56 protein-coding genes and 1 tRNA gene (1 of these 57 cut by a window edge) are annotated in these 54,742 nt (G+C 71.6%); 35 read left to right on the top strand and 22 right to left on the bottom strand.

Features of this window, described 5'->3' with window-relative positions:
• Positions 1 to 202, bottom strand: partial view of a phosphatase gene (locus ACIQ5Y_RS33995; protein ID WP_403889451.1) — the beginning only. 605 nt of this gene lie to the left of the window's left edge; only the first 202 of its 807 coding nucleotides appear in the window; its start codon is at positions 200 to 202; its stop codon lies beyond the left edge, outside the window.
• A gap of 65 nt (positions 203 to 267) precedes the next feature.
• Complete coding sequence (locus ACIQ5Y_RS33990) at positions 268 to 846, bottom strand: TetR/AcrR family transcriptional regulator (protein ID WP_403889448.1); 579 nt, start codon at positions 844 to 846, stop codon at positions 268 to 270.
• A gap of 108 nt (positions 847 to 954) precedes the next feature.
• Between ACIQ5Y_RS33990 and ACIQ5Y_RS33985 the strand changes: the two genes are divergently transcribed.
• The 12 genes from ACIQ5Y_RS33985 (at position 955) to ACIQ5Y_RS33930 (ending at position 17,059) form a co-directional block, all read left to right on the top strand.
• Complete coding sequence (locus tag ACIQ5Y_RS33985; protein ID WP_403889446.1) at positions 955 to 2,571, top strand: carboxyl transferase domain-containing protein; 1,617 nt, start codon at positions 955 to 957, stop codon at positions 2,569 to 2,571.
• Between the two features lie 23 nt (positions 2,572 to 2,594).
• Positions 2,595 to 4,823 carry an acetyl/propionyl/methylcrotonyl-CoA carboxylase subunit alpha gene (locus ACIQ5Y_RS33980; protein WP_403889444.1) on the top strand — a complete coding sequence of 743 codons (2,229 nt, stop codon included), beginning with the start codon at positions 2,595 to 2,597 and terminating at the stop codon, positions 4,821 to 4,823.
• Positions 4,824 to 4,834: 11 nt separating this feature from the next.
• Positions 4,835 to 5,752: a hydroxymethylglutaryl-CoA lyase gene (locus ACIQ5Y_RS33975; RefSeq protein ID WP_403889506.1), complete on the top strand. Its 918-nt coding sequence runs from the start codon at positions 4,835 to 4,837 to the stop codon at positions 5,750 to 5,752.
• A gap of 7 nt (positions 5,753 to 5,759) precedes the next feature.
• A complete protein-coding gene (locus ACIQ5Y_RS33970) occupies positions 5,760 to 6,920 on the top strand; it encodes an acyl-CoA dehydrogenase family protein (RefSeq protein ID WP_403889441.1) in 1,161 nt (386 codons plus the stop codon).
• 221 nt (positions 6,921 to 7,141) lie between these two features.
• Entirely contained in the window at positions 7,142 to 9,073 is a 1,932-nt protein-coding gene (locus tag ACIQ5Y_RS33965) for a hypothetical protein (RefSeq protein WP_403889438.1), read from the top strand.
• A 206-nt stretch (positions 9,074 to 9,279) separates the two neighbouring features.
• The gene (locus ACIQ5Y_RS33960; RefSeq protein ID WP_403889435.1) at positions 9,280 to 10,314 is read left to right on the top strand and encodes an ABC transporter substrate-binding protein; all 1,035 of its coding nucleotides are present in this window, start codon (positions 9,280 to 9,282) and stop codon (positions 10,312 to 10,314) included.
• Between the two features lie 67 nt (positions 10,315 to 10,381).
• A complete protein-coding gene (locus tag ACIQ5Y_RS33955) occupies positions 10,382 to 11,269 on the top strand; it encodes a siderophore-interacting protein (protein ID WP_403889432.1) in 888 nt (295 codons plus the stop codon).
• Positions 11,270 to 11,414: 145 nt separating this feature from the next.
• Positions 11,415 to 12,914, top strand: coding sequence for a pyridoxal phosphate-dependent decarboxylase family protein (locus tag ACIQ5Y_RS33950; RefSeq protein ID WP_403889429.1), 1,500 nt, complete (start codon positions 11,415 to 11,417; stop codon positions 12,912 to 12,914).
• A complete protein-coding gene (locus tag ACIQ5Y_RS33945; protein WP_403889426.1) occupies positions 12,898 to 14,199 on the top strand; it encodes a lysine N(6)-hydroxylase/L-ornithine N(5)-oxygenase family protein in 1,302 nt (433 codons plus the stop codon). The genes ACIQ5Y_RS33950 and ACIQ5Y_RS33945 overlap by 17 nt, the downstream gene beginning before the upstream one ends.
• The gene (locus ACIQ5Y_RS33940; RefSeq protein WP_403889423.1) at positions 14,196 to 14,765 is read left to right on the top strand and encodes a GNAT family N-acetyltransferase; all 570 of its coding nucleotides are present in this window, start codon (positions 14,196 to 14,198) and stop codon (positions 14,763 to 14,765) included. Before ACIQ5Y_RS33945 ends, ACIQ5Y_RS33940 begins: the two co-directional genes overlap by 4 nt.
• Positions 14,762 to 16,543 carry an IucA/IucC family protein gene (locus tag ACIQ5Y_RS33935; RefSeq protein WP_403889420.1) on the top strand — a complete coding sequence of 594 codons (1,782 nt, stop codon included), beginning with the start codon at positions 14,762 to 14,764 and terminating at the stop codon, positions 16,541 to 16,543. The genes ACIQ5Y_RS33940 and ACIQ5Y_RS33935 overlap by 4 nt, the downstream gene beginning before the upstream one ends.
• 102 nt (positions 16,544 to 16,645) lie before the next feature.
• On the top strand, positions 16,646 to 17,059 hold the full coding sequence (locus ACIQ5Y_RS33930) for a hypothetical protein (RefSeq protein ID WP_403889417.1): 414 nt from the start codon (positions 16,646 to 16,648) through the stop codon (positions 17,057 to 17,059).
• Between the two features lie 20 nt (positions 17,060 to 17,079).
• On the opposite strand, the gene ACIQ5Y_RS33925 is transcribed toward ACIQ5Y_RS33930, so the two are convergent.
• Genes ACIQ5Y_RS33925 through ACIQ5Y_RS33915 form a run of 3 tightly spaced genes read right to left on the bottom strand, consistent with a single transcriptional unit; the run spans position 17,080 to position 17,806 of the window.
• Positions 17,080 to 17,283, bottom strand: a complete 204-nt coding sequence (locus ACIQ5Y_RS33925; RefSeq protein ID WP_403889414.1) for a hypothetical protein — start codon at positions 17,281 to 17,283, stop codon at positions 17,080 to 17,082.
• A complete protein-coding gene (locus ACIQ5Y_RS33920) occupies positions 17,280 to 17,684 on the bottom strand; it encodes an ATP-binding protein (protein WP_403889411.1) in 405 nt (134 codons plus the stop codon). Before ACIQ5Y_RS33920 ends, ACIQ5Y_RS33925 begins: the two co-directional genes overlap by 4 nt.
• Complete coding sequence (locus ACIQ5Y_RS33915) at positions 17,681 to 17,806, bottom strand: hypothetical protein (protein ID WP_327283536.1); 126 nt, start codon at positions 17,804 to 17,806, stop codon at positions 17,681 to 17,683. Before ACIQ5Y_RS33915 ends, ACIQ5Y_RS33920 begins: the two co-directional genes overlap by 4 nt.
• A gap of 232 nt (positions 17,807 to 18,038) precedes the next feature.
• Here ACIQ5Y_RS33915 and ACIQ5Y_RS33910 point away from each other — a divergent pair, with 232 nt between their 5' ends.
• Genes ACIQ5Y_RS33910 through ACIQ5Y_RS33900 form a run of 3 tightly spaced genes read left to right on the top strand, consistent with a single transcriptional unit; the run spans position 18,039 to position 19,352 of the window.
• A complete protein-coding gene (locus ACIQ5Y_RS33910; RefSeq protein ID WP_403889408.1) occupies positions 18,039 to 18,935 on the top strand; it encodes a helix-turn-helix domain-containing protein in 897 nt (298 codons plus the stop codon).
• Positions 18,932 to 19,129 carry a DUF397 domain-containing protein gene (locus ACIQ5Y_RS33905; RefSeq protein WP_403889405.1) on the top strand — a complete coding sequence of 66 codons (198 nt, stop codon included), beginning with the start codon at positions 18,932 to 18,934 and terminating at the stop codon, positions 19,127 to 19,129. Before ACIQ5Y_RS33910 ends, ACIQ5Y_RS33905 begins: the two co-directional genes overlap by 4 nt.
• Positions 19,130 to 19,154: 25 nt before the next feature.
• Entirely contained in the window at positions 19,155 to 19,352 is a 198-nt protein-coding gene (locus ACIQ5Y_RS33900) for a DUF397 domain-containing protein (protein ID WP_403889402.1), read from the top strand.
• A gap of 4 nt (positions 19,353 to 19,356) precedes the next feature.
• Here ACIQ5Y_RS33900 and ACIQ5Y_RS33895 read toward each other — a convergent pair whose 3' ends face one another.
• Both ACIQ5Y_RS33895 and ACIQ5Y_RS33890 read right to left on the bottom strand, forming a co-directional pair.
• On the bottom strand, positions 19,357 to 20,346 hold the full coding sequence (locus tag ACIQ5Y_RS33895) for a VOC family protein (RefSeq protein WP_403889399.1): 990 nt from the start codon (positions 20,344 to 20,346) through the stop codon (positions 19,357 to 19,359).
• 103 nt (positions 20,347 to 20,449) lie between these two features.
• Positions 20,450 to 22,441 (bottom strand): calcium-binding protein, encoded by a 1,992-nt coding sequence (locus ACIQ5Y_RS33890; RefSeq protein WP_403889396.1) that lies wholly within the window; start codon positions 22,439 to 22,441, stop codon positions 20,450 to 20,452.
• A gap of 423 nt (positions 22,442 to 22,864) precedes the next feature.
• Between ACIQ5Y_RS33890 and ACIQ5Y_RS33885 the strand changes: the two genes are divergently transcribed.
• A complete protein-coding gene (locus ACIQ5Y_RS33885) occupies positions 22,865 to 23,503 on the top strand; it encodes a PLAT/LH2 domain-containing protein (RefSeq protein ID WP_403889393.1) in 639 nt (212 codons plus the stop codon).
• A gap of 144 nt (positions 23,504 to 23,647) precedes the next feature.
• On the opposite strand, the gene ACIQ5Y_RS33880 is transcribed toward ACIQ5Y_RS33885, so the two are convergent.
• The gene (locus ACIQ5Y_RS33880; protein WP_403889390.1) at positions 23,648 to 24,655 is read right to left on the bottom strand and encodes a hypothetical protein; all 1,008 of its coding nucleotides are present in this window, start codon (positions 24,653 to 24,655) and stop codon (positions 23,648 to 23,650) included.
• A gap of 13 nt (positions 24,656 to 24,668) precedes the next feature.
• Complete coding sequence (locus ACIQ5Y_RS33875; protein WP_403889387.1) at positions 24,669 to 24,992, bottom strand: hypothetical protein; 324 nt, start codon at positions 24,990 to 24,992, stop codon at positions 24,669 to 24,671.
• Positions 24,993 to 25,336: 344 nt separating this feature from the next.
• On the opposite strand from ACIQ5Y_RS33875, the gene ACIQ5Y_RS33870 reads away from it, so the two are divergent.
• On the top strand, positions 25,337 to 25,882 hold the full coding sequence (locus ACIQ5Y_RS33870) for a hypothetical protein (RefSeq protein WP_403889384.1): 546 nt from the start codon (positions 25,337 to 25,339) through the stop codon (positions 25,880 to 25,882).
• Between the two features lie 17 nt (positions 25,883 to 25,899).
• On the opposite strand, the gene ACIQ5Y_RS33865 is transcribed toward ACIQ5Y_RS33870, so the two are convergent.
• Positions 25,900 to 27,495 carry a beta-N-acetylhexosaminidase gene (locus ACIQ5Y_RS33865; RefSeq protein WP_403889381.1) on the bottom strand — a complete coding sequence of 532 codons (1,596 nt, stop codon included), beginning with the start codon at positions 27,493 to 27,495 and terminating at the stop codon, positions 25,900 to 25,902.
• Between the two features lie 52 nt (positions 27,496 to 27,547).
• Here ACIQ5Y_RS33865 and ACIQ5Y_RS33860 point away from each other — a divergent pair, with 52 nt between their 5' ends.
• From ACIQ5Y_RS33860 to glmS, 3 genes are all read left to right on the top strand, one after another.
• Positions 27,548 to 28,459, top strand: a complete 912-nt coding sequence (locus ACIQ5Y_RS33860) for a DUF4429 domain-containing protein (protein ID WP_403889378.1) — start codon at positions 27,548 to 27,550, stop codon at positions 28,457 to 28,459.
• A gap of 107 nt (positions 28,460 to 28,566) precedes the next feature.
• Positions 28,567 to 28,842: a hypothetical protein gene (locus ACIQ5Y_RS33855; protein ID WP_329385221.1), complete on the top strand. Its 276-nt coding sequence runs from the start codon at positions 28,567 to 28,569 to the stop codon at positions 28,840 to 28,842.
• 65 nt (positions 28,843 to 28,907) lie between these two features.
• The gene (glmS, locus tag ACIQ5Y_RS33850; RefSeq protein ID WP_403889375.1) at positions 28,908 to 30,725 is read left to right on the top strand and encodes a glutamine--fructose-6-phosphate transaminase (isomerizing); all 1,818 of its coding nucleotides are present in this window, start codon (positions 28,908 to 28,910) and stop codon (positions 30,723 to 30,725) included.
• 73 nt (positions 30,726 to 30,798) lie between these two features.
• Here the strand turns inward: glmS and ACIQ5Y_RS33845 are convergent, their stop codons facing one another.
• Both ACIQ5Y_RS33845 and ACIQ5Y_RS33840 read right to left on the bottom strand, forming a co-directional pair.
• Positions 30,799 to 31,365, bottom strand: coding sequence for a GPR1/FUN34/YaaH family transporter (locus ACIQ5Y_RS33845; protein ID WP_403889372.1), 567 nt, complete (start codon positions 31,363 to 31,365; stop codon positions 30,799 to 30,801).
• Between the two features lie 145 nt (positions 31,366 to 31,510).
• The gene (locus tag ACIQ5Y_RS33840) at positions 31,511 to 32,044 is read right to left on the bottom strand and encodes a universal stress protein (protein WP_384749913.1); all 534 of its coding nucleotides are present in this window, start codon (positions 32,042 to 32,044) and stop codon (positions 31,511 to 31,513) included.
• A 414-nt stretch (positions 32,045 to 32,458) separates the two neighbouring features.
• Here ACIQ5Y_RS33840 and ACIQ5Y_RS33835 point away from each other — a divergent pair, with 414 nt between their 5' ends.
• The 4 genes from ACIQ5Y_RS33835 to ACIQ5Y_RS33820 all read left to right on the top strand — a co-directional run bounded on the left by ACIQ5Y_RS33835 (position 32,459) and on the right by ACIQ5Y_RS33820 (position 35,217).
• Positions 32,459 to 32,779 carry a hypothetical protein gene (locus ACIQ5Y_RS33835; RefSeq protein ID WP_403889368.1) on the top strand — a complete coding sequence of 107 codons (321 nt, stop codon included), beginning with the start codon at positions 32,459 to 32,461 and terminating at the stop codon, positions 32,777 to 32,779.
• A 376-nt stretch (positions 32,780 to 33,155) separates the two neighbouring features.
• Positions 33,156 to 34,328: a helix-turn-helix domain-containing protein gene (locus ACIQ5Y_RS33830; RefSeq protein ID WP_384589866.1), complete on the top strand. Its 1,173-nt coding sequence runs from the start codon at positions 33,156 to 33,158 to the stop codon at positions 34,326 to 34,328.
• A 117-nt stretch (positions 34,329 to 34,445) separates the two neighbouring features.
• Complete coding sequence (orn, locus tag ACIQ5Y_RS33825; protein ID WP_403889365.1) at positions 34,446 to 35,048, top strand: oligoribonuclease; 603 nt, start codon at positions 34,446 to 34,448, stop codon at positions 35,046 to 35,048.
• 96 nt (positions 35,049 to 35,144) lie between these two features.
• Positions 35,145 to 35,217: transfer RNA gene (locus ACIQ5Y_RS33820), tRNA-His, on the top strand.
• Positions 35,218 to 35,284: 67 nt separating this feature from the next.
• Here ACIQ5Y_RS33820 and ACIQ5Y_RS33815 read toward each other — a convergent pair.
• Positions 35,285 to 36,313: a LacI family DNA-binding transcriptional regulator gene (locus ACIQ5Y_RS33815; RefSeq protein ID WP_403889362.1), complete on the bottom strand. Its 1,029-nt coding sequence runs from the start codon at positions 36,311 to 36,313 to the stop codon at positions 35,285 to 35,287.
• Between the two features lie 119 nt (positions 36,314 to 36,432).
• On the opposite strand from ACIQ5Y_RS33815, the gene ACIQ5Y_RS33810 reads away from it, so the two are divergent.
• From ACIQ5Y_RS33810 to ACIQ5Y_RS33790, 5 genes are all read left to right on the top strand, one after another.
• On the top strand, positions 36,433 to 37,761 hold the full coding sequence (locus tag ACIQ5Y_RS33810) for an ABC transporter substrate-binding protein (protein WP_403889359.1): 1,329 nt from the start codon (positions 36,433 to 36,435) through the stop codon (positions 37,759 to 37,761).
• A 361-nt stretch (positions 37,762 to 38,122) separates the two neighbouring features.
• A complete protein-coding gene (locus ACIQ5Y_RS33805) occupies positions 38,123 to 39,076 on the top strand; it encodes a carbohydrate ABC transporter permease (protein ID WP_403889356.1) in 954 nt (317 codons plus the stop codon).
• Positions 39,001 to 39,897, top strand: coding sequence for a carbohydrate ABC transporter permease (locus ACIQ5Y_RS33800; RefSeq protein WP_403889353.1), 897 nt, complete (start codon positions 39,001 to 39,003; stop codon positions 39,895 to 39,897). The genes ACIQ5Y_RS33805 and ACIQ5Y_RS33800 overlap by 76 nt, the downstream gene beginning before the upstream one ends.
• Positions 39,894 to 41,264: a GH1 family beta-glucosidase gene (locus ACIQ5Y_RS33795; protein ID WP_403889350.1), complete on the top strand. Its 1,371-nt coding sequence runs from the start codon at positions 39,894 to 39,896 to the stop codon at positions 41,262 to 41,264. Before ACIQ5Y_RS33800 ends, ACIQ5Y_RS33795 begins: the two co-directional genes overlap by 4 nt.
• A gap of 83 nt (positions 41,265 to 41,347) precedes the next feature.
• Positions 41,348 to 42,067, top strand: coding sequence for a hypothetical protein (locus tag ACIQ5Y_RS33790; RefSeq protein ID WP_403889347.1), 720 nt, complete (start codon positions 41,348 to 41,350; stop codon positions 42,065 to 42,067).
• 9 nt (positions 42,068 to 42,076) lie between these two features.
• On the opposite strand, the gene ACIQ5Y_RS33785 is transcribed toward ACIQ5Y_RS33790, so the two are convergent.
• The 6 genes from ACIQ5Y_RS33785 to ACIQ5Y_RS33760 all read right to left on the bottom strand — a co-directional run bounded on the left by ACIQ5Y_RS33785 (position 42,077) and on the right by ACIQ5Y_RS33760 (position 46,262).
• Positions 42,077 to 42,376 (bottom strand): hypothetical protein, encoded by a 300-nt coding sequence (locus ACIQ5Y_RS33785; RefSeq protein WP_403889344.1) that lies wholly within the window; start codon positions 42,374 to 42,376, stop codon positions 42,077 to 42,079.
• A 98-nt stretch (positions 42,377 to 42,474) separates the two neighbouring features.
• Positions 42,475 to 43,149, bottom strand: a complete 675-nt coding sequence (locus ACIQ5Y_RS33780) for an NADPH-dependent F420 reductase (protein ID WP_403889341.1) — start codon at positions 43,147 to 43,149, stop codon at positions 42,475 to 42,477.
• Between the two features lie 103 nt (positions 43,150 to 43,252).
• Entirely contained in the window at positions 43,253 to 43,903 is a 651-nt protein-coding gene (locus tag ACIQ5Y_RS33775) for a disulfide bond formation protein B (protein WP_403889338.1), read from the bottom strand.
• A gap of 2 nt (positions 43,904 to 43,905) precedes the next feature.
• Positions 43,906 to 44,070, bottom strand: coding sequence for a DUF5993 family protein (locus tag ACIQ5Y_RS33770; RefSeq protein WP_376660919.1), 165 nt, complete (start codon positions 44,068 to 44,070; stop codon positions 43,906 to 43,908).
• Positions 44,071 to 44,122: 52 nt separating this feature from the next.
• Positions 44,123 to 45,562, bottom strand: a complete 1,440-nt coding sequence (locus ACIQ5Y_RS33765) for a sensor histidine kinase (protein ID WP_403889335.1) — start codon at positions 45,560 to 45,562, stop codon at positions 44,123 to 44,125.
• A 10-nt stretch (positions 45,563 to 45,572) separates the two neighbouring features.
• Positions 45,573 to 46,262 (bottom strand): response regulator transcription factor, encoded by a 690-nt coding sequence (locus tag ACIQ5Y_RS33760; protein WP_403889332.1) that lies wholly within the window; start codon positions 46,260 to 46,262, stop codon positions 45,573 to 45,575.
• Between the two features lie 79 nt (positions 46,263 to 46,341).
• Here ACIQ5Y_RS33760 and ACIQ5Y_RS33755 point away from each other — a divergent pair, with 79 nt between their 5' ends.
• Positions 46,342 to 46,881, top strand: coding sequence for a hypothetical protein (locus ACIQ5Y_RS33755; protein WP_403889329.1), 540 nt, complete (start codon positions 46,342 to 46,344; stop codon positions 46,879 to 46,881).
• Between the two features lie 54 nt (positions 46,882 to 46,935).
• Here the strand turns inward: ACIQ5Y_RS33755 and ACIQ5Y_RS33750 are convergent, their stop codons facing one another.
• Together ACIQ5Y_RS33750 and ACIQ5Y_RS33745 are read right to left on the bottom strand one after the other, a co-directional pair.
• Positions 46,936 to 47,817 (bottom strand): spermidine synthase, encoded by an 882-nt coding sequence (locus tag ACIQ5Y_RS33750; protein ID WP_403889326.1) that lies wholly within the window; start codon positions 47,815 to 47,817, stop codon positions 46,936 to 46,938.
• A 34-nt stretch (positions 47,818 to 47,851) separates the two neighbouring features.
• Positions 47,852 to 48,277 (bottom strand): hypothetical protein, encoded by a 426-nt coding sequence (locus ACIQ5Y_RS33745; protein WP_403889324.1) that lies wholly within the window; start codon positions 48,275 to 48,277, stop codon positions 47,852 to 47,854.
• A gap of 250 nt (positions 48,278 to 48,527) precedes the next feature.
• On the opposite strand from ACIQ5Y_RS33745, the gene ACIQ5Y_RS33740 reads away from it, so the two are divergent.
• From ACIQ5Y_RS33740 to ACIQ5Y_RS33725, 4 genes are all read left to right on the top strand, one after another.
• Entirely contained in the window at positions 48,528 to 49,844 is a 1,317-nt protein-coding gene (locus ACIQ5Y_RS33740) for a tetratricopeptide repeat protein (RefSeq protein WP_403889321.1), read from the top strand.
• A 584-nt stretch (positions 49,845 to 50,428) separates the two neighbouring features.
• Positions 50,429 to 51,646, top strand: coding sequence for an exodeoxyribonuclease VII large subunit (gene xseA / locus ACIQ5Y_RS33735; RefSeq protein ID WP_403889319.1), 1,218 nt, complete (start codon positions 50,429 to 50,431; stop codon positions 51,644 to 51,646).
• A gap of 72 nt (positions 51,647 to 51,718) precedes the next feature.
• Positions 51,719 to 51,955, top strand: a complete 237-nt coding sequence (locus ACIQ5Y_RS33730; RefSeq protein WP_403889316.1) for an exodeoxyribonuclease VII small subunit — start codon at positions 51,719 to 51,721, stop codon at positions 51,953 to 51,955.
• A 137-nt stretch (positions 51,956 to 52,092) separates the two neighbouring features.
• Positions 52,093 to 52,683: a malonic semialdehyde reductase gene (locus tag ACIQ5Y_RS33725; protein WP_403889313.1), complete on the top strand. Its 591-nt coding sequence runs from the start codon at positions 52,093 to 52,095 to the stop codon at positions 52,681 to 52,683.
• Positions 52,684 to 52,762: 79 nt separating this feature from the next.
• Here the strand turns inward: ACIQ5Y_RS33725 and ACIQ5Y_RS33720 are convergent, their stop codons facing one another.
• Positions 52,763 to 53,281, bottom strand: coding sequence for a DUF4245 domain-containing protein (locus ACIQ5Y_RS33720; RefSeq protein ID WP_403889504.1), 519 nt, complete (start codon positions 53,279 to 53,281; stop codon positions 52,763 to 52,765).
• Positions 53,282 to 53,485: 204 nt separating this feature from the next.
• Here ACIQ5Y_RS33720 and glpX point away from each other — a divergent pair, with 204 nt between their 5' ends.
• The gene (glpX, locus tag ACIQ5Y_RS33715; RefSeq protein ID WP_384737260.1) at positions 53,486 to 54,517 is read left to right on the top strand and encodes a class II fructose-bisphosphatase; all 1,032 of its coding nucleotides are present in this window, start codon (positions 53,486 to 53,488) and stop codon (positions 54,515 to 54,517) included.
• Positions 54,518 to 54,742: the final 225 nt, after the last annotated feature.

The following is a 54,742-nucleotide window of genomic DNA, read 5'->3' as shown; positions in this document are numbered from 1 at the left end:
CGAGCACGTCCTGCTCGTCCGTCCAGCGGTCGCCCAGCTCCAGGCCGAGCCAGTAGTGCCGGTCGCCATTGGCGAGCTTGCGGTAGTGGCTCAGGTTGTTGTCGCGCGGGGTCGCGACCTGTCCCGCGATCCGCGTGCGGACCAGATGGTCGATGAGTTCGGCACGGCTGGGCGTCTCTATCGGCTTCGGCATACGGGCCATTCTGCCGCCGCCCGGGCGCAGGCGCCGGGTCCATTCCGATCTTCGGAACAGCCGCCCGCGCCCGCTCACGCCGACAGCGCCCCGAACGCCCCGTGCGCGAGCCTGCGCAGCAGGGCCTCCGTCGCCTCCCGCCCGAGGGCCGCCAGGTGCGGGGTCGAGTTCAGCAGGCCGAAGACCGCGTGCACGGAGACCCGTACCTCCGCCTCTCCCACCTCGGGGTGGAGGCGGCGTACGACGTCCACCCACAGCTCGACGTACTGGCGCTGCAGCTGCCGTACGAGCTTGCGGTCGGCCTCCCGGAGCTTTTCGAGCTCGCGGTCGTGGAGGGTGATCAGCGCCCGGTCGTCGAGGGCGAAGTCGATGTGCCCGTCGATGAGGGAGGCCAGCAGGGCCTCCGGATCCCCGGCGGTCTCCTCGGCGCGGCGCCGCCCGCCCGTCAGCAGCCGCTCGCTGATCCCGACGAGCAGCTCGGCGAGCATGGCGTCCTTGCCCGCGAAGTGCCGGTACAGGCCGGGGCCGCTGATGCCCACCGCGGCCCCTATCTCGTCCACGCCGACGCCGTGGAACCCGCGCGCGGCGAAGAGGCGGGCGGCCTCACTGAGGATCTGCTCGCGTCGGGTCGGTGCGGCCGCTCTGGTGCTCATGGGAATCCATTCTAGACAGGGCGGTTAGCGGTCGTTAACCTAAGGCGCATACACGTTAACGACCATTAACAGTGTGCACAGTGTGGACCGAGCAAGGGAGCTCGACCGATGCAGCAGGCACCAGTGCTGACGACCGCCGCGGACCCGGCGTCCGAGGCCTGGCGGACCAACGAGGCCGCCCACCGCGAGCTCGCCGAGGGCCTGCGCGCCCGACTCGAAGCGGCCCGCCTCGGTGGCGGCGAGAAGGCCCGCGCCCGCCACACCGCCCGCGGGAAGCTCCTCCCGCGCGACCGGGTGGACGCCCTCCTCGACCCGGGGTCCCCGTTCCTGGAGCTGGCCCCGCTGGCCGCCGAGGGCATGTACGGGGGCGCGGCCCCCGCGGCCGGGGTCATCGCGGGCATCGGCCGGGTCAGCGGCCGCGAGTGCGTGATCGTCGCGAACGACGCCACCGTCAAGGGCGGCACGTACTACCCGATGACCGTCAAGAAGCACCTCCGAGCCCAGGAGGTGGCCCTGGAGAACCGTCTCCCCTGCCTCTACCTGGTCGACTCGGGCGGCGCCTTCCTGCCCATGCAGGACGAGGTCTTCCCCGACCGGGAGCACTTCGGCCGGATCTTCTACAACCAGGCCCGCATGTCGGGCGCCGGCATCCCGCAGATCGCGGCCGTCCTCGGCTCGTGCACGGCGGGCGGGGCGTACGTACCGGCGATGAGCGACGAGGCCGTCATCGTCCGCGGCCAGGGCACGATCTTCCTCGGCGGCCCGCCGCTGGTGAAGGCCGCCACCGGTGAGGTGGTCACGGCCGAGGAGCTGGGCGGCGGCGAGGTCCACTCCCGGATCTCGGGCGTGACGGACCACCTCGCGGAGGACGACGCGCACGCGCTGCGGATCGTACGGAACATCGTGGCGACCCTGCCCGACCGCGGGGCCCTGCCCTGGTCGGTGGAGGCGCCGGAAGAGCCGAAGGTGGACCCGTACGGGCTGTACGGCGCGGTCCCCGTCGACTCGCGCACCCCCTACGACGCCCGCGAGATCATCGCGCGGGTCGTGGACGGGTCCCGCTTCCAGGAGTTCAAGGCGGAGTACGGGCAGACGCTGGTCACCGGCTTCGCCCGGATCCACGGCCACCCCGTCGGGATCATCGCGAACAACGGCATCCTCTTCTCCGAGTCCGCGCAGAAGGGCGCCCACTTCATCGAGCTGTGCGACCAGCGCGGCATCCCGCTCCTCTTCCTCCAGAACATCTCGGGCTTCATGGTCGGCCGCGACTACGAGGCGGGCGGCATCGCCAAGCACGGCGCCAAGATGGTCACGGCCGTGGCCTGCGCCCGGGTGCCGAAGCTGACGGTCGTCGTCGGCGGTTCGTACGGCGCGGGCAACTACTCGATGTGCGGCCGGGCCTACTCGCCGCGCTTCCTGTGGATGTGGCCCAACGCCAAGATCTCCGTCATGGGCGGGGAGCAGGCGGCCTCCGTCCTGGCCACGGTCAAGCGCGACCAGATCGAGGGCGCGGGCCAGGAGTGGCCCGCCGAGGACGAGGAGGCCTTCAAGGCCCCGGTCCGCGCGCAGTACGAGGAGCAGGGCAACGCCTACTACGCCACGGCGCGGCTGTGGGACGACGGGGTCATCGACCCGATGGAGACCCGGCAGGTGCTGGGACTGGCCCTGACCGCGTGCGCGAACGCCCCGCTGGGCGACTCGGGCTTCGGCATCTTCCGTATGTGACGTGTGACGTGAGGACCTCACTGATGTTCAGCACTGTTCTGGTCGCCAACCGCGGCGAGATCGCGGTCCGGGTCATCCGCACCCTGCGGGAGCTCGGCATCCGCTCCGTGGCCGTCTTCAGCGACGCGGACGCGGACGCACGGCACGTACGGGAGGCCGACACGGCCGTCCGCATCGGCCCGGCCGCCGCCGCCGAGAGCTACCTGTCGGTGGAGAAGCTCCTGGACGCGGCGAAGCGGACGGGCGCCGAGGCCGTGCACCCGGGCTACGGCTTCCTCGCCGAGAACGCGGCCTTCGCGGCCGCCTGCGCCGAGGCCGGGCTCGCCTTCATCGGGCCGCCCGCCTCCGCCATCTCCCTGATGGGCGACAAGATCCGCGCCAAGGAGACGGTGAAGGCGGCAGGGGTTCCCGTGGTCCCCGGCTCCTCTGGCAGCGGCCTGACCGACGCCGAACTGGTCGCGGCGGCCTCGGAGATCGGCATGCCGGTGCTCCTGAAGCCCTCGGCGGGCGGCGGCGGCAAGGGCATGCGGCTCGTCCGCGACGAGGCGGTGCTGGCGGAGGAGATCGCGGCGGCCCGCCGCGAGGCCCGCTCCTCCTTCGGCGACGACACGCTGCTCGTGGAGCGGTGGATCGACCGGCCCCGGCACATCGAGATCCAGGTACTGGCGGACGCCCACGGCAACGTGGTGCACCTCGGCGAGCGCGAGTGCTCGCTCCAGCGCCGGCACCAGAAGGTCATCGAGGAGGCCCCCTCGGTGCTGCTCGACGAGAAGACCCGCGCGGCGATGGGCGCGGCGGCGGTCGACGCGGCCCGCTCGTGCGGGTACGTCGGCGCGGGCACGGTGGAGTTCATCGTCCCGGGTGGGGACCCGTCCTCGTACTTCTTCATGGAGATGAACACCCGCCTCCAGGTCGAGCACCCGGTGACGGAGCTGATCACCGGCCTGGACCTGGTGGAACAGCAGCTGCGGGTCGCCTCCGGCGAGGCCCTGCCCGTCACCCAGGACGAGATCCGGCTGACCGGCCACGCGATCGAGGCCCGCGTCTGCGCGGAGGACCCGGCGCGGGGGTTCCTGCCGTCCGGCGGTACGGTGCTGGCCCTGTCGGAGCCGTCGGGTGGTGCGGTCCGTACGGACTCGGGCCTGACGGCGGGCGTGCCGGTGGGGTCGACGTACGACCCGATGCTGTCGAAGGTCATCGCGTACGGGCCCGACCGCGCCAGTGCCCTGCGGGTGCTGCGGGGTGCGCTGGCGGACACCGTGATCCTGGGTGTCCAGACCAACGCGGGTTTCCTGCGGCGGCTGCTGGCCCACCCGGACGTGGTGTCGGGCGACCTGGACACCGGGCTGGTCGAGCGCGACCTGCCTTCGCTCCTCCCGGAGGGTGTCCCGACCGAGGTGTACGCGGCGGCGGCACTGCTGAAGGCGTCATTCCCCCACCCCGCCCCTTCCCGAAACCGGGCTCTGCCCGGACCCTCCCCCAGCTACCGCTGGGGGTACCCCCTGCCTCAAACGCCGGCGGGGCCGGGTGGTTACGCCCAGGCGGGGCCGGGCGGGAACGCCCGCACCGCGCCGGGCGGGCTCGGCCCGGCCGGGCCGGCGGGCTGGGTCGACCCGTTCGACGCCGCCAGCGGCTGGCGCCTGGGCGGCACCCCGGCCTGGACGGTGCACCACTTCCGCCTCCCGGGCCAGGACCCGGTGGAGATCCGCACCCGGCAGCGGGGCACCGAGCAGGAAATCCTGCTGGACGCAGTCGACGGCGGCGGCGCGCCGAACCCAGCCTCGCCGGCGTTTGAGGCGCGGGGTCTGGGGCAGAGCCCCGGCGCACCGGCCCGCGGCCGGATCATCAGCCGCACCACCGACCGCGTCACCATCGAACTCGACGGGGTCACCCACCACTTCAGCCACGCCACCTCCCCGGAGGGGACCTGGCTCGGTCGCGACGCCGACTCCTGGCACGTCCAGGACCACGACCCCGTGGCCGCGAACCTCGGCGGAGCCGGACGCGGCGGCGCCAACACCCTCGCCGCCCCCATGCCCGGCACCGTCACCGTCGTCAAGGTGGCCGTCGGGGACAAGGTGGCGGCCGGTCAGAGCCTGCTCGTCGTCGAGGCGATGAAGATGGAGCACGTCATCTCCGCCCCGCACGCCGGCACCGTCACCGAGCTGGACGTCTCGCCCGGCACCACGGTCGCCATGGACCAGGTCCTGGCCGTGGTCACCCCGGACGCGGAAGTGGAGGAGGGCGCGTGAACCGGCTGCCCATGAACGTCCCGGCCCCCGGCCTCCCGGCCCGGGTCCGGATCCACGAGGTCGGGGCCCGGGACGGGCTCCAGAACGAGAAGACGGCCGTACCCACCGAGGTGAAGGCGGAGTTCGTCCACCGTCTGGCCGCCGCCGGGCTGACCACCATCGAGGCCACCAGCTTCGTGCACCCCAAGTGGGTGCCCCAGCTGGCCGACGCCGAGCAGCTCTTCCCGCTGCTCGGCGACGTGGAGGCCGACCTCCCCGTCCTCGTGCCCAACGAGCGCGGCCTGGACCGTGCGCTCGCGCTCGGGGCCACCCGGATCGCGGTCTTCGGCTCGGCCACGGAGACCTTCGCCTCCCGCAACCTGAACCGGACCGTGGCCGAGTCCCTCGCGATGTTCGAGCCCGTCGTGGCCCGCGCGAAGGAGGGCGGGGCCCATGTCCGGGGCTATCTCTCCATGTGCTTCGGCGACCCCTGGGAGGGCCCCGTCCCCGTCCACCAGGTGGTCTCCGTCGCGAAGGCACTGCTCGACCTCGGCTGTGACGAGCTGAGCCTCGGCGACACCATCGGCGTCGCCACCCCCGGCCACGTCCAGGAGCTGCTCAGCGCCCTGAACGAGGCGGGTGTCACCACCGACCGGATCGGCGTGCACTTCCACGACACCTACGGCCAGGCCCTGTCCAACACCCTCGCCGCGCTCCAGCACGGCGTGAGCACCGTCGACGCCTCCGCGGGCGGCCTCGGCGGATGCCCGTACGCGAAGAGCGCCACCGGCAACCTCGCGACCGAGGACCTGGTGTGGATGCTCGACGGCCTCGGCATCGAGACCGGGGTCGATCTGGCCGCCCTCACCGCCACGAGCGTGTGGATGGCCGAACAGCTGGGGCGTCCCAGCCCCTCCCGTACCGTCCGCGCCCTCTCCCACAAGGAGTAACGAGATCATGTCCCTCGACCACCGGCTCACCCCCGAGCACGAGGAACTCCGCCGTACCGTCGAGGCGTTCGCGCACGACGTGATCGCGCCGAAGATCGGCGACCTGTACGAGCGGCACGAGTTCCCGTACGAGATCGTCGCCGAGATGGGCCGCATGGGCCTGTTCGGCCTGCCCTTCCCCGAGGAGTACGGCGGCATGGGCGGCGACTACCTCGCCCTCGGCATCGCCCTGGAGGAGCTGGCCCGGGTCGACTCCTCGGTCGCCATCACCCTGGAGGCCGGGGTCTCCCTCGGCGCCATGCCCCTCTACCTCTTCGGCTCCGAGGAGCAGAAGCGGACCTGGCTGCCGAAGATGTGCTCCGGCGAGATCCTCGGCGCCTTCGGCCTGACCGAGCCCGGCGCGGGCTCCGACGCCGGCGGCACCCGCACCACCGCCGTCCGCGACGGCGACGAGTGGGTCATCAACGGCTCGAAGTGCTTCATCACCAACTCCGGTACGGACATCACCGGCCTGGTCACCGTCACCGCCGTGACGGGCCGCAAGGCCGACGGCCGCCCGGAGATCTCCTCGATCATCGTCCCGTCCGGCACCCCGGGCTTCACGGTGGCCGCCCCCTACTCCAAGGTCGGCTGGAACGCCTCGGACACCCGCGAGCTGTCCTTCGACGACGTACGGGTCCCGCTCGCCAACCTGGTCGGCGAGGAGGGCCGCGGCTACGCCCAGTTCCTGCGGATCCTCGACGAGGGCCGGATCGCCATCGCGGCCCTGGCCACGGGGCTCGCGCAGGGCTGTGTGGACGAGTCGGTGAAGTACGCCAAGGAGCGGCAGGCCTTCGGCAAGCCGATCGGCGACAACCAGTCCATCCAGTTCAAGCTGGCCGACATGGAGATGCGCGCCCACATGGCCCGGCTGGGCTGGCGTGACGCGGCCTCCCGCCTCGTCGCGGGCGAGCCCTTCAAGAAGGAGGCGGCGATCGCGAAGCTGTACTCCTCGACGGTCGCGGTCGACAACGCCCGCGAGGCGACCCAGATCCACGGCGGCTACGGATTCATGAACGAGTACCCCGTGGCGCGCATGTGGCGGGACTCGAAGATCCTCGAGATCGGCGAGGGCACGAGCGAGGTCCAGCGCATGCTGATCGCCCGCGAGCTGGGCTTCGCCGGCTGATCCCGCCCCTCGTTCCAAGCGGCCCGCGCCCCCACGCGGGCCGCTTTTATGTGTATTGGGTTACTAATCACGGTATTCAGGCATAACAGAGTGTTGCCGTGTATGTGCAATTTGCCGGTGTTAGCTTCCTCGCTGCGCGCTACCCCTGGTCCGGGCCACAGGTCGGGAAGCGGGGTGCCGAACGGCGCGCTCCGGCCTCAAGCACATGAGGAGAACCCCACGTGATCAGTTCCGTGCAGCCGCCACCGCCCCGTAGAGGGCGTCGGCTCAGGGCAGCTCTCGTCACCGCCACACTCGCCGCCTCGCTCACGGTACCGGCGGCGCTGAACGCCCAGGCGATGGCCGCGGTCCAGCTGTGTACGACGGCGACCGCCCTCGACAACAGCCGCTTCGAGATCGACCTCAACGCGAACCTGATCGTCAACGGCGGTGCCTCCTGCATCGACTGGCTCACCGGCGGCACCAACACCGCGTTCCGCAGCGGGGTCCTGGTGAAGGCCGACCGGCCCAGCGGAACCGGCGACGACGCCTTCGGTCAGGGCTCGAAGGAGGACGACCCGAACCCGACCATCGTGTTCGGTTCGATCCCGCCGAACAAGAGCGACCTGAAGAACTTCGGCGTGTACACGGAGCAGACCACGACGCCGAAGTTCCTGGAGCTGTTCTGGCAGCGGGTCAACAACCCGTCGGGCACCACGAACATGGACTTCGAGCTGAACCAGAAGTTCTGTGACCTGACGAAGGTCCCCACGAACTGCGCGAACAACGGGTCCAACGTGCCGCCGGAGACCCCGGTCCGCACCGTCGGCGACAAGCTGATCACGTACGACCTCTCCAACGGCGGCACCGTCCCGACCATCTCCATCCGCACCTGGAGCGGCTCGGTCTGGGGTGCCCCGACGGTCATCAGCGGTACGTCGAACCCGCTGGCGGTGGGCTCGGTCAACACCACCTCGATCCCCTCCAACCAGACCGGCGGGCTCAGCCCGACCGCCCTCGCCCCGTTCACGTTCGGCGAGGCGGCGATCTCGTACAGCGCGCTCTTCCCGTCGGGCAGCTCCTGCACGACCTTCGGCTCCGCCTACGTCAAGAGCCGCTCCTCGGACGCCTTCAACTCCGAGCTGAAGGACTTCATCTCGCCCGAGCCGGTGCAGATCACCAACTGCACGTCGCTGATCACCTCGGCAACGCCCACGGCGACGGTCGGTGACACCATCGTCGACACCGCGACGCTGGGCGGCGCCTCCGCCAACGCGGGCGGCAGCATCACCTTCAACCTCTACAGCAACTCGACCTGCACGGCCCTGGTGCAGAGCTTCGGCCCCATCCCGGTGAACGGCCCCGGCCAGTACACCACCAACCCGGGGTACACCACGACGACCGCCGGCACCTACTACTGGACCGCCTCGTACACCGGCGACCCGAACAACCAGGGCGCCTCCACCGCCTGCCGGGACGCCAACGAGACGACCGTGGTCGCGAGGACCGGGCCGTCGATCAACACCCAGCTCCTCAACGCCCAGAACAACCCGACCAGCACGGCCACGATCGGCGACTTCGTGCACGACTCGGCCAGCCTCAGCGGCGCGACCGCCAACGCGGGCGGCACGGTCACGTACGCCTACTACACGGACGCGGCCTGCACGCTGAACAGGGTCCAGGTCGGCAACCCGGTGACGGTCACGAACGGGAGCGTCCCGAACTCGGCCGCCGCGCAGTTCAACCAGGTCGGCACGTTCTACTGGCAGGCCTCCTACAGCGGCGACGCCAACAACATGCCGGCGGTGAGCGCCTGCACCTCCGAGCCCCTGGCCGTGGACAAGGCCCCCGCGAACATCCTCACCAGGCAGCGGTTCCTCCCGCAGGACACGGCCACGGTCTCGGCCAACTTCGGCGGTCAGCCCACCGGAACCGTCACGTTCGACCTGTACGGCCCGAACGACAACGAGTGCAGCGCCAACAAGGTGGGCACCTGGACCGGCACGCTGCAGAACGGCGTGGCCACGACCAACAACACCACCTTCTACATCAACGCCGCCAACCAGGGTGAGTACAGGTGGCTGGTGACGTACTCGGGCGACGCCACCCACAAGAGCGTGACCAGCGAGTGCGGCCACGAGAACTCCACCATCGCCGTCAACAACGGGCTCTGATCCGATCACCCCGATCGAGCCGGATCCGCTCCGGCCATGACCGACACAGAGGGCCTTCCGTCTCCGACGGGAGGCCCTCTCCCGTGTGTCGCCACCCACACCCGCGAAGAAAGTTAGGTCCCCCTTACCTATTTCAGCCAAGGTTAGGCTAACCTTCCCTCCGAACGGCCCAGTGGCCACCGGCACGCACGAAATCGGACATCGACATGCCCAAGTCCCGTATCTCCCCCTTCACCCGTCGCGGAATCATCGCGGCCGGCGGCGCCCTCGGCCTGGTCGCGGCGCTCGCCGCGTGCGGCGGCACCGACAAGGCGAAGGACGGTGCGGGCGACAAGGGCTCCGCGGCCTCGGGCGTCTGGTCCTTCAAGGACGACCTGGGCAAGGACGTCAGCACCAAGTCGAAGCCGAAGAACATCGTCGCCTTCACCGGTACCGCCGCCGCGCTGTACGACTACGGCATCCCGGTCAAGGGCGTCTTCGGCCCGACCAAGACCGCCGACGGCAAGCCCGACGTCCAGGCCGGCTCCATGGACATCTCGAAGGTGGAGATCCTCGGCAACGTCTACGACGAGTTCAACGTCGAGAAGTACGCGGCCCTCCAGCCCGACCTGCTGGTCACCAACACCTGGGACGGCAGCTACTGGTACGTGCCGGAGGCCTCCAAGGACAAGATCCTGAAGCTGGCCCCGGCCGCCGCGATCGGCGTCGGCGGCGACGCCAGCATGGACAAGTCCCTGGAGCGCACCGCGGAGCTCGCCAAGTCCCTGGGCGCCGACATGAACTCCAAGAACGCCGTCGACTCCAAGGCCCGCTTCGAGGCCGCCGCCGCGAAGCTGCGCGAGGCCACCAAGGCCAACCCGGGCATCAAGGTGCTCGTGGGCTCCGGTTCCGCCGACCTGTTCTACGTCTCCACCCCGGACACCTCCGCCGACCTGAAGTACTTCAAGTCCCTCGGCGTCGAGTTCGTCACCCCGGAGAAGCTGGACGAGGGCGGCTTCTTCGAGAGCCTCAGCTGGGAGAACGCCGGCAAGTACAAGGCCGACGTCGTCCTGCTCGACAACCGCACCGGCACCCTGCAGCCGGAGGAGCTGAAGGCGAAGGCCACCTGGGCCGAGCTGCCCGCCGTCAAGGCCGGCCAGATCACCCCGCGCGTGACCGAGCCGATCTACTCGTACGCCAAGTGCGCGCAGATCCTCGAGGACCTCGCGAAGTCCATCCAGAACGCCAAGAAGGTCAGCTGACCAGCAGCCGGTACCGTGCCCGGCGCGCCCCCGCGCGCCGGGCACACTCCTCGGGGGGACCCACCACATGACCACCGCAACAGAAGCCGCACACTTCCGCTTCTTCGAGCTCGAAGTGCTGCGCACCCGCCGCCTCGGCCATTCGTTCCTGCGCGTCACGTTCGGCGGTGAGTCGCTCGCGGACTTCCGCTCGGGCGGCTTCGACCAGAGCCTCTCGCTCTTCCTGCCGCCCGACGGGCAGGAGCACACCGTGCTCCCGTCCACGGACGAGGACACCTGGTTCGGCGCCTGGCGCGGGATGCCGGACGAGGAACGTCCGGTGATGCGGTCCTACACGGTGCGCGAACAGCGCCGGACGCCCGAGGGCGTGGACGAGGTCGACATCGACTTCGTCCTCCACGGGGATGCCTCCCCGGCTTCCCGCTGGGCCGGGCGGGCGGTGTCCGGGCGCCGGATCCTGGCGATCGGCCCGGCCGTCGCGGAGAACAAATCCGTACGGTTCCAGGCGCCCGCGACCGCCGACGCGATCTGGATGTACGCGGACGAGACCGCCCTGCCGGCCGCGGCCGCGATCCTGGAGCGGCTGGCGGCCGGGACCCCGGTGCGGGCCTGGTTCGAGGTCCCGCACGAGGACGACCGGCTCGCGCTCTCGACCGCCGCGAAAGCCGACATCACCTGGATCGTGCGCGGGGGAGACGGCGGCGACCGCACCGAGCAGGTGCTGAACGCGCTGCGCGCCGCGCAGACCCCCGCCGCCGAAGCCCCGTACGTCTGGCTGGCCGGTGAGGCGGGCACCGTTCGCGCGACCCGCCGCCACTTCGTGCAGGAACGATCCGTCGACCGCCGCTCGGTGCGTTTCACCGGCTACTGGCGGCTCGGCGCGAGCGAGGAACAGCTCCTCGCCGAGGCGTACGCGGGCCAGGCTCCCAGCGAGGAGCCGACCTCCGAGCTGTAGTCAACTCGCGCATTTCGCACGCCATTCGAGAGATGGGCCCCGGCTTCCCGCCGGGGCCCATCTCTCTTTGTCATTGAGGTTAGGTTAGGCTAACCTAAGTTCATCACCCCCCAACTCCCCACTCCCCCTGCCCGGAGGAAAGTTGATGCGCTCGCATCTGCTGAATGAGACGACCGCGGACCTCTACCGGCGTTCCGTCACCCAGGGAGTCGAACGCGTCGCCGCCAAACTCGCGGGCACGCAGCGGCCTCACACCGGCATATCCGTCGACGAACTCGCCCCCGTCATCAACGGGATCGACCTCGACACGCCGCTCGCCGACCCGGCCGCCGCCCTCGACGAGCTGGAGGAGGTCTACCTGCGCGACGCGGTGTACTTCCACCACCCGCGCTACCTCGGCCACCTCAACTGCCCGGTCGTCATCCCGGCGGTGCTCGGCGAGGCGGTCCTGTCGGCCGTCAACTCCTCCCTCGACACCTGGGACCAGTCCATCGGCGGCACGCTCATCGAGCGCCGCCTGATCGACTGGACCGCCCGGCGCATCGGCCTCGGCCCGGCCGCGGACGGCATCTTCACCTCCGGCGGCAGCCAGTCCAACTTCCACGCGCTGCTCCTCGCCCGTGACGAGGCCTGCCGCGTCGTCATGCAGCGGGCGATGCGGGAGGGCATCGAACTCACCAAGGCCGAACTGCTCCCGAAACTGCGCATCTTCACCTCCGAGGCCAGTCACTTCAGCGTGAAGAAGTCGGCCGCCATGCTCGGACTCGGCTACGAGGCCGTCATCTCCGTCCCGGTCGACCGCGCCCGCCGCATGGACACCTCGCTCCTCGCCCTGGAGCTGGAGGCCTGCGCCGCCGACGGCCTCTTCCCCATGGCCGTCGTCGCCACCGCCGGCACCACCGACTTCGGGTCCATCGACCCGCTCCCCGAGATCGCCCAGCTGGCCGCCGAGCACTCCGCGTGGATGCACGTGGACGCCGCGTACGGCTGCGGACTGCTGGTCTCCCCCACCCGCCGGCACCTCCTCGACGGCATCGAGCACGCCGACTCGGTCACCGTCGACTACCACAAGTCCTTCTTCCAGCCGGTCAGCTCCAGCGCGCTGCTGGTGCGCGACCGCGACACCATGAAGCACGCCACGTACCACGCGGACTACCTCAACACCCGCCGGATGGCCGAGGAGCGCATCCCCAACCAGGTCGACAAGTCCATCCAGACCACGCGCCGCTTCGACGCCCTCAAGCTCTGGATGACCCTGCGCGTCATGGGCGCCGACGGTGTCGGCTCGCTCTTCGACGAGGTCGTCGACCTGGCCGCGGCGGGCTACGAGGTCATCGCCGCCGACCCGCGCTTCGAGGTCGTCGTCCGTCCGCAGATCTCCACCCTGGTCTTCCGCTACGTCCCGGAGGGCGACGCCGCCGGCATCCGCCCGGACCTGATCGACGAGGCCAACCTCCACGCCCGCAAGGCCCTGTTCGCCTCCGGTGAGGCCGTCGTCGCCGGCACCAAGGTGGACGGGGACCAGTACCTGAAGTTCACCCTCCTCAACCCGCAGACCACGACGGCCGACATCACCGCCGTCCTCGACCTCCTCGCCGCTCACGCCGCGCAGTTCCTGGGAGAATCCCTTGCCGTCCACCGCTAAGCCCCACGACTTCATCGGCATCGGCCTGGGTCCCTTCAACCTGGGACTGGCCTGCCTGACCGCCCCGATCGACGAGCTGGACGGCCTGTTCATCGAGTCGAAGCCGCACTTCGAGTGGCACGCCGGAATGTTCCTGGACGGCGCGCACCTCCAGACGCCGTTCATGTCGGACCTGGTCACCCTCGCCGACCCGACCTCGCCCTTCTCCTTCCTCAGCTACCTGAAGGACAAGGACCGGCTGTACTCCTTCTACATCCGGGAGAACTTCTACCCGCTGCGGGCCGAGTACAACGACTACTGCCGCTGGGCCGCCGACCGCCTCGACAACGTCCTGTACTCCACCTCCGTCACCGAGGTCACCTACGACGAGCGGACCGCCCTCTACGAGGTCCACACCGACAAGGGCGAAACCCACCGGGCCCGCCGGCTGGTCCTGGGCACCGGCACCCCGCCGCACCTGCCCGAGTCCTGCGCGAACCTCGACGGCGACTTCCTGCACAACTCCTCCTACATGCGACACAAGGCGGAGCTCCAGCGCAAGAAGTCCATCACCCTGATCGGCTCGGGCCAGAGCGCCGCCGAGATCTACTACGACCTCCTCGCGGAGATCGACACGTACGGCTACCAGCTCAACTGGGTGACCCGCTCGCCCCGCTTCTTCCCCCTCGAGTACACGAAGCTGACGCTGGAGATGACCTCGCCGGAGTACGTGGACTACTTCCACGCGCTCCCGGAGGAGACCCGCTACCGGCTGGAATCCCAGCAGAAGAACCTCTTCAAGGGCATCGACGGCGAACTCATCAACGCCATCTTCGACCTGCTCTACCAGAAGAAGATCACCATGCCGGGCGCGGTTCCGACCACGCTCCTCACCAACACCGCCCTCGGCTCCACGGCGTACGACACCACCACGGGCACGTACACCCTGGGCCTGCGCCAGGAGGAGCAGGAGCGGGACTTCACCCTCACCACCGAGGGCCTGGTCCTGGCCACCGGCTACAAGTACGTCACCCCGGAGTTCCTCGCCCCGGTCCGCGACCGCCTGGTCTTCGACGGCCACGGCCGCCTGGACGCCGCCCGCAACTACAGCGTGGACACCACCGGGCGCGGGATCTTCCTCCAGAACGGCACCACGCACAACCACTCCCTCACCTCGCCCGACCTGGGCATGGCCGCGTACCGCAACGCGTACGTCATCGGCGAGCTCCTCGGCCGCGAGTACTACAAGGTCGAGAAGTCCATCGCGTTCCAGCAGTTCGCAGTCCCGGAAGGCACGGCAGCATGAGCACCACCACGGACACCCTCTTCACCCGCACGGACCCGGTGCTCGGCACCTTCTCCGTCCGCCCCCTGGACCCCTTCACGGACGCGGAACTCCTGCACGGCTGGGTCACCCACCCCAAAGCCTCGTTCTGGATGATGCAGGACGCGACCCTCCCGGACGTGGAGCGCGAGTACATGCGCATCTGCGCCGCCGAGCACCACCAGGCCTTCATCGGCCTCCACGAGGGCCGGCCGGCCTTCCTGATGGAGAGCTACGACCCGGCGGAGCTCGAACTGGTCGGCCTGTACGACCCCCGGCCCGGGGACGTGGGCATGCACTTCCTGGTCGCCCCGACCGACACCCCGATCGCCGGATTCACCCGCGCGGTGATCACGACGGTCATGTCCGCGCTCTTCGCCGACCCCTCGACGGCGCGCGTGGTGGTCGAGCCGGATGTCCGCAACACGGCGGTCCACGCCCTCAACGAGGCGGTCGGCTTCGTCCCCGACGGCCCGGTCCGGAAGCCGGAGAAGGAAGCCCTACTCAGCTTCTGCACCCGCGCCCAGTTCGAGGCGGCCACGATATGAGCCTCGCCGAAGCCGTTTCCCACCTCTCCCCGGAGCTGTGGGCCCGCGCCAACCGCGCCCTGGTCCGCAAGGCCCTCGCGGAGTTCTCCCACGAACGCCTCCTGACCCCCGAGCCCCTCGGGGACTCCTGGTACTCGGTCCGCAGCGACGACCGGACGGTCGAGTACCGCTTCCGGGCCACCCTCCACGCCCTGGACCACTGGGCGGTGGACGAGTCCTCGATCACCCGCCACAGCGACGGTACGTCGCTGGAACTCGACGCCCTGGACTTCCACATCGAGCTCCAGCAGGCCCTGGGCCTGAGCGCGGAGGTCCTCCCCGTCTACCTGGAGGAGATCTCCTCCACCCTGGCGGGCACCGGCTTCAAGTACACCAAGCCCCAGCTCTCCTCGGCGGTCCTCGCCAAGTCCTCCTTCCAGGACGTCGAAACGGGCATGACCGAGGGCCACCCCTGTTTCGTCGCGAACAACGGCCGCCTCGGCTTCGGCGTGCACGAGTACCTCTCGTACGCACCGGAGACGGCGAGCCCGGTCCACCTGGTGTGGGTGGCGGCCCGCAGGGACGTGTCCACCTTCACGGCGGGCGCGGGCCTGGACCACGACTCGTTCATGCGCGAGGAGCTGGGCGAGCCGGCCATCGCCGGTTTCGCGGCCAAACTGGCCGCCCTGGGCCTGGACCTGGCCGACTACCACCTCTTCCCGGTCCACCCGTGGCAGTGGTGGAACAAGACGACGGTCACCTTCGCGGCCGAGATCGCCAACCGCCGCCTGGTCCTCTTGGGCGAAGGCGAGGACGCCTACCTCGCCCAGCAGTCCATCCGTACCTTCTTCAACACCACGACCCCCACCAAGCACTACGTCAAAACGGCCATCTCGGTCCTCAACATGGGCTTCATGCGCGGCCTCTCCGCCGCGTACATGGAGGCCACCCCGGCCATCAACGACTGGCTGCACCGCCTGATCGAGGTGGATCCGGTCCTCCGGGCCGTCGACTTCTCGATCATCCGGGAGCGGGCGGCGATCGGCTACCACCACCGCCAGTACGAGCGCGCGACGGACCGCTACTCGCCGTACCGCAAGATGCTGGCGGCCCTGTGGCGCGAGTCCCCGGTGAACTCCCTCCGGGACGGCGAACGCCTGGCCACCATGGCTTCCCTGCTCCACGTGGACTCGGAGGGCCGCTCCTTCGTCGGCGCGCTGATCGAGGAGTCGGGCCTCACTCCCGCCGAGTGGCTGAAGCCCTACCTCCGCGCCTACCTGCTTCCCCTCCTCCACTGCTTCTACCGGTACGACCTCGCGTACATGCCGCACGGCGAGAACACCATCCTGGTCATCAAGGACGGCGTCGTGCAGCGGGCGATCTTCAAGGACATCGCCGAAGAGATCGTGATCATGGACGTCGACGCGGTGCTCCCGCCGGCCGTCGAGCGCATCAAGGCCGACATCCCGGAGGACATGAAGCTCCTGTCCATCTTCACGGACGTCTTCGACTGCTTCTTCCGCTTCCTCGGCTCGATCCTCGCGTCGGAGGGCATCTGCACGGAGGACACCTTCTGGCGGGCGGTGGCCGATTGCGCCCACGACTACCAGGACTCCATGCCCGCCCTCGCGGACCGCTTCGCCCGCTACGACCTCTTCGCGGACGAGTTCCAGCTGTCCTGCCTGAACCGCCTCCAGCTGCGCAACAACAAGCAGATGGTCGACCTGGCCGACCCGTCCGCCGCACTCCAGCTGATCGGCACCCTCAAGAACCCCGTCGCGGCCTTCGCCCGGCGGTGATCGGGGGCAACGGGCGCGCGTTCTCGAATACGGTCCCTCGGGCGCGCGCCCGTTCCCTCCCCGACCTCGCCGTGTCAGTGGGCGGTGCTAACGTCCGCGCACATGGCTGAATTCACCAACAAGCGGCACGTCACCTCGGTCGCGCAGCTCGATCCCGTACAGGCCGAGCAGCTCAGGCTGAGCGGAGTCGCCTACGACGGCGAGGACCTTCCGGCCGAGCGGCGCGTGAATCCGGACGACCCCGACGACGAGTCGGCGCTCTACGCCTGCGAACTCTGGGACGTGGAAGTCGACGGATCGACCGTCTACGAGGCGTGGTTCTACCAGGTGGACAGCGGATCGATCTTCCTTGCCGGGAGCACGGAAATGGTCGCCGAGATCATCCAGTGCGGTCTGGAATGCGGCGATGGGGAACGCGAGATGGAGCTGGGCACCGCGATGGTGCGGGCCGGCCTGCTGCCGACCGGCGACTCGTCGTACCAGCGTTTCCGCCGGGCTGCCGACGCGACGCCGTAGGCCGCAGGCCGGCGCACGTGTCACGGTGTCGGGAACGCCCGCTGGAAGTCGGTGACGATCCGGCGGTAGCCGGTGTGCGCCGTCTGCCGTGCGTGGCGCAGGGCCCACACCGCCGGGCCGTCGTCGTCATCGGCCGGGCCGGAACCGGCGTGGCAGGAGGTGCACTCGACCTCGTGGATCGCCTCGCTCCCGGTCCGGTCGGGGGTCAGCAGCCAGGCGGTCACGGCGCCGCCTTCACGGACAGCTCGGCCCACACCCGTTTCCCGGGCCCGACCCGCTCCCCGACGGCCCAGCGGTCGGCGACGGCCGCCACCAGGTGGAGCCCGCGCCCGCCGTCGTCGTCCCGGTCCGCCGCCACGAGCACGGGCCGTGCGGGGCTGGTGTCGTGCACCTCGACCCGTACGCCGTTGCCGAGCCGGACGTACCGGGTCTCGATCTCCCGGTCGCGGGGAGCGGCGGCGTGCCGTACGGCGTTGGTCACGAGCTCGGAGGCCACGAGCAGGGCGTCGCCCTCCAGCTCGGAGAGCCCCCAGTCGGCCAGGGCCTTGCGCAGCTCGGCCCGCGCGAGCGGTACGCACCCGGCCTCGCGCCGCCACCGCCGCACCACTTCTTCCCGTTCGCTCACCGGGCCACCGCCCGCCCGTGGATGACGCGGGGGCCGAGATCGATCCCGTACGTCGCGAGGACGAGCACTTGCCTTCGCCACCACTGCCGTAGCGGTGGCACCAGCCCGATAAAATGCAGCACGTTGACGCTCCTCGTAAGCGTTGGCCATGCCCCCGGACTGTTCGCGCAGTCGCGGGGGTCTTCGCGTAGGACCGGAAATCACACATCGCATCTGGGTGCACACGATCCGTTACGCAATCCACGGTAGGGGTGCTCGGTGGACTCCAGCAAGGCCCTCGCTTGCAAATTTGCGGATCACTCGAATGGGTTACGCACTGGCCGCGAGTTCCCTCAAGGCGGCAGACTGGTAAGGATGTTGAGAGGAGCAGCGATGCCCGCAGGCGGGAGGCCCACCGTCCGAAGCCGGAGGCTCGGTGCCGCACTGAGGCGCCACCGTGAGGCCGCCGGACTGGATCAGTCCGCCGCAGCAGCGGCGATCTTGAGGTCCGTGTCCAAGGTCAGCCGCCTTGAAGGCGGGCAGTCCACCGTGTCCGCACTGGAAGTGCGCACGCTGCTCAACTGCTACGGCGTCGACGATCCCGACGAGCGGGCACGACTGGAAGGCTGGGCCAAGACCAGTAACCAGCGCGGCTGGTGGCTGGACTACCAGGAGACCCTTCGGTCGGGGTACACGGACCACATCACGTTGGAGAACGACGCCACGTACATCCGTTCCTGGCAGCCGGCGCTGATCCCGGGCCTGCTGCAGACCACCAAGTACGCCGAGGCCGTCATCGCTTCGGCCCCGACGTTCATCGAGCCGGAGCGGGCGGCCAGGCTGGTGCAGGTCCGTCAGGAGCGCCAGAAGCGGGTCTACGAGGGCAAGACTCAGTTCGCGGCGGTCATCTGGGAGCCTGCGATCACCTCCATGGCGTCCACCCCGGCCATCGCCCACCCGCAGTGGCGGCGCCTCCTGGAGGCGGGAGAACGCCACAACGTGACCGTCCAGATGCTCCCGGCCTCGGCCAGCCGGGCGGCGGGCATCGCGGGGCCGTTCGTCAGCTTCTCCTTCGGGGTGGAACCGACCGTCGAGGCCGTCGCCGTCGAAAACCTGCCGAACACCTCTGTGATCGAAGCGCCGGACGACCTCGCCCTCTACGTCAACGTCTTCGACCAACTACGCTCCACAGCACTGTCTCCGGAGCAAACGGCCGATCGAATCCACCTGTTGCTCAAGGAGAAGCCGCCCACCACGCGCGAGGGATCATGACCGCAGAAGTCGTCAGCAGGTACCGCAAGTCTTCGTACTCCGGCCACGAAGGGGAATGCGTCGAGGTGGCGGCGACCACCGACGGCGGGCGGGCCGTACGGGACAGCAAGGACACCACGCGCCCCGAGCTCCGCTGCCCCGCTGCGGCATGGGGGACATTCATCGACAGCCTCAAAGGGCTTCCCCACCCCTGACACCGCGCCAGAGAGGACACTGCTCATGCGTACCCCCGCTGCCCCCAGTCCCACTTGGTACAAGAGCAGCTACAGCGGGTCCAACAGCAACTGCGTCGAGGTGGCGGCGACAGCCACCGGGCGGGCCGTACGGGACAGCAAGGACATCACCCGCCCCGGAATCCACTGCGCGGCCACCGCCTGGGGCGCGTTCATCGGCGATCTGAAGACCCCCACGTCCTGAACCGTCACCCCGCGGAGGCCGGCCGGAAGGCGACCGCCGCGCCGAGGGCGGCGTCGGACGGCACGAACACCTCGCCGGACGGCGTCTCCCGTACGGGCAGTCCGTTGCGGCGCAGCAGGTCCCGCGTGAGGGCGAGGTCGCGTACGGCGACGGTGTAGCCGACGAACGCCGGGAGGGCAACGGGCCGCTCGCCCGGCAGGAGGGCCGCCAGACCGGATTCCGGTACGAGCGTGAGGGCGGCCCCGTCGAGGTCGAAGACCCGGGCCGGGCCCGACCGGCGGGCCGGCCGGCCCAGGTACGTCTCGTACCGCCGCTGGACCGCGCCCAGTTCAAGGTCGGCGACGCACAGCACCGCCCCGACGAGTTCGACGGCGCCGTTCGGGTGGTCGAGGCCGCGGGCGCCTTGGACGTCCGGGTCCAGATCGGCGACGACGCCCACCCGGCCCTCGGTGACCGCACCCGACCTGCCGCCGGGCTCGTCGCCGTCGATCTCCAGGTACCGGACGGTCTCCACCGGGACCTTCGCGCCCCGGGGCGCGGCTCTCCGTACCGTGTTGACCCCGCCGTGCCGGACACCGGCGGCCGTCAGCCGCGTGGCCGCCTCGTCGATGGCGGGCGAGGAGAACATGAGGATGTGCAGGCCCTCGAAGCGCTCCAGGAACGCCCCCAGGTTGGCGCCGGCCTCGTTGATCCGTTCCACGAGCACCGGCAGCACCTCGGGCGGGGCTTCCAGCGGGACCAGGCGGGCGTCGGCCGGAAGCCCGGCGCCCTCGCCGTCCTTCACGCGGGTCGCGAGTTCGAGGAAGGAACCCGGGAAGTCCGCATGGGTGTTGGCGGCGCCGAAGGGCTCAAGCTGCGCGCCTTCGCTCCGGGGCATCGCCGGAAGGCCGGGCGGTGGTACGAGGAAGCCCATCCGCTCGTACAGGCCGATCGCCTGCGCCAAGTCCTCGACGATGTGGCCTATGTGGTGCAGACGAACGATGTCGTTACCCATGCCGACACCGTAGAGAGGACCCGACCGTACGGTCAACGAACCGCAGCGTCTCGCCCCGCCGCCGTGTCGCGGTGGCGGCGGGGCGGATCGCCGGTTCGGGCCGCTACGGGCAGCTCAGGCGGGTGTCGCCCGCGTCGGTCGTGCAGGTGTCGGTGCCCAGGCCGCCGTTGGCGGTGTCGCCCGGGGCGCCGTCGGCCGTGTTGAGGCGGTCGTTGCCGTAGTTGCCGATCAGGGTGTCGGTGCCGGTGCCGGCGTTCAGGACGTCGTCGCCGAAGCCGCCGTCGACGCGGTCGTTGCCGGGACCGGCGTGGACGGTGTCGTTGCCGTAGGAGGCGTTGATGGTGTCATTGCCGCTGAGGCCGCAGATCACGTCGTTGAAGTAGCCGCCGTTCAGGGTGTCCGCGCCGCTGGTGCCGATGATCGTGCAGCCGCGCGCGTTGTTGACCGTACTGGTCGCCGTCGCGGTGTTGTTGCCGGTCACCGGGTCGGTCGGCGAGGAGCTGACCGTGGCCGTGTCGGACATCGTCCCCGTGGCCCGGGGTTCGGCGGTCACCGTCACCGTGGCCTGGGCGCCCGGGGCGAGGGAGCCGAGGGCGCAGGTGGCGGTGGTGGCGGTGGTGGTGCAGGTGCCCTGGCTCGGCACGGCCGACAGGAGGGTGCCCCCGGCGCCGGTGAGGGTGTCGGAGAGGGAGACCGCGGTGGCCGTCGTGGTGCCGCTGTTGTTCTTCACCTGGACCGTGTAGGAGGCCTGGTCGCCGATGCTGACGGTGGCCGTTCCGGTCTTGGTGACCGACACGTCCGCGCTCGGCGGAGGCGGCGGCGGGCTGCCCGCGCCGCCCAGGTAGCGGGCCACGGCACGGTCGGATGCGTCGGAGTTGGGGTCGCCGGTGACGCCGGCGGCGACGATCTTGCCGTCGGTCTGGAGGGCCACGGCACCGGCCCCGTCCACGGGGGTCCCGAAGTCGGTGGTCAGGCGGCCGTCGCCGTCGAAGCCCGCGTCCAGGGTGCCGTCGGCGTTGAAGCGCACGAGCGCGAAATCACCCGCGTACTGGCCGGCGGCGACGATCCGGCCGTCGGGCTGCAGCGCCATGCCGCCGACGGCCGTGTACCCGAGTCCGAAGGAAGTGGTCGCCCGCCCGTCGCCGTCGAAGGTCGGATCGAAGGCCCCGTTGGCGGTGAACCGGGCCGCCCCGAAGGCATTGCCGGCGGAACCGGCGGTGACGATCTTGCCGTCGGGCTGGACGGCCACGCCGGCGGCGCCCGATCCGAAGCCCGTCAGCACCCGCCCGTCGCCGTCGAAGCCGGTGTCCAGGCTGCCGTTGGTGTTGTAGCGGGTCAGCGTGAACCCGGCCGTGCTGTACCCGGCCGCGACGATCCGGCCGTCGGACTGCAGCGCGAGGCCCCGGACTCCGTCGCAGCAGCCACCCTCGATGGGGGTGATCACCCTGCCGTCGCCGTCGAAGCCGCTGTCCAGGGTGCCGTTGGCGTTGTAGCGCACCAGCGACCACACCCCGATGCTCTCCCCGCCCGCGACGATCTTGCCGTCGGGCTGGACCACCACCGCCAGGGCGGTCTCGATCGCGTCGGGATCGATCTCCGTGACGACCTTTCCGCCGTTGCCGAAGGTGCTGTCCAGGCTGCCGTCGGTGTTGTACCGGGCGGCGAGCCAGGCTCCGTTGCCGGATTCGTTGGCGGTACCGCCGACGGCGACGATCTTTCCGTCGGGCTGCAGGGCCACGGCCGTGCCCTCGTCGTTGCCGATGTCGAAGTCGGTGGTGACGATGCCGTCACCGCCGCCGAACGTGGTGTCCGGGCTGCCGTCGGTGTTGTAGCGCACCAGCGCGAAGTCGGTGGAGGTCGCTTCGAAGTTCGCCCTGCCGATGGTGATGATCTTGCCGTCCGGCTGTACGACCACGCCCCCGGTCGTCTCGTAGCCGGTCACGTCCGTGGTGACCTTGCCGTCGCCGCCGAAGGTGTTGTCCAGGTCGCCGGGGGCGGCCGTAGCCGTGCCGGGCAGACTCAGCACGAGCGCCAGACCGGCGGCGGTCAAGGCGCCGATGCGCCCGGCCCGGCGCCGTGGGGGGTACAGGGGCATGGGGGAACACTCCGTCCGTCGGCTCCTGGGGCTCCCCTACCTTTCGGGGGCGCCGACCCCGCCCGGGTCGTGGCCGGGCCGGGGCTGCGCCCACTGGACCTCCGGGTTCCACCCCCAGGGGTGACGCACGGGCACGGTCCGGTGTCCGCATGGCGATCATCAAGATCACGAAGGGGCGGTGGCGCCTTAGGGTGCCCGGCGGTCGGCAGCCATGAACAGTGAGGGGGAGCGGCGGTGCAGGGGAACGGCCCGGCAGGTGCGGAACAGGGCCCGGTGTGGGATGCGGATGCGACGGAGGTCCTGCCGCGGGCGGCGGGGGCGCCTGCCCCGAAGTGGACCGGTCCCGCCCCGGAGGCCGGGTCGACGCAGCCCCTTCCCCGGATCGACGGGAACGGAAGCGGGAACGGAAGCCGGAACGGGAACGTGCGGCACCCGCGCCGCCCCGCCCGACGCGTTCCGAAGGGCGTCTGGGCCGGAGCCGCGCTGGTGTCCTGCGCGGCGGCCGGTCTGGCGGTGGGCGCCATGACCGCCGGACCGACCGGGTCCGCCGCCGCGGAGGCCCCCTCCGGCCCCGCCTCGTCGCCCTCGTCCGCGTCCCCGTCCCCGAGCACGGCCGCGCCCGGCCCCGCCACCCCGACCACCCCCACCGGCCCGGCGACGTACCGGGTCACCGTGAGGACGGCCGATGTCGCGCAGGCCGGCACGGACTCCGACGTCCAAGTGCGGCTCACCGACGAGACCGGACGCACGTCCGCGTGGACGGTGCTGGACACGCGCGACCACAACGACTTCGAGGCCGGAGTCAGCGACACCTACGAGATCCGCACGCCTGCCGGCTTCGGCCGCCCGGCCTCCCTCCAGCTGTGGAAGTCGGGGAAGGACGCCTGGGCCGTCGAGGCCGGTACGCGCGTCACCGGCCCCGGGGGCTACGACGCGCTCTGGCGCCCGGCCAACGCCCCGGCCCGGCTGTGGATCACCGGCGGCGAGCGGGCCCCGTCCGACGGCGCCCCCGTGTTCACCGCGTACAGCCCGAACGGCACGCTCTCCCGCAGCACGCCGTGACACGGCCCTTTCGTGGCCGCGCGACCCTGCGTCGGCTTGCGAACGGCCGGCCCGGGCGGACCAAGGGCCACAACGGGGCCGCGACCACAACGGCCACCAGCACGCCCGGCGGGAACGACCCCCTGCTCCGCGGTTCCACCCGACTCACCGGCAGTGCGCCTGGCGCGACACCGCGTCCCTGAACCCGGCGAAGATCTCCGCATCCGAACGGAGGGCTTCGGCCGCGACCCCGGGTTCGGCACCGGGCGAGGTGAAGGGGCTGCCGAACTGGAGGAGCGTGGGCGTCCCCCCGCAGGTGAGGAGGACCTCGTCCCCGTGGCCGCCGGCCGCCGGCCGGTGGGCGCCGACCAGGATCGGGTCCTGCGTGACCGTCAGGTATCGCAGGGCATGCTCATCACCCGTCGGAGCGATGGCGCAGGACCACAGGCGCAGGTCGCCCGGTGTCACGTACTCCTGCAGACCGCCGCCGGGCGGCTTCAGCGGGGCGAAGCCGGGGAGACCACAGGCCTGCGCCGGGTCCACGGGGCGGGGCGCGAGCAGTCGCGGCGCCTCCGCGGCGGGACTGTAGGACGTCGTCGCGCAGCCGAGCCGCTTGGCGAGGTTGGTCGCGGAAGTCATGAGGACATCCGCCATCCGCTTCTGGGACTCGCCCTCCTGCCACCCGCTCTCGCGCTCGTCCTCCCTGTTGAGCTGCACGTACGGCCTTCCGGAAACCCCCAGTCCGCGGGCGCAGGAAGGGGGCAGGAGAACTCCGGCGTAGGTCTTGTTCGTCCAGCCGGGTGCCCCGCTGATGGGCACCCGGAAGGGGGACTCGGCCGCGACTTCGTCCGCAGTCCGCCATACGTTCACATCGTCCGAGACGCCACTGATCTTGAGGTAGAACTCGGCGTGCTTGAGGTCGTCGCCGTACACCCGGCAGTCGCTGGACGGGGTGTTGCGGACGGGGTCCTCGTACGATTCGTACCGCTCGTGCGGCTTCGGGCTCAGGGTCGCCACGTCCGCGGCGGAGAGGGTGCCCCAGCAGAAGCCGCTCTGCGGTGCAGCCTCCTCCCCGCCCCGCACAACGGCGAACACGATCGCACCGGCCCCCAGCACGGCCACGATCAACGCGGCTGCGAGAACCCTCCCCGGCCGGTTCATCCTGTTGCTCACAGACCGGTCCCCTTTACTGAGCTGTCCCGGAGGGTTCCGGGCAGTGGTGTTTCCGGGCGAGGTCCCCGCTGATGTCCAAAAGGGCCGCGCGGACCGAATCGACGTCCTGAGGGCCCGCCGCCGGGGTGATCTTCAGTTCCAGGAGAACGCCGCCGCCCGTGCCGCCCATCTCGAACCCGCATTCCTCGGACAGCCGGATCCACGACAACTGCCGGCTCACCCAGCCGGTGACCCCGCCCCCGAGCGGCAGCGCACCAGGGGGAGTTGGCTCGGGCGACATCATCTTGCGGACACCCAGCCCGTAGAGCAGCACACCGGAGTGTTCGTCCGGCGACACCGTGCAGACGGTCTCCCCGAGCTCCCCTTGTCGAAACCGCCGCCGTACTCGCCCGTGCCCCCCGGGTCACAGGCCGGCAAGCCGTTCAGCCGCATCGGCACGGCGCCCTCGCTCTGCCGCCGCTCCTCGTCGAACGACACGCGCCCCCCTCGCTTCAACAAAACGTGGAACACCTGGCGTGGGCACGCTACCCAAACAACGGGCCGAGGATCGGCGAAATGATCGATCGATACGGATCCCGTACGGCACCCCGGCGTTCACCGCGTACAGCCCGAACGGCACACTCACCCCGAGCACGCCCCGAGCACGCCCTGACACCGCCCGTCGCACCTGTGGGAGCCACCATGCCGCCCCGTACCCACACCGCCCGAACGACCGCCCTGCTGCTGTCGGCCGTGATCGTCGCCGGTGGGCTGACCGGCTGTTCGCTGCTGTCCCCCACCACCTGTGAGGGGACCGACGCGCTCATGAAGGAGCTGGAGTCGCTCCCGCTGCTCTCCTCGCCCCCGCCCGGCGCGACGCCCCCCACGAAGAGCGACGCCACCTTCTCCGAGTGCGCGGACGACAGCGGCGACGCCTATCTGTCAGCCAGTCGCAGCTACGTGTACGCCGGAACCCGCCAAGAGGTGCTCGACCACTTCCGAAGGGCCGCGGAGGCCGACGGCTGGCGGTACGAACCCAATCCGATGCCCGACATGCGGCAGTACAACTCGTGCTTCACCAGGGGCGCGGACGGAGAGGCGAAGGAGCTCAGGGTCTTCTTCGTCAAGCCGGACCAGATCACGGAGTCCTACGGACCGGACGCCGGGCGGGAGTTCGCCACCGGGGCCGGTTTCGAGGTCACGGTCGGTGCGGACGTCAACGGGGCCGCGGGGAGCTGCTGGGGCTGATCCCCCCGGCCACCCCGTCACTTCCCCCACGGCACGTCCGGCGCCCGGTAGAAGGGGATGTCCTGGGCCTCCAGCCTCGGCGCCTGCGCCGCCAGGCGCTCCCGGTACGACTCCCAGCCGAGCGCCGCCGCCGGAGACCAGCCCAGTTCCGCCAGGCTCAGCAGCCGCGGGAAGGCCATGAACTCCCAGTCGGCGCGGGTCGCGATGGTTTCCGTCCACAGCGGGGCCTCCACCCCCAGGACCGCGGACTCCGGGACGCCGGGCAGGTAGGCGCCCGGGTTCCAGGAGTACGACTTCTTCACCGGGACGAGGCCCGCCCAGGCCAGGCCCGGCTTCGTGGTGAGGTCGTACTTCATGTCCAGGTAGAGCCGGTCCGCCGGGGACAGGATCAGCCGGTGGCCGGCCGCGGCCGCCGCCGCGACCCGGTCCTTCTCCGCCGCCGCCGTGCGGTCGTGGCCCCAGTACTGGAGCACCGCGCCCGGCGCCGGGCGGGCCGCCGCCAGCTGGTGCCAGGCCACCACCGTCTTGCCGTGGCGGGCCACGGTCTCCTGGGCACGGTCCATGAAGGCCGCGTAGTCCGCCGCCGGGGTGGAGTGGGCCTCGTCGCCGCCGATGTGGAGGTAGCGGCCCGGAGTGAGCTCCGCGAGCTCGCCGAGGACCTGGTCGACGAACTCGTACGTCAGCTCCTTGCCGACGCAGAGCGAGCTGAAGCCGACCTTGATCCCGGTGTAGCGGGCGGGGGCCTTCCCGTCGCAGTTGAGTTCCGCGTAGGAGGCGAGCGCCGCGTTCACGTGGCCCGGCATGTCGATCTCCGGGACGAGGTCGACGTACCGCTCCGCCGCGTAGGCGACGAGGTCCCGGTACTCGGCCTTCGTCCAGTGGCCGCCGGGGCCGCCGCCGACCTCGCCGGCGCCGCCGTACGGGGCGAGCCGCGGCCAGGAATCGATCGCGAGGCGCCAGCCCTGGTCGTCGGTGAGGTGCACGTGCAGGGTGTTGACCTTGTACTGGGCGAGCTGGTCGACGTACCTCTTGACCTGCTCCACCGTGAAGAAGTGGCGGGCGACGTCGACCATGGCCCCCCGGTACGCGAACCTCGGCGCGTCGGTGATCTCCCCGCCCGGCACCGTCCCCGGGCCGGCCGCCGGGAGCAGCTGCCGCAGCGTCTGCCCCGCGTGGAAGAGCCCCTCGGGGGTGCGGGCGGTGAGGGTGACCCCGTCGGGGCGGGACTCCAGCCGGTAGCCCTCCTCCCCCACCCCCTCGGCCCGCCCGTCGATCAGCAGCCGGATCCCGCCGCCCCCGCCCCCGTCGACCACCGGCAGCGGCAGCCCGCTCGGGCGGCGCAGCTGCTCGGCCAGGAGCCCCGCGACCCTGCGGACCTCCGCGCCCGCGCCCCACGGCGTACGGATGACCGTGCCCGTGCCGACGGCGTACCCGGGGCCGCCGGCCCGGGCGGAGACGGGGGCGGGCAGGAGCGCCTCGAACGGGGTCGGGGCGGCCCGGCGCCCGCCGCCCGGCCGGGCGTCGTCGCCGTGGGCGGCGGCGGTGCAGGAGGCGGCGGCGAGGAGGGCGCCGAGGAGGGTGGCGAGCGTGCGTCGCGGTCGCAGGACTCTCATGGGCCCAGGTATAGGCCAAGTGGCCCGTCCGGGTGGGTGTGAGAATGATCGGATGGCGGAAATCATCCAGAAGGACGGCACTTGGACCTTCGACGGGGACGCGGTGCGCATCGTGCCGGGCCGCGACAAGGGGGTCTCACTGCTGCGGCAGACCCTCGGCGAGGTGCTCGTACCGCTCCGCGCGCTCGCGGGGATCTCGTACGAGCCCGGCCGCAAGGCGGGCATGCTGCGGCTGCGGCTGCGTGACGGCGCCGACCCGCTGCTCCAGGTGACGGCCGGGCGGCTGCCGGAGGCCTCGGATCCGTACCGGCTGACCGTGGAGGCGGACCGCAGCGGGGTCGCGGAGTACTTCGTCGACGAGGTGCGCCAGGCGCTGCTGCTGGACCAGGTGGACCCGGGCCCGACGACCTCGTACCTGCTGCCGGGGCCCGCCGTCCCGATCACGGTGGGCGCGGGCGACGGGACGGCGGCCTTCGACGGGGAGCGGGTGGCGCTGGAGTGGAACTGGACGACGGAGGAGGCCAAGCGCTCCGGCGGCCCGCGCGGTTTCCACATCGGCGATCTGCGGTCGGTGGAGTGGGGTCCGTCGAAGGGACTGGAGAACGGCTGGCTGCGCTTCACCCTGGCGGGCGCCGGGAAGCCCCTGGCTCCCAAGTACGACCCGCACACCGTGGAGCTCTTCGGCTTCAAGAAGGACCCGCTGATGGCCCTGGTCGCGGCGGCCGTGGCGGTACGGATGCCCCACCCGGCCGCCCCGCAGGACGCCCCGCCGGCGGCGTCGGTCACGGCGATCGCACCGGCCGAACCGCAGAAGTCCCTCGACCCCGCCGGGGCGGCGGCCCCCGCCGAGGACCACGACGCCCTGCTGCGGCGGCTGCGCGAGCTGGGTGAGCTGCACCAGTCGGGCGTGCTGACCGCCGAGGAGTTCACCTCGGCCAAGCAGGCCGTTCTGCGTCGTTTCTAGCGCATTTACAACCGGAAGTACCCATTCCTTGGTACGGACCAGCAAGATCCTGCCCGATTTCGGGCAGGATCTTTGCTTTCGCCGCCTGGAGCCGCCAGTATCTACGGGTGCTCGATCGCCGCCCGTCGCATGACGACCTCGTCGAACACCTGGTGCGCAGCACCTCGCTCCAGCGGGGCGAGGCGGCCCGGGTGGTCCTCGACGTGCTCGCGTACTTCGACGAGACGACCGAGGAGTTCGTCCGTCGCCGCCACCGGGAACTGCAGTCCGGCGGAGCGGTGAACGCGGAGATCTTCGAGCGGATCGCGGCCGAGCTGCCGCACCGCGCCGTGGCGCCGCCGGAGCTCTCGCTCCGGCAGTTGCGCCGCATCGTCTACGGCTGAGCCGGCCGCCGCACCCGCGGCCGCGAACGAGTACAGGAACCGAACTTCAGGAGGGGCTAACCCGTATGTGCGGAATCGTCGGTTACATCGGCAAGCGTGACGTTGCACCACTGCTGCTCGAAGGCCTGCAGCGCCTTGAATACCGCGGGTACGACTCCGCGGGCATCGTCGTGAACAGCCCGAAGGCCGCGGCCCTCAAGGTCGTCAAGGCCAAGGGCCGGGTCCGCGAGCTGGAGTCCCGCGTCCCCAAGCGCTTCGCCGGCACCACCGGCATCGCCCACACCCGCTGGGCCACGCACGGCGCCCCGAGCGACATCAACTCGCACCCGCACCTCGACGCCGAGAACAAGGTCGCCGTCGTCCACAACGGCATCGTCGACAACGCCTCCGAGCTGCGCGCGAAGCTGGAGGCCGAGGGCGTCGTCTTCGTCTCGGAGACCGACACCGAGGTCATCGTCCACCTGATCGCCCGCTCCGCGGCCGACTCCCTGGAGGAGAAGGTCCGCGAGGCCGTCAAGGCCATCGAGGGCACCTACGGCATCGCCGTCATGCACGCCGACTTCGCCGACCGCATCGTCGTCGCCCGCAACGGCTCCCCGGTGGTCCTGGGCATCGGCGAGAAGGAGATGTTCGTCGCCTCGGACGTCGCCGCGCTGGTCGCCCACACCCGCCAGATCGTCACCCTCGACGACGGCGAGATGGCCACCCTGAAGGCCGACGACTTCCGCACCTACACCACCTCCGGCGCGACCACGACCTCCACCCCGGAGACCGTGGAGTGGGAGGCCGCCTCGTACGACATGGGCGGTCACGACACCTACATGCACAAGGAGATCTCCGAGCAGCCCGACGCGGTCGACCGCGTGCTGCGCGGCCGGATCGACGACCGCTTCAACACCGTCCACCTGGGCGGCCTGAACCTGGACCCGCGCGAGGCGCGCGGCATCCGCCGGGTCAAGATCCTGGGCTGCGGCACCTCGTACCACGCGGGTCTCATCGGCGCCGGCCTCATCGAGGGCATGGCCCGCATCCCCGCGGACGCCGAGCCGGCCTCCGAGTTCCGCTACCGCAACCCGGTCGTGGACCCCGACACCCTCTACATCGCCGTCTCCCAGTCCGGTGAGACGTACGACGTGCTCGCCGCCGTCCAGGAGCTCAAGCGCAAGGGCGCCCGCGTCCTCGGCGTCGTCAACGTGGTCGGCTCGGCCATCGCCCGCGAGGCCGACGGCGGCGTGTACGTGCACGCCGGCCCCGAGGTCTGCGTCGTGTCCACCAAGTGCTTCACCAACACGGTCGTGGCCTTCGCCCTCCTCGCCGTCCACCTGGGCCGCATCCGCGACCTCTCCGTCACCGACGGCAAGCGGATCATCGAGGGCCTGCGCAAGCTGCCCGCGCAGATCCAGGAGATCCTCGAGGGCGAAGAGGACATCAAGAAGCTGGCGGCCGAGTTCGCCGAGGCCAAGTCGATGATGTTCATCGGCCGGGTGCGCGGCTACCCGGTGGCCCTGGAGGCCTCCCTGAAGCTCAAGGAGATCTCCTACATCCACGCCGAGGCCTACCCCGCCTCCGAGCTCAAGCACGGCCCCCTCGCCCTGATCGAGCCCTCCCTCCCGACGGTCGCGATCGTCCCCGACGACGACCTGCTGGAGAAGAACCGCGCGGCGCTGGAGGAGATCAAGGCCCGCAGCGGCCGGATCCTCGCGGTCGCCCACCGCGAGCAGGAGAAGGCGGACCACACCATCGTGGTCCCGAAGAACGAGGACGAGCTGGACCCGATCCTGATGGGCATCCCGCTCCAGCTGCTGGCGTACCACACGGCCCTGGCCATGGGCCGCGACATCGACAAGCCGCGCAACCTGGCGAAGTCGGTCACCGTCGAGTAGTCGTTCCGGCCGGAACACGTGAAAGAACCCCCGTGCGCACCGCGCACGGGGGTTCTCCCCTTCTTGGAGCGGTTCAGCTCGCGGCGACCGCGCCCCTGCCCGCCTTGCCGAGGGCCATCGGCCAGTTGGCCAGGGCCGCCGTGGCCCCGTACCAGGCCAGCAGGCCGGAGACGGCCGCGACCCAGCCGCCGGCCTTGGCCAGGCCGCCGCTGTCCGCGAAGGCGGATATCGCCAGCAGGACGAGGGACAGGGTGAGCAGGGCGTAGACGCCCTGGCTGAACAGACCGCTCGCGGCTGCGACCGTGAGGGTCAGCGCGAGCAGGGCGAAGAGGACAAGAAACGTTCCGGCGGCTTCACCGGAAGCCGCAGCGCCCGCGCCCTTGGCCCAGGTGAACCAGAAGATGCCGAGGCCCGCGAAGGCGGTGCCGTTGGATCCGTTGCCGCCGCGGAACTCCAGGAGTCCGAGGAGGAAGAGGGCGACGCCGCCGACGTACATCGCGAGCGACACGGAACTGGCAGCGGTCACGCCGTCGATGACGCCGGTGTGGCCGATACCGAATGCGAGAAGGGTCAGACCCAGGGCGATGTTCCCCAGGGTCGAAGTCGAGGCCGTGCTTCCCGCAGAGACACCATTGTCCACGGCGGGCTCCCTTCGATCTGCAGTTGTTTGCTGCGTCCCAGCAGCACTTATCTACCCTTTACACGGGTGCACAACCGCACAAGCGCCTTAACAAATGGTCACGAGATGACAACGCTGAGCAACCGGACGGTCGCCCTCGATGCGGTCAGGGAATGACGACGACCGGTCGCTGCGCGCGTTTGGCCAGTCGGCCGGCCACGGAGCCGAAGATCCGGCCCACGATCCCGTGCGTCGAACCCACCACGATGGCGTCGGCCGAATACTCCCGGCCGACCTCCTCCAGTTCGTGGCAGATGTCACCACCGCGCTCGACGAGGATCCACGGCACTTCGGCCAGATAGTCCGCGCAGGCCAGCTCCAGTCCGAGCACCTCGGTGCGGTGGTCCGGCACGTCGACGAAGACCGGGGGCTCGCAGCCGGCCCACACGGTCGTGGGCAGCCGGTTGGCGACATGGACGATGATCAGACCGGATCCGGAGCGGCGGGCCATGCCGATCGCGTACGCCAGGGCGCGCTCACTGGAAGTGGATCCGTCGAATCCCACAACGACCCCGTGCCGGAAGGCCGGGTCGCAGGCAAGGCGCGGCTGTTCCGCCGGGCGCAGCTCGGCGGCCGACGCGGGGTCGGCGAGCCGCTTGCGCTTGCGGTCCGCGGGTTCGGAGAAGTCGTGACCGGCCATGGGTGTCTCGGCGAAGAGGTCCTTGGAGGAAGCAACAGGGGAATTTGGCGACGCAGTGTGACGGAGCTCTGTCCGGGAAGCATCTTCCCAAGCCCATACCCACCAGGGTACGGCGACACTCCTGTCCTGCACAGGGCTTGCCGCCCTTGGAGAGCGTCCCAGGGAGCATGCCGGAGTGAGCGCTCCTTGGCAATGGCGGCTGCCCCCTACAGCCAGTGACGAGGTCGGCCCTTCGCCACCCGTGCGCGCAGTGACCGAGGCCCGCCGCGCGGCGTTGGTCAGGCGTCCGACCTTCAGGTACGAGCCCGCAGGGAGTACGCCGTGTCCGGCCGTCCGGTTCACCCCGTCCAGCCCGTCCAGCCCGCTCAGCCGACCCAGTCCGCCCCGTCCCCCCGTCCCCCACTTCACCCGTCCGTGCACTCCGCCGGACGGCACCACGACGACCCCGCGGGTGACGTCGTGCGCTGGGCCGCCTTCAGCTGCCTGCTCGTCCCCGTGGTCCTCGTCGTCTACGGGACCTCCTTCGGCGGGGCCGCGGTCGCCACCCTCGGGCTGCTCGCCGTCACGGCCGCGTGCCGGGTGCTGCTGCGCCACTCGGAACGGACGGAGCGGGCCGCCGCGCGGGTGCTGTCGGAGGAGTACCTTCCGCCCGCGCACCGCCGCCGGCGCCCCCGCGCAGCGGCCGGTGGACGTCGCGGCTGCGGCGCTTCCGAGCCCCCGGACCCGCAGGACTGACTGATTCGCACACCCACACCCGCATGTTTTCAGCCAACTTCCCGGCAAGACCGCTTCCTTGTCGGAATGTCTCCCCAACCCCCCCACCACCAGGGACTACAGGGTCAACGAGGCGTCAAGACCCCATGCGTACTGGCCACGAGCGCCCGCAACGGCCGCCGTACAGGTAGCGGAGTGGAACGCTTCCTGATCGAATGCTTTTCGCCAAGTTGAGAAGTCGACATAGCGCTGCGTGCTGAACTTGTCACGCCGACACCACGGGACGCAGTAGATTCGATCATGTATTTACGGCGGGGGATCCACGTGCAAGGCCGAGGGGAAACGTGCAGGTGCGACCAGACCAAGGAGTCGCGACACCCAAGGGGGGCTTAGCGCCATGAGCCAGGATTCCACCGCAGTCATCGCTGACGCGGGACGGAAGCTCGCGGGGCGTCGCCGCAGGGAGATCGTCGCGGTGCTGCTGTTCAGCGGCGGGCCGATCTTCGAGAGCTCCATTCCACTTTCCGTGTTCGGCATTGACCGGCAGGACGCGGGAGTTCCACGCTATCGACTGCTCGTGTGCGCCGGGGAGGACGGTCCGCTGCGGACCACCGGCGGACTCGAACTGACCGCGCCGTACGGGTTGGAGGCGATCGCCCGGGCAGGCACGGTCGTCGTGCCCGCGTGGCGTTCCATCACTTCACCGCCGCCTCCGGAGGCGCTCGACGCACTGCGTCTGGCGCACGAGGAGGGCGCCCGGATCGTCGGACTGTGCACGGGGGCCTTCGTGCTCGCCGCCGCCGGTCTGCTCGACGGTCGGCCCGCGACGACGCACTGGATGTACGCGCCGACGCTGGCCAAGCGGTACCCGTCCGTCCACGTCGATCCGCGCGAGCTGTTCGTCGACGACGGCGACGTGCTCACGTCCGCGGGCACCGCGGCCGGAATCGACCTGTGCCTGCACATCGTGCGCACGGACCACGGCAGCGAGGCGGCCGGGGCACTGGCCCGCCGGCTCGTCGTGCCGCCGCGCCGCACCGGCGGCCAGGAGCGCTACCTCGACCGGTCGCTGCCGGAGGAGATCGGCGCCGACCCGCTGGCCGAGGTCGTCGCCTGGGCGCTGGAGCACCTCCACGAGCAGTTCGACGTGGAGACCCTGGCGGCCCGCGCCTACATGAGCAGGCGCACCTTCGACCGGCGGTTCCGCTCGCTGACCGGCAGCGCGCCGCTGCAGTGGCTGATCACCCAGCGGGTGCTCCAGGCACAGCGGCTGCTGGAGACCTCCGACTACTCGGTCGACGAGGTCGCCGGGCGCTGCGGGTTCCGGTCGCCGGTCGCCCTGCGCGGTCACTTCCGCAGGCAGCTGGGGTCCTCCCCGGCCGCCTACCGCTCGGCCTACCGGGCACGCCGTCCGCAGTCCGACGTGGCCCAGGTGTCCGACATCCAGTCCGCCCCGGTGCCGCACCAGCGCACCCCGCAGCCCCAGCGGGCCGCGGCGGCCCTGGCCGCGACGGGCCCGACGGTGACGGAGCTCTACGCTCCGGGCCGGGTCCTGCGCGAACACGCGTAACCCTCACAACGGGTACGGCATGGAAGGTCCCCCACCGGTCACCACCGGTGGGGGACCTTCCGCGTACGACCCGCCGGACACCACCGGAGCCCCGGGCAACCGCATAAGGTGGGACACATGAACGATCGCATGGTGTGGATCGACTGCGAGATGACCGGGCTCTCGTTGACGGACGACGCACTTATCGAGGTGGCCGCACTGGTCACCGACTCGGAGCTCAACGTGCTCGGCGAAGGCGTGGACATCGTGATCCGCCCGCCGGACCGCGCCCTGGAGACCATGCCCGACGTGGTGCGCGAGATGCACACCTCGTCCGGACTGCTCGAAGAGCTGGCCGGCGGGACCACTCTCGCGGACGCCGAGGCGCAGGTCCTGGCCTACGTACGGGAGCACGTGAAGGAACCCCGCAAGGCGCCGCTCTGCGGGAACACGGTCGGCACCGACCGCGGTTTCCTGCTGCGCGACATGCCCGCGCTGGAGGGCCACCTGCACTACCGGATCGTGGACGTGTCCTCGATCAAGGAGCTGGCGCGCCGCTGGTACCCGCGGGCCTACTTCAACAGCCCGCCGAAGAACGGCAACCACCGGGCGCTCGCGGACATCAGGGAGTCCATCGCCGAGCTGCGCTACTACCGGGAGGCGGTCTTCGTGCCCCAGCCCGGGCCCGACACCGACACCGCGCGGGCCATCGCCGCGAAGCACGTGGTGAGCGGCGAATAGCCACACCGGAGCCGGGCGCGGAACAAGGGGGGAGCGAGCACCCTCCCGGACCCTGTACCCTTTTCTTCGGCCGGTCGGTTTCCCCGACCGGACATGGTGGGTGTAGCTCAGTTGGTAGAGCACCTGGTTGTGGTCCAGGTGGCCGCGGGTTCAAGTCCCGTCACTCACCCTGCGAGAAGGCCCGGTCCGCGAAAGCGGACCGGGCCTTCTGCGTGTTCCGGAGCCGGCCGGGAGCCCTACGAGGAGTCCCGGACCACGAGTCGGTTCGGCAGGACCACGCCCGTGGCCCCTTCGCCCTCCCCGCCGATCCGGTCCAGCAGCATCCGCGCCATCGTCCGGCCCATCTCCTCGATCGGCTGGCGGACGCTCGTCAGGGGCGGGTCCATGTGCCGGGCCACCACCGAGTCGTCGAAGCCGACCAGTGCCACGTCCTGCGGGATCCGGCGCCCGGCCGCGCGCAGCTCCCGGCGCGCGCCGGCCGCCATGACGTCCGAGCACGCGAAGACCGCGTCCAGTGCGGGGCGGCGCTCCAGCAGCTCGCGCATGGCCCGCCGGCCGCCTTCCTCGGTGAAGTCACCGATCGCGACCAGCCGCTCGTCCACGGGCCGCCCGGCGGCCTCCAGGGCCTGCCGGTAGCCGTCGAGGCGGCACTGGGCGCCGTACACGTCCAGTGGGCCGGTGATCACGGCTGTCTCCCGCCGACCCCGGCCGAGGAGGTGGCGTACGGCCTCGGCGGCGCCCGCCAGGTTGTCGGAGTCCACGCACGGCAGCGGCTCGTCGGCGGAGCGGCGACCGCTGATCACCGTCGGGATGCCGAGCTCGGCCAGCATCTCCGGCAGCGGGTCGCCCGCGTGGACGGAGACGAGCAGCACCCCGTCGACGCGGTGCCCGGACAGGTACTGGGCGAGGCGGCGGCGCTCGCGGTCGCCACCGGCGAGGGTGAGCACCAGCTGGACGTCGGTCTCGGCGAGGGCCGCGCCGACTCCGCGGACCACGTCGGAGAAGTACGGCTCGGCGAAGAAGCGGGATTCGGGCTCGGGGATCACGAGCGCGATGGCGTCGGTCCGGTTGGCCGCGAGGGCCCTGGCGGCGCGGTTGGGCACGTACCCCAGCTCGGCGACCGCCCGTTCGACGGCGGCCCTGGTCCCCTCGCTGACCTTGGAAGATCCGTTGATCACCCGGGAGACCGTGCCCCGGCCGACTCCGGCCCGCGCCGCGACCTCCTCAAGGGTCGGCCGTCCCCCACCGCGCGCTTGCCCGTTCATGGCTTCCTCCCGGATGTGAATCTACCTCTTGACGACCGTGGGAGCGCTCCCACACTGTGGCACGGAACAACCGACGCCACGCGACATCCGGCACGTTCCGTCCCCCATGGAGGACCCCGATGCGAGCCCGAAGAGCCCTTGTCACCACCGCCGGTCTGATCGGCGCGGCCGCCCTGCTCCTCGCGGGGTGCGCGGAGGATCCCGCCGAGCCGTCCGCTACCGGCGCCCCGTCCGGCGACGGGAAGGCGAAGACCACCCTCACCGTCGGGGTCTTCGGGGCCTTCGGCCTCCAGGAGGCCGGGCTCTACGACGAGTACATGGCGCAGCATCCCGGGATCCGCATCGAGCAGACCTCCATCGAGCGGAACGAGAACTACTACCCGCAGCTCCTCACCCACCTGGGCACGGGCAGCGGGCTCGCGGACATCCAGGCCGTCGAGGTCAACAACATCGCCGAGATCACCGCCACCCAGGCCGACAAGCTGGTCGACCTGGGCAAGGCGCCAGGCGTGGACAAGTCGGCGTACCTGCCGTGGAAGTGGGCGCAGGGCACGGCGAGCGCGGCCAAGGGCGGGGCCACGGTGGGTCTCGGCACCGACATCGGCCCGCAGGGCATCTGCTACCGCAAGGACCTCTTCGAGGCGGCCGGGCTGCCCACGGACCGGGCGGCGGTCGGTGCGCTGTGGGCGGGCGACTGGAGCAAGTACCTGGAGGCCGGCAAGGCCTACAAGGCGAAGGCCGGGGAGGGGAAGGCCTTCGTGGACTCGGCCTCGGGCGTGATGGCGGCGGTGACCGGCAGCGGAGCGCAGCGGTTCTACGACGACCAGGGCAAGGTCGTCCACAAGACCAACCCGGCGGTGCGCGGTGCCTTCGACCTGGCGGCGTCCTTCGCCACGGAGGGGCTGAGCGCGAAGCTCCAGCAGTTCACCCCGGCCTGGGACCAGGGCTTCGCGAACGGATCCTTCGCCACGATCTCCTGCCCGGCCTGGATGCTGGGCTACATCCAGGACAAGGCGGGCCCGGCCGGCAAGGACAAGTGGGACGTGGCGCAGGCGCCGAAGCCGAGCAACTGGGGCGGCTCCTTCCTGGTGGTGCCGAAGGTGGGCAAGCACGCCGAGGAGGCCGCGAAGCTGGCGGCCTGGCTGACGGCCCCGGCGCAGCAGGCAAAGCTCTTCGAGAAGCGGGGCAGTTTCCCGAGCGCGAGCGCGGCGTACACGCTCCCCTCCGTGTCGGGCGCGAAGCACGAGTACTTCGGCGGGGCCCCGATCGGCGAGATCTTCGCGAAGGCGGCGCAGGGGGTGCCGGTGGCGGCGGTCGGCCCGAAGGACCTGGTGATCGCGCAGAACCTGGCGGACATCGGGATGCTCCAGGTCGACCAGAAGGGCCGCAGCCCGCAGGAGGGCTGGGAGGCCGCGGTGAAGGCCATCGACAACGCGTTGGCCCAGTGAACGGGCGGGTGGCGCGGCCTGGACCGCGGGCCGTGGGCCGGCCCGGGGCCCAGCGCGAAGCCCGGCCCGGGGCGCGGCTGCCCGGGGCACAGCCCACGGCACGGGCCGTGCCCCCGCCCGGGGCGCAGCCCGAAGACCGGCCTGGGGCGCGGGCCCCGGTCTGGCCCGGGGCCCGGCACGGGGCCCGGCACGGGGCCCGGCACGGGGCCCGGCACGGGGCAGGGCCCGGGGCCCGGCACGGGGCAGGGCCCGGGGACCGGCACGGGGCAGGGCCCGGGGACCGGGCCGAGGCGCGACCTGGGGCGGGGGCGTGCCGTCGGGGCCGGCGGGGGCAGGCGCACGTTTCGGGGGTGGTGGGCCGGTGAGTGACCAGACCGTGCTGGTGGCCGCCGCCGTCCCCTCCCGCCGCCCCGCGAGGAGCCGCCGCCACCGGTGGGACGTGCGCTGGAGCCCGTACGCCTTCGTGGCGCCCTTCTTCCTCTTCTTCGCCGCCTTCGGGCTGTTCCCGCTGCTGTACACGGGCTGGGCGGCGCTGCACCAGGTGGAGCTGACCGATCCCGATTCGATGACGTGGGTGGGACTGCGGAACTTCACCCGCCTCTGGGACGACGAGTTCTTCTGGAACGCGCTGCGCAACACCGTCACCATCGGGCTGCTGTCCACGGTGCCGCAGCTGGCGATCGCGCTCGGAGTGGCCCACCTCCTCAACCACAGGCTGCGCGGCTCGACCTTCTTCCGGGTCGCGATGCTCACCCCGTACGCGACCTCGGTGGCGGCGGCCACGCTGGTCTTCGTACTGCTCTTCGGCCGGGACTACGGGATGGTCAACTGGGCGCTGTCGGCGCTCGGTTTCGGGCCGGTGGACTGGCAGAACGGCACCTTCGCCTCGCAGCTGGCGGTGTCCGCCATCGTGATCTGGCGGTGGACCGGCTACAACGCGCTGATCTACCTGGCGGCCATGCAGGCCGTGCCGGGCGAACTGTACGAGTCGGCGGCCCTGGACGGGGCCTCCCGGTGGCAGCAGTTCGTCCACGTGACCGTGCCCTCGCTCCGTCCGACGATCTTCTTCACCTGCGTGGTGTCGACGATCGGGGCGACGCAGCTCTTCGGCGAGCCGCTGCTGTTCAACGGCGGGGCGGGCGCGACGGGCGGCTCGGACCACCAGTTCCAGACACTCGGGCTGTACCTGTACGAGCAGGGCTGGGTGAACCTTCACCTGGGGCGGGCCTCGGCGATCGCATGGGCGATGTTCCTGATCCTGCTGGTCGTCGCGGGCGCGGCGCGGCTGCTGCGCGGACGGGAGGCGTCCCGATGAGGTCCCTGCGCGCGGGCCGGTTCGCGTACGCGGTCCTCGCCCTGTTCACCGTCGGCTCGCTCTTCCCCCTCGTGTGGACGGCGATCGCGGCCTCCAGGAGCAGTACGCGTCTCGCGCAGACCCCGCCGCCGTTCTGGTTCGGCGGGAACCTGGGGCGCAACCTCCGGGTCGCCTGGACCGACGCGAACATGGGCACGGCCCTGCTCAACACGGTGATCGTGGCGGGCACGGTGGCGGCCGGTACGGTGCTGTTCTCCACCCTGGCGGGCTTCGCCTTCGCCAAGCTCCGCTTCCGGGGCCGCCGGCTGCTGATGTCGCTGGTGGTCGGCACGATGCTGATCCCGCCGCAGCTGAGCGTGGTCCCGCTGTACATGCTGATCGCACGGCTGTCGTGGACCGACCGGCTCCAGGCCGTGGTCCTGCCGACCCTGGTCTCCGCGTTCGGGGTGTTCTTCATGCGGCAGTACCTGACCCGGGCGCTGCCGTCGGAACTGGTGGAGGCGGCCCGCATGGACGGGGCGCACTCGCTGCGGATCGTGTGGCACGTGGTGTTCCCGGCGGCCCGGCCGGCGATGGCGGTGCTGGCCATGCTGACCTTCGTCATGGCCTGGAACGACTTCTTCTGGCCGATCGTCGCGCTGACCCAGAACGGCAGCCCGACGGTGCAGGTGGCCCTGACCGGGCTGGGCCGGGGCTACATCCCCGACCAGTCGGTGATCATGGCGGGTGCGCTGCTGGGCACGCTCCCGCTTCTGCTGGTGTTCCTCGTCTTCGGCCGCCGGATCGTCGGCGGCATCATGCAGGGAGCGGTCAAAGGATGACGACTGTGCCGAGTGTGCCGATGGAAGGCGTCCGTTTCCCCGAGGGGTTCCTGTGGGGCACGGCCACCGCGGCCTTCCAGATCGAGGGGGCGGCCGGGCTGCGCGGGCCGTCCATCTGGGACACCTTCTGCGCCACGCCGGGCAAGGTGTACGGCGGCCACACGGGCGAGGTGGCCGTGGACCACCACCGGCTGTGGCGCGAGGACGTGCGGCTGATGGCCGGACTGGGGCTGGGTGCCTACCGGTTCTCGGTGTCCTGGCCGCGGGTGCTGGCCGGCGGGATCGGCTTCTACGACGCGCTCGTCGACGAGCTGCTCTCGTACGGGATCAAGCCGTGCGTGACCCTGTACCACTGGGACCTGCCTCAGGAACTGGAAAGCGCGGGGGGCTGGCCCGAGCGGGAGACGGCGTACGCCTTCGCGGAGTACGCCTCCCTGGTCTCGGCGGCTCTGGGCGACCGGGTGGAGCTGTGGACCACCCTCAACGAGCCCTGGTGCAGCGCCTTCCTCGGCTACGCCTCCGGGGTCCACGCCCCGGGCCGGACCTCCCCCGCGGACTCGCTGCGCGCAGCCCACCACCTGAACCTGGCGCACGGTCTGGCCGCCGCCGCGCTGCCCGCGTCGGCGCGGACGGGCATCGCGCTCAACCTGAGCGCGGTACGGCCGCTGACCGGCTCGGCGGCCGACGCGGACGCCGTGCGCCGCATCGACGCCCTGGCCAACCGGATCTTCACCGGCCCGCTGCTGCACGGTGCCTATCCGCAGGACCTCCTCGCGGACACCGCCGCCCTGACGGACTGGTCCTTCGTCCGCCCCGGCGACGAGGCGCTGATCCACCGGCCGCTCGGCTTCCTGGGCGTGAACTACTACACCCCGGCGCTGGTCTCGGCGGCCCCAGACGGCGCGCCCGGCCCGCGCGAGGACGGCCACGGCGGCGGGGAGCACTCCCCCTGGCCGGGCGCGGAGGGGGTGGCCTTCCACCAACCCCCGGGCGAGCGGACCGACATGGGCTGGTCGGTGGATCCGACGGGCCTCTACGACCTCCTCACGCACTGCGCCCGCGAAGCCCCCGGCGTGCCGCTCCTGGTCACCGAGAACGGCGCGGCGTACGGCCCCGCGCTGCACGACCCGGCCCGCATCGGCTATCTGGAGGCCCACCTGGCCGAGGTCCACCGGGCGCTGGCGGACGGTGCCCCGGTGGAGGGCTACTTCCTGTGGTCGCTGATGGACAACTTCGAATGGTCCTACGGCTACGGCAAGCGCTTCGGCATCGTCCACGTCGACTACGAGACCCAGACCCGGACACCGCGCTCCAGCGCCCACTGGTACGCCCGCCTGGCCAAGTCCGGTTTCTTGTCGCGCTCTTGACGCCTCCCCGGCCGCGCCCGGGCCTATCGTGGCCACGGGTGCGGCCGGGGGTCCGGCCGCCTGGCCGCTCCGGGGGGGGATCCGTGCGCCGTTCCAAGCGTTCCGCGCGTCCGCCCCGCCCCCGCCGGCTGGGCGCCCTGGCGCTGCTCGGCGGGCTGGTCTGCCTGGCCCTGGCCGCCGCCGTCCTCGTCGGGATCCCGGTCACGCTCGCGGAGGAACGGGCCTACGCCGCGGCCCGGCCCTGCCCGACGGCCGCTCCGCTCCCGGACGAGGACTGCCTGCGCGAGATCCCGTACACGGTGGTCGATGCCGAGGCGAGCGGCGGCCGATCGTCGGGCTACCGGGCCTCCCTCACCAACGAGGACGGTCGCGTCCGTGTCCACTTCTTCGGAGGGCAGCCCCTCGCCTACCGGCTGCGCAAGGGTGACCGGGTCACCGCCCGCGTCTGGCGGGGCGAGATCACCGCGGTGTCGCGGCAGGCCGTCACCCAGGCGACCGGGGCGGACCCTGACGGCGACTCCCGCTGGGGCATCGCCTTCGGCCTCGCGCTCGCGGCGGGCGGCCTCTTCGGGCTGTGGGCCGGCTGGTGGCTGCTGCGCCACCCCGAGGAGTACCAGGGCGGCCGGACCCGGCCGCTCGCGGTGGCCGGGTGGATCCTCGCGGGCGCGCTGGCGCTCGTACCGCTGGGGGTGCTGGGGTCGATCTTCCTCGACGCCCCCCTCTGGTACCGGATCGTCGTCCCGATCGCCCTGCTGGTGGTGGCCGGGAGGTGGCTGCTTCCCACATCCCGGCATTCACCGTGACACGCGCGGTCAGGGCGTGGACGACATCGCCGCCAGCCCCTTCGCGAGCTCCTCGGCGTTCATGACGGGGCCGACCTCGATCTCGGCGTTGAACTGCATGAACATGTCCTCGAACAGGGGCGGCAGGCGCCAGCTGTCCTCCAGCTCGAAGACCATCCAGCAGGACCGGACGCCCTCGTGCAGGCCGAAGTAGGCCGCCTCCGGCTTGACCGTGTCCATCAGCTTCTTGATCGCCTGGGGCAGGGCCCCGCTCTTGATCGCCTCGTTGCCTGCGGCCGTGTCGATGTGGGCCCTGAGCATGACTCTCATGCCTGACTCCTTCCGTCAGGCCCACGTTCGGCGCGGCCGCCCGGCCCGGCAACATCTCGGCCACCGTCCGGGCGGCCACCGTCCGGGTGCCCCCGGGCCTACGCCTTCGGGTGCGCGCCCTGGATGTGGAAGTTGAAGTCGGAGTGGCCCAGCGAGCCCATCAGCCGGAGCCAGACGGGCAGGAGCATCTCCGTGCCCCGGGCCGTCTCGATGCCGCCGAGGTCGAGGATGCTCTCGTCCTCCCAGCCGAAGGAGGAGAGCAGCTCGCGTACGGCCTTCTTCGCGTCCGCGTCCTCGCCCGAGAGGAAGACGTTGTGGTCCCCGGCGACGCGGGTCGGGTCGACCATGATCTGGCAGTTCATCGTGTTGAGGGTCTTGACCACCCGCAGCCCCGGGAAGGTGCGCTGGATCAGCTCGCCGAGGCTGTCGGTGTTCACCGGGTCGAGGAACGGCGGGAAGCCCTGGGAGAAGTCCAGCGGGTTCGCGATGTCGATCAGGATCTTGCCGTCGAGCTGCGCGGCGTCCGCCTCCGTCAGGGCCGCGATGCTTGCCTGCCCGCCGGTGGCGTTGACCAGGACCTCGCCGTACCCGGCCGCCTCCGGGAAGGAGCGCAGCCCGACCTCGGGCTGCCCCGCGTGCCAGTCGGCCCACTCGGCGCGGGCCTGGGTGGACTCGGGGTCGCGGGTGCCGATGACCACCTCGTGCCCCAGGGAGACGAGCCGGGCGGCCACGGTGCGGCCGACGATTCCGGTGCCGAGGACTGCGTAACGCATATCGGTTTTCCAATCGAGCGCGATGAGCTGGTGCGGGGCGTGCCGAAGTGGCATGCCGGGTCCAACTCAACCAGCGCGCACGGCATTCCGTACGGAAGATCGACTAGTCGGGCATCCCCACGTCGTGGAAGAACCGGTAGCGGGTCGGGTCGTCCGGCAGGAACCAGTGGAATCCCTCTTCGAAGAAGACGGCCACGATGTTGACGACGATGACGAGGCCGAGGAAGGCCAGTGCGAAGGTTCCGGCCGTCCGCAGCGGTCCGGGGACGTTCGCCGGGACGGTGCGGGCCGCCGTCGTGTGGGCGAAGGCCATGACGATGCCGACGGCGACCACCGAGGCCTGGAAGAGGATCCACGCCCACACGTACAGGTGCAGCCCGAAGACCTCGCTCCCGTACCCCTTGTCCCCCGGAAGGACGTGCAGCGTCGTCTGCCGCCAGGAGGCGAAGGAGCCGGCGATCACCGCGACCAGGGACAGGCCCCAGCCCGTCATGTAGTCGCGACCGGACAGCACGCCGTGCGACATCGCCGTGCGGACGACGTACGCCGCGCCCATCGCGGCCAGCAGCATGAACATCCGCTGCACGATGCAGAGCGGGCAGGGGTACTCCCACAGCCCGAACTGGTAGTAGAGGCCGCCGCAGACGACCCCCGTCCAGCCGACGGCGAAGAAGCAGGCGAACCAGTACTGGACCCGGCCGAGCAGGCCGGTGGTCGGCGCGGTCTCCGGCAGCAGCGTGTGCATCGCGGTCATGGTCAGTAACTCAGGTTCAGGGCGAGGCTGCTGGTGATGTGGTGCGCCATCAGCAGGATCGCGGCGATCAGCATGACCCACCACGCCCCGAGCACGACCGTCCGGGACGACTCCCGGTACAGGGCGACCAGTGTGGCGAGGAGGCCGCCGAAGATGAGGGTGTCCATGGACCGGACGGTATCGATATGCGGACATACCGCCCGCAAGGCGCGCCCCCGGTTACTTCGCTTGTCCCTGGTTGCCGCCCTTGTCCCCCGGTCGTTTCGCTTGTCCCCGCCGCTTGCGCCGGCCGCCCCGCACCCGCACGCCGCCCGCACCGCCCCGGCCGCCGTCGCGGCCGTCCAGGCCGATCCAGACCCGCACCTCGGTCCCGCCGAGCACCGAGCGGCCCAGCCGCACGTCGCCGCCGGTCGACTCCGCGACCCGGCGCACGATGTCCAGGCCGAGGCCGGTGGAGCCGTCGCGGGCGCCGTCGTTGCCGCGCCGCAGCGCCGCGTCCGGGTCGTCGATGCCGGGGCCCGCGTCGGAGACCAGCACGATGACCGCGTCGCCCGCGTCGTGGACGTCCACCGCGAAGGGGGTGCCCTCGGGGGTGTGCCGGAAGACGTTGCCGAGCATGGCGTCGAGGGCGGCGGCCAGTTCGGGCCGGGCCACGGGGATGCGCACCGTACGGTCCACACCCGCGAGCCGCACCTCGCGCCCCTCGTCCTCCGCGAGCGCCGACCAGAAGGCCATCCGGTCCCGGATCACCTCGGAGGCGTCGCACCCCGCGTTCACGCCCGCCCCGGCGAGCCCGGTAGCGGGGCGCTGTTCCCGGGCCGTGCGGATGATGGTGTCGACCTCGCGCTCCAGCTGCTCCACCGCCGCCCGGGTCTGCTCGGCGGCCGGACCGTCCCCGAGCGAGGCCGTGTTGAGCCGCAGCACCGTCAGCGGCGTCCGCAGCCGGTGCGAGAGGTCGGCGGCCAGCTCCCGTTCGTTGGCGAGGAGTTCCACCACCTGGTCCGCCATCGCGTTGAACGCGACGGCCGCCGAGCGCAGTTCCTTCGGCCCGGCCTCGGGGACCCGCGCGCCGAGCTTGCCCTCGCCGAGCTGGTGGGCGGCGTCCGCGAGCCGCTCGGCGGGCCGGACCAGGCGGACGCCGAGCCGGTCGGCGACCGCCACCGAGCCGACGATCAGCGCGAGGGCGACGCCCGCGAGGATCGCCCACGCCGTGGTGACGCCGTTGCTGACCTCGTTCTCCGGTACGAAGATCTCCACCACGGCGATGTCCCCCGAGCCGAGGGCGGTGGGCTGGAGCAGCGCCGAGCCCCCGCCCGCCACGGAGGCCGTCGTGGCCCGCCCGAGCCGCCGGGTCGCCGCGACGGCCTGTTCACCGGCCCAGCCCCCGCCGATCTCCACCGGGGTGCCGCCGCCGATCGCGGGCACGTGGACGGCCATCCGCCGGGCCGCGCCCATCTGCGTGGACTCCACGGCCTTGCTCAGCTGCACCGGGTCGGTGGTGATGGACAGGGTGGGTCCGATGGTGGCGGCCTGCCGTTCGGCGTTGGAGAAGGCCCGGTCGCTCGCCATTTCCTGGACGACGAGCCCGAGCGGCACCGCGAAGGCCACGACCACCATGGCGGTGACCGCGAGGCACACCTTGACCAGCGCCCACCTCACAGGGGCCTCCTCACTGCGGCGGCTCCAGCTTGACCCCGACGCCCCGCAGGGTGTGCAGGTAGCGGGGCCGGGCGGCGGTCTCGCCGAGTTTGCGGCGCAGCCAGGACAGGTGGACGTCGATGGTCTGGTCGTCCCCGTACGACTGCTGCCAGACCTCGGCGAGCAGTTCGCGCCGGGCCACGACCACCCCGGGCCGCCCGGCGAGGAAGGTGAGCAGGTCGAACTCCCGGCGGGTGAGGTCCAGTACGGTCCCGTCCAGCTCGGCCTGGCGGCGCAGCGGGTCGATGGCGAGCCCGCCGACGCGCAGCACGCGCGAGGGCGGTTCGGCGCCGGTGGCCGCGCGGGAACGGCGCAGGACGGCGGCCATCCGGGCGGAGAGGTGTTCCACGGAGAAAGGTTTGGTCAGGTAGTCGTCGGCGCCGTCGTTGAGCAGCCGGACGATCTCGGCCTCGTCGTCGCGCGCGGTCGCGATGATCACGGGCACGTCGGTGATGCCCCGCAGCATCTTCAGTGCCTCCGACCCGTCCAGGTCGGGCAGCCCGAGGTCGAGGATGACCACGTCGAAGCGGTTGTGGGCGACCTCGCGCAGGGCCTCCAGGGCGGTGCCGACGCTCCGCACGGTGTGCGAGGCCTCGGTCAGGTGCCGGATGAGGGCGGAACGTACGAACTGGTCGTCCTCGACCACGAGCACACTTGCCATGGCCCGCACCGTAGCCCATTCGGGGGGCCCACCGGGGTGTCGGGACGCTCTTGTGACGGGTGGTGCAGTATGTGCCCTGATGCAACGAGGATTTGTACATGCCATGGCATGGGTGCTGGCGACCGGGGCCGCGGTGACCCTGTCGTGGTGGGGCGTGCACACCGTCATGTCGGGCACGGCCTACGATCCGCCGCTCGCGGTGCCGCTGGCCGCCGCCCAGCCGCTGTCCTCCTCGACCCACCGGTCGCTGCCGGAGCAGTCGCCCTCCCCGTCGGGGTCCCCGGCGCCCGGCCCCGCGACGCCGTCCTCCGCAGGGCCCTCCCCCGATCCCTCCGCCGGCAAGCCGTCCTCGAAGCCGTCGGCCTCCCCCCGGGCGGCCAAACCGGAGGAGGCCTCGGGCAAGGTGCAGGCCTATCCCGTCTCCGGCGGCCGGGTCGTCTTCAACCTCGGAGCCTCCTCGGCCGAGCTGGTCTCCGCGACCCCCGCGGCCGGCTGGCGGATGCAGGTGTGGAAGCAGGACTACTGGATCCGGGTCACCTTCACCAAGGACGGCCGCGAGGTGTCGGTGTTCTGCACCTGGCACGACCACGCGCCGACGGTGGAGATCATCGACCCCTGACCACGTGATCGCCGGACGAAGCGGACTCGACCGGCAGGGTCCGGGAGAACGGCCCTAGCGGAAGACCGACGGCGGCGGCTGCGGCGAGGCCACCGCCGAGGCGTCCGCGACGGGAGCCGCTCCGCCCGCGAAGTCCGCCAGGGCCCGGCCGTGCTCGACCCGCCCCGGGTGCGGGTCGCTCGCGACCCGGCGGGTGAACTCGGCGACCGGCAGTTCCCGGTCCGAGGCCACCAGCACGGCGTTGCCGAAACGCTTCCCCCGCCACACGACCGGATCCGCGGCCAGCGCCAGCTCCGCGAACCGCGACGCGGCCGTCGCGATCTGGCCCCGCAGGTGCGCCAGCGGCGGGCCGTCCGCGAGGTTGGCCACGTACCACCCGGTGGGCGCCAGGGCACGGCGTACGTCGTCCAGGAACTCGGCGCTCGTCAGGTGCGCCGGGGTGCGCGCCCCGCTGAACACGTCCGCGATCACCAGGTCCGCCCAGCCGTCCGGCACCTTGGCCAGCCCGGCCCGCGCGTCCACCGCCCGGACCCGGATCCGCGCCTGCTGGTCCAGCGGCAGGTGTTCCCGTACGAAGGCCACCAGCGCGGCGTCGATCTCCACGACCTGCTGGGTGGAGCGGGGCCGGGAGGCGGCGGTGTAGCGGGCCAGGGTGAAGGCCCCGCCGCCCAGGTGCACCACGTTCAGCGGCCGGCGGGCGGGCGCGACGAGGTCGATCAGGTGGCCGATCCGCCGCTGGTACGCGAAGTCCAGGTACTCGGGATCGTCCAGGTCCACGTGTGACTGCGGGGCCCCGTCGATCAGCAGCGTCCAGGCGCCCGGACGCTCCCGGTCCGGCTCCAGCTCCGCCCGGCCGCCGTCCACCTGCCCGACGACCGCCTCGGCGCCGCCGCGTCCGCCGCGCTGCTTGCCCTTGCCTCTGTCCTTGCCTGCCACCAGACCATTGTCCCCGGTCAGGGGCGGTCGCCGGTCAGCGGCAGTTGTCCGCGGCCTCGATCAGCCGGGCCGCCTCGCCGAGCGCCGCGCGCAGCACCGCCGGATCGGTGACCGGCCCGACGGCTTCCGGCGGGAGCAGCCAGCCCGTGGCGCCGGCCGTCGGCGAGACCGCGTCGCCGAACCGCACTCCGCGCCCGTTGGTCTGCGTACACGCGCTGCCCGGCAGGTCCCAGGCGTCGGCGGTGCCGGGCGGGACGAGGAAGCCGAGGGTGTCGCCCGACCCGTCGTGCAGGACCGGCCCGACCCCGCCGGCGGGACTCGCGGCGCGGCGGATGATGTCCACCGCCTCCAGCCCCTGCCGGGCGGGCACGGTCACCAGGTCCAGATCCAGGGCCGGCACCGGGCCCGGGGCCGGGGCCCGGCCGGGATCGGGCGCGGTGTTCGTTCCAGTGCTCTCCATGCCGCCCTCCACCAAGGGGAACCCCTCCTCGATCCGTATCCGCATGGGTTCAACGCACGGGAACGTCAACGGGTGCGGCGGCAAGACGCCGCAAAGGATGGCAGTTCATGGCGGATCGCGGGTGAGATATCCGTTTTGTAGCCAAACACCGCATCAACGACCCGGCACTGGCGGTACGTTCATGCGCGCCGGGCCCCACCTCACACGTCACAGCACCGGCGCTGGGTTCCTTGCCAGAGAGGCCACGTCCATGGCGGCGTCCCCCCACTCACCCAACTCCACGTTCCGGCGGCTGCGCGGGCAGCACTCCCCGGCCGAGTTCGCCGCGCTGGTGCGCCGGGCCGCGAAGGAAATCGGCGAAACGGTTTCCTGCGACGCCCGCTACATCGGCCGGGTCGAGTCCGGCGAGATCCGCTGCCCCAACTACGCGTACGAGCGGGTCTTCCTGCACATGTTCCCCGGCCGCGCCCTGGCCGACCTCGGCTTCGCCCCCAGGGAGGCGGTCCGCGGCCGCTCGGCACAGCGCGAACCCGACCCCGACCCCTTCTTCCCCCTCACCCCATCCAAGGAGAGCGACGTGCTGCGTCGCGCGTTCATGGCGGGAGGCTCCGCGACCGTGGCGGCCGCGACCCTCAGCCTCACCCTGCTCGGCGACACCCGCCGGTTCCCCGCCCGCGCCGGTGAGTCCGAGGCCGCCGCCGTCGAGGACGCCGTCCGCCAGATCCGGCTGCTCGACGACCGGCACGGCGCGGACGCCCTCTACCGCAGGGCCGCGGAGCCGCTGCGCACCGCGTACGCGCTCCTCGACGCGGGAGCCACCCGGCAGTCCACCGAGGACCGGCTGCACGCGGGCGCCGGGGAACTGGCCGTCTCCGTCGGCTGGCTGGCCCACGACTCCGGCCGCTTCGACGACGCCCGCTCGCACTACGCGGAGGCCCTCGCCACGGCCCGGGTGTCGGGGGACGCCGGCCTGGAGGCTCACGCCTTCAGCAACATGGCCTTCCTGGCCCGGGACTGCGGGCGCTCCCGCGAGGCCGTACGGGCGGCCCAGGCGGGCCGCCGGGCCGCCCGCTCGCTGGGCTCACCACGACTCCTCTCCCTCCTGGCCCTCCGGGAGGCGGGGGGCTGGGCCGGGCTGTCCGACCGCAAGGCGTGCGAGGAGGCGCTGACCCGGGCGCACACGGAGTTCTCCCGGGGCCCGGCGGGCGCCGACCCCGAGTGGATGTCCTTCTTCGGCGAGGCCGAACTGGAATCGCTGGAGTCCCGGTGCTGGGCGGCCCTCGGGGAACACGCCCGCGCGGCCCGGCACGCCCGCCGCGCGGCCGACCTCCAGGACCCGCACTTCGCCCGGAACGTGGCCCTCTACACCGCCGAACTGGCCGGAGACCTGGCCCGCGCCGGGGCCCCCGACGAGGCGGCCTGGGCGGGCGGGCGGGTGCTGGACCTGCTGGACGAGGTCCACTCCACCCGCATCCGCGCGATGCTCTCGGAAACGGCACGCACCCTGATCCCCCACCAACGCTCCCCCCGCGTGGGCGCGTTCCTGACCCGCCACGCCTCCGCCTGACCGGCTGCGCCGAGGCTCCGCTGTCGGGTGCGGCGCCGTGCCGGGGGCTCCGCCCCCGCACCCCCGCGCCTCAAACGCCGGCGAGGCTGGGTGGTGTCCTTGGGCGGGACCGGCAGGGTTGGGGCGGGGGCCCTCCGGAGTGTCTCCTCGTCCTCGCGCCTGCGGGCACCGCGAGACGTGTCGGGGTGGTTGCGCGCTCGTCCTGCGGGGACCCTCCTGCGGACCCCCACCCCAACAGCACGCTCCCGACCAGCCCGGGCAGGGCCTTGCCGGACTGGCGGAGCGGGGGCACGGCGGGGCGTCCCCGCAGGACGAGCGCGCAACCAGCCTCAGCACTTTCACGGTGCCCGCAGGCGCGAGGACGAGGAGACGCCCCGCCGGGACACCGCGCAGGACCCGCAAGGGGCGGGGCCCCGGCCCGGAAAACCCAGCCCCTCCGGCGATTGAGGAGCGGGGGCGCGGGGGCAGAGCCCCCGAAACGGCGCCGCAGCCGAACAACGGCCCCGCCGGAGGCGAGCGGCCGCGGGGCGACGACACCCCGGCGGGGCTGAGGCCGTGTCAGCGGGGACGGATAGCCTGCGCACATGGGTCTGAATACATCGGCCGAGGCGCCGCTGCCCGTGGGGCAGGTGTCCCGGCTCATCGGGGGCTGGATCGAGCGGCTCGGGCAGGTGTGGGTGGAAGGGCAGATCACGCAGCTGTCCCGGCGTCCGGGCGCGGGGGTGGTCTTCCTGACGCTGCGCGACCCCTCGCACGACATCTCGGTCAGCGTGACCTGCTTCCGCCAGGTCTTCGACGAGGTCGCGGACGTGGTCTCGGAGGGCGCGCGGGTCGTACTGCTGGCCAAGCCGGAGTGGTACGCGCCGCGCGGGCAGCTGTCGCTGCGGGCCACGGAGATACGGCCGGTCGGCATCGGGGAGCTGCTGGCCCGGCTGGAGCGGCTCAAGCGGTCGCTGGCCTCCGAGGGGCTGTTCGCCCTGGAGCGGAAGAAGCCGCTGCCGTTCCTGCCGCAGCTGATCGGGCTGGTGGTCGGGCGGGCGTCGGCGGCCGAGCGCGACGTGCTGGAGAACGCCCGGCGCCGCTGGCCCGCGGTCCGCTTCGAGGTGCGGAACGTGGCCGTCCAGGGGGTGCACGCCGTGCCCCAGGTGATCCAGGCCGTCAAGGAGCTGGACGCGCTCGACGAGGTCGACGTGATCATCGTGGCCCGAGGCGGCGGCAGCGTCGAGGACCTGCTGCCCTTCTCGGACGAGGAGGTCGTGCGCACCGTCGCGGCGGCCCGCACGCCCGTGGTCTCCGCGATCGGGCACGAGCCGGACACCCCGCTGCTGGACCTCGTCGCGGACCTGCGGGCCTCCACGCCCACGGACGCCGCGAAGAAGGTCGTCCCCGACGTGGGTGAGGAACTGGAGCGGGTACGGCAGCTACAGGGTCGCGGGCTGCGCGCGGTGCGCGGGCTCCTCGACCGGGAGGAGCGGGGTCTGGCGCACGCGCTCGCCCGGCCGGTCTTCGTCCATCCGCAGCGGATGGTGGAGGTACGGGAGGACGAGCTGGAGGCGCTGCTGGCGCGCAGCCGGCGCACCCTGGGGCACCTGCTGGACCGGGCCGATTCCGAGCTCGAACACACCCTCGCCCGGGTGGTGGCGCTGTCGCCCGCCGCGACGCTGGAGCGGGGGTACGCGGTGCTCCAGCGGGCCGACGGGCACGTGGTGCGTTCCCCGCAGGAGGTGGCGGAGGGCGAGGTGCTGCGGGCCCGGGTCGCGGAGGGCGAGTTCGGCGTGCGGGTCGCTCCGGAATCCGACTAGCCACATGTGATCAACCAATTCACACACTGAAGCAACGGTTCCGTTGCATTGCACACATAGGGTGGAAAAGGAATGTCAGAGGCCGAAACCGCGCTGGGGTACGAGCAGGCGCGCGACGAACTCGTCGAGGTCGTCCGCAAGCTGGAGGCGGGCGGGACCTCCCTGGAGGACTCCCTGGCGCTCTGGGAGCGCGGCGAGGAGCTGGCGAAGGTCTGCCGGCACTGGCTGGAGGGGGCCAGGGCCCGGCTGGACTCGGCTCTCGCGCAGCGCGAGCAGGCCGAGACGGGCGGGGCGGGCGAGGTCGACTAGGCGGGCGGGGCGGGCGGAAAGGGTCCCGAACGACGAGTGATGCTGATCACCCCGAGGCAGATTTAGTTGAAATTTCATCTACCTCGATCGTAGAGTCGGGACATCGCTTCACCTCCGTATGGAAGAAGGCTTTCCGCATGTCTCTCGTTCTTGACTCCGCCGCCCAGGACCTCCTGTTCCGCGAGGCCCGCACCGCCAACACGTTCTCGGACGAGCCGGTGACCGAGGAGCAGGTTCAGGCGATCTACGACCTGGTGAAGTACGGTCCGACCGCCTTCAACCAGACCCCGCTGCGCATCACCCTGGTCCGCTCCCCCGAGGCCCGCGAGCGCCTCGTGAAGCACATGGCCGAGGGCAACCAGGCCAAGACCGCCGCCGCCCCGCTGGTCGCGATCCTCTCCGCGGACAACGAGTTCCACGAGGAGCTCCCGCAGCTGCTGCCCCACTTCCCGCAGGCCAAGGACGCGTTCTTCTCCGAGCGCCAGGTCCGCGAGCAGTCCGCGCTGGTGAACGCCGCCCTGCAGGCCGCGTACTTCATCCTCGGCATCCGCGCCGCCGGCCTGGCCGCGGGCCCGATGACCGGCCTGGACTTCCAGGGCCTCCAGAAGGAGTTCCTGGACGCCGACCACACCCCGCTGATGGTGATCAACATCGGCAAGCCGGGCGAGGACGCCTGGTTCCCGCGCTCCCCGCGCCTGGAGTTCGACCAGGTCGTCACCACGGTCTGAGTCCGCGTACGCGAAAGGCGGCCCGCCCCGGGATTCCGGGGCGGGCCGCCTTTCTTCGTCTTCGCGCCGCGCGGGCCGCCTACCGGCCCTGCTTGAACTCCAGCGCCGCCGCCATCGCGCCCAGCTGTTCGAAGGAGGCCGTCCCGGTGACCACCGTGACGTGGCCCTGCTCCTGGCGGACGAGGGCGTCGTACTTCTCGCCGTCCCAGCGCTCCCAGGCCGCGTCGCCGACCTGCTGCGTCTGCCCGGTGGCCTTCGCCTTCTGGGTGATCCGGCCGAGGTTCTTGGCGGAGGTGTCCGTGGACTGCTCCACCGCCACGTACTGCTGCTCCGGATCGAGGAAGCCCAGGTGCCAGGCGTTGGCGTTCTTGCGCTCGTACGAGACCGACGTCGCCCGCCACTGCTCCGGGAGCCCCACGGGGGCGGCCACCGGGTAGGGGGCCGCGCGCCGGGCCGTGAGCGTCTCCACTCGGTAGTCGACCGTGAGCGTGGGGTCGGCCTTGTCGTCATGGGGGACGAACATGTAGATCCCCGCCACGACGACGCCGATCACCGCCAGCGACCGGACCATGTCCCAGACCGTCTGCTTGCCTTTCATACCTGCCACGGCACCATCGTCCCGCATCGCTGTCGGCGATCACCGCCGGGGGCCGCCCTCGCGGGTCGAGAGTGTCCGCTCAGGCCAATCGGCTGACCGATATACCGCTCATAAGTGACCCGGTCTGCTCAATTTGTCGACCTGACGATAGAGTTCCAGCACCCTCACTTCACCGGCCGTCGCCGACCAGAAAGGTGCCCTCGGATGACCGAGCACAACCTGCCGCCTCAGCTCGTAGTCTCTCCGGAGGCCCCCGACCGCAACCTCGCCCTGGAACTCGTCCGGGTCACGGAGGCCGCCGCCCTCGCCGCGGGCCGCTGGGTCGGCCGCGGTGACAAGCTCGGCGCGGACGGCGCGGCCGTCAACGCCATGCGCACCCTGATCTCCACCGTCTCGATGAACGGCGTCGTCGTCATCGGCGAGGGCGAGAAGGACGAAGCCCCGATGCTCTTCAACGGCGAGGCGGTCGGCGACGGCACCGGTGCCGAGGTCGACATCGCCGTGGACCCGATCGACGGCACCACCCTGAACGCCAAGGGCATGCCGAACGCCATCGCCGTCCTGGCCGCCGCCGACCGCGGCACCATGTTCGACCCCTCCGCGGTCTTCTACATGGAGAAGCTCGTCACCGGCCCCGAGGCCGCCGACTTCGTCGACATCAACGCCCCCGTCTCGGTGAACATCCGCCGCGTCGCCAAGGCGAAGGGCATGGCCGTCGAGGACGTCACGGTCGTCATCCTGGACCGCCCGCGCCACGAGGGCATCGTCAAGGAGATCCGCGAGACGGGCGCCCGGATCAAGTTCATCTCCGACGGCGACGTCGCCGGCTCGGTCATGGCGGTCCGTGAGGGCACCGGCGTGGACCTGCTCCTCGGCATCGGCGGCACCCCCGAGGGCATCATCTCGGCCTGCGCCATAAAGTGCCTCGGCGGAACGATCCAGGGCAAGCTGTGGCCCAAGGACGAAGCCGAGCGCCAGCGCGCCCTGGACGCCGGCCACGACCTGGACCGCGTCCTGACCACGAACGACCTGGTGTCCGGCGAGAACGTCTTCTTCGTCGCCACCGGCATCACCGACGGCGAACTGCTGCGCGGCGTGCACTACCGCGCGGAGACGGCGACGACGTCCTCGCTGGTCATGCGCTCGAAGTCGGGCACGATCCGACAGATCGACTCGACGCACCGCCTGTCGAAGCTGCGCGCGTACAGCGCGATCGACTTCGACCGGGCGAAGTAGGCCTGCGGCCCGCTGGGCACGACGGAGGGGCGGTCACCGCGCAAGACGGTGACCGCCCCTCCGTCGTGTCCTCCGCCCTGAACCTGCGGCGCCGTTCCGGGGGGGGGGGCCCCCCCCCCCCCCCCCCCCCCCCCCCCCCCCCGGGGGGCGGGGCGGGGGGGGGGGGCCCCCCCCGCCCGCCCGGCCCGGGGCGCCGGCGCCCGGGGGGGGGGGGGGCGCCCCGCC

This window comes from Streptomyces sp. NPDC096339, assembly GCF_044762985.1.
In the GTDB taxonomy this organism is placed as follows: Bacteria; Actinomycetota; Actinomycetes; order Streptomycetales; family Streptomycetaceae; genus Streptomyces.
The sequence above is the reverse complement of the archived record's forward strand: the minus strand, read 5'-3'. Positions and strand labels throughout refer to the sequence as shown.

Bases quoted from the DNA above. Each gene is read 5' to 3' on its own strand.
- ACIQ5Y_RS33990 (WP_403889448.1), bottom strand. From the start codon at position 846: ATGAGCACCAGAGCGGCCGCACCGACCCGACGCGAGCAGATCCTCAGT.
- ACIQ5Y_RS33985 (WP_403889446.1), top strand. From the start codon at position 955: ATGCAGCAGGCACCAGTGCTGACGACCGCCGCGGACCCGGCGTCCGAG.
- ACIQ5Y_RS33980 (WP_403889444.1), top strand. From the start codon at position 2,595: ATGTTCAGCACTGTTCTGGTCGCCAACCGCGGCGAGATCGCGGTCCGG.
- ACIQ5Y_RS33975 (WP_403889506.1), top strand. From the start codon at position 4,835: ATGAACGTCCCGGCCCCCGGCCTCCCGGCCCGGGTCCGGATCCACGAG.
- ACIQ5Y_RS33970 (WP_403889441.1), top strand. From the start codon at position 5,760: ATGTCCCTCGACCACCGGCTCACCCCCGAGCACGAGGAACTCCGCCGT.
- ACIQ5Y_RS33960 (WP_403889435.1), top strand. From the start codon at position 9,280: ATGCCCAAGTCCCGTATCTCCCCCTTCACCCGTCGCGGAATCATCGCG.
- ACIQ5Y_RS33955 (WP_403889432.1), top strand. From the start codon at position 10,382: ATGACCACCGCAACAGAAGCCGCACACTTCCGCTTCTTCGAGCTCGAA.
- ACIQ5Y_RS33950 (WP_403889429.1), top strand. From the start codon at position 11,415: ATGCGCTCGCATCTGCTGAATGAGACGACCGCGGACCTCTACCGGCGT.
- ACIQ5Y_RS33940 (WP_403889423.1), top strand. From the start codon at position 14,196: ATGAGCACCACCACGGACACCCTCTTCACCCGCACGGACCCGGTGCTC.
- ACIQ5Y_RS33935 (WP_403889420.1), top strand. From the start codon at position 14,762: ATGAGCCTCGCCGAAGCCGTTTCCCACCTCTCCCCGGAGCTGTGGGCC.
- ACIQ5Y_RS33930 (WP_403889417.1), top strand. From the start codon at position 16,646: ATGGCTGAATTCACCAACAAGCGGCACGTCACCTCGGTCGCGCAGCTC.
- ACIQ5Y_RS33910 (WP_403889408.1), top strand. From the start codon at position 18,039: ATGTTGAGAGGAGCAGCGATGCCCGCAGGCGGGAGGCCCACCGTCCGA.
- ACIQ5Y_RS33905 (WP_403889405.1), top strand. From the start codon at position 18,932: ATGACCGCAGAAGTCGTCAGCAGGTACCGCAAGTCTTCGTACTCCGGC.
- ACIQ5Y_RS33900 (WP_403889402.1), top strand. From the start codon at position 19,155: ATGCGTACCCCCGCTGCCCCCAGTCCCACTTGGTACAAGAGCAGCTAC.
- ACIQ5Y_RS33895 (WP_403889399.1), bottom strand. From the start codon at position 20,346: ATGGGTAACGACATCGTTCGTCTGCACCACATAGGCCACATCGTCGAG.
- ACIQ5Y_RS33890 (WP_403889396.1), bottom strand. From the start codon at position 22,441: ATGCCCCTGTACCCCCCACGGCGCCGGGCCGGGCGCATCGGCGCCTTG.
- ACIQ5Y_RS33870 (WP_403889384.1), top strand. From the start codon at position 25,337: ATGCCGCCCCGTACCCACACCGCCCGAACGACCGCCCTGCTGCTGTCG.
- ACIQ5Y_RS33865 (WP_403889381.1), bottom strand. From the start codon at position 27,495: ATGAGAGTCCTGCGACCGCGACGCACGCTCGCCACCCTCCTCGGCGCC.
- ACIQ5Y_RS33860 (WP_403889378.1), top strand. From the start codon at position 27,548: ATGGCGGAAATCATCCAGAAGGACGGCACTTGGACCTTCGACGGGGAC.
- glmS (WP_403889375.1), top strand. From the start codon at position 28,908: ATGTGCGGAATCGTCGGTTACATCGGCAAGCGTGACGTTGCACCACTG.
- ACIQ5Y_RS33840 (WP_384749913.1), bottom strand. From the start codon at position 32,044: ATGGCCGGTCACGACTTCTCCGAACCCGCGGACCGCAAGCGCAAGCGG.
- ACIQ5Y_RS33830 (WP_384589866.1), top strand. From the start codon at position 33,156: ATGAGCCAGGATTCCACCGCAGTCATCGCTGACGCGGGACGGAAGCTC.
- orn (WP_403889365.1), top strand. From the start codon at position 34,446: ATGAACGATCGCATGGTGTGGATCGACTGCGAGATGACCGGGCTCTCG.
- ACIQ5Y_RS33815 (WP_403889362.1), bottom strand. From the start codon at position 36,313: ATGAACGGGCAAGCGCGCGGTGGGGGACGGCCGACCCTTGAGGAGGTC.
- ACIQ5Y_RS33810 (WP_403889359.1), top strand. From the start codon at position 36,433: ATGCGAGCCCGAAGAGCCCTTGTCACCACCGCCGGTCTGATCGGCGCG.
- ACIQ5Y_RS33800 (WP_403889353.1), top strand. From the start codon at position 39,001: ATGGGCGATGTTCCTGATCCTGCTGGTCGTCGCGGGCGCGGCGCGGCT.
- ACIQ5Y_RS33795 (WP_403889350.1), top strand. From the start codon at position 39,894: ATGACGACTGTGCCGAGTGTGCCGATGGAAGGCGTCCGTTTCCCCGAG.
- ACIQ5Y_RS33785 (WP_403889344.1), bottom strand. From the start codon at position 42,376: ATGAGAGTCATGCTCAGGGCCCACATCGACACGGCCGCAGGCAACGAG.
- ACIQ5Y_RS33780 (WP_403889341.1), bottom strand. From the start codon at position 43,149: ATGCGTTACGCAGTCCTCGGCACCGGAATCGTCGGCCGCACCGTGGCC.
- ACIQ5Y_RS33775 (WP_403889338.1), bottom strand. From the start codon at position 43,903: ATGACCGCGATGCACACGCTGCTGCCGGAGACCGCGCCGACCACCGGC.
- ACIQ5Y_RS33770 (WP_376660919.1), bottom strand. From the start codon at position 44,070: ATGGACACCCTCATCTTCGGCGGCCTCCTCGCCACACTGGTCGCCCTG.
- ACIQ5Y_RS33760 (WP_403889332.1), bottom strand. From the start codon at position 46,262: ATGGCAAGTGTGCTCGTGGTCGAGGACGACCAGTTCGTACGTTCCGCC.
- ACIQ5Y_RS33755 (WP_403889329.1), top strand. From the start codon at position 46,342: ATGCAACGAGGATTTGTACATGCCATGGCATGGGTGCTGGCGACCGGG.
- ACIQ5Y_RS33745 (WP_403889324.1), bottom strand. From the start codon at position 48,277: ATGGAGAGCACTGGAACGAACACCGCGCCCGATCCCGGCCGGGCCCCG.
- ACIQ5Y_RS33740 (WP_403889321.1), top strand. From the start codon at position 48,528: ATGGCGGCGTCCCCCCACTCACCCAACTCCACGTTCCGGCGGCTGCGC.
- xseA (WP_403889319.1), top strand. From the start codon at position 50,429: ATGGGTCTGAATACATCGGCCGAGGCGCCGCTGCCCGTGGGGCAGGTG.
- ACIQ5Y_RS33730 (WP_403889316.1), top strand. From the start codon at position 51,719: ATGTCAGAGGCCGAAACCGCGCTGGGGTACGAGCAGGCGCGCGACGAA.
- ACIQ5Y_RS33725 (WP_403889313.1), top strand. From the start codon at position 52,093: ATGTCTCTCGTTCTTGACTCCGCCGCCCAGGACCTCCTGTTCCGCGAG.
- ACIQ5Y_RS33720 (WP_403889504.1), bottom strand. From the start codon at position 53,281: ATGAAAGGCAAGCAGACGGTCTGGGACATGGTCCGGTCGCTGGCGGTG.
- glpX (WP_384737260.1), top strand. From the start codon at position 53,486: ATGACCGAGCACAACCTGCCGCCTCAGCTCGTAGTCTCTCCGGAGGCC.